The following is a 42,800-nucleotide window of genomic DNA, read 5'->3' as shown; positions in this document are numbered from 1 at the left end:
GCCGGTTCGAGTCATCAGATTCTTGAATCTGAACCGCCCCTTTGCGTCAACAGCTCAATTCGCCATCCTCAGCCGGCGATCTGATATTGCCGCACGGGATGGCGGATCATCGCATCGATATCGATGCCGTCGAGAATCCAGTGAAGCTGTTCTGTCGTCAGCACAACGACCGGCACCTCCCGGCGGGGCCAACGGAACCTGTCTTCCGTCAATTTCTTCAGCACCATCACAAAACCGGACCGATCAAAAAACAGAAGCTTCATCCGGTCGTGACGGCGATTGCAAAAGGCAAAGACCGCGGGAGCAAAGGGATCAAGCTCCATCACCTCTTGCACCAGAACCGCAAGGCTGTTGATGCCAGCGCGGAAGTCGATCGGTTCCCGATGCAGGTAAACCTGGAGATCAGCGCCAAGTCTGAACATGACTCAGCGCTCCTATGATCGCCGCTAGTCCATCAACATCGCTGCATTCCACCGTCAGGCTGACCCCGTTCGGCAGCACCGCGCTCACCTTGGATGCATGAGATCGTTTGCCGACCGGCTCCGCCTTCGTCAGTGGACCGCTGGCAGAAGACGAGTGCATATCCGCAGCAATCTGAACCGGAACGAACGCCGAGACCACAGGCAAAGCACGATCTTCTCTGGCTCTCCTCACCCACTTGCGAACGAGATTGGCGTTGACGCCGTGCTCCAGAGCTAGACGCGAGACCGAAACGCCGGGCTCTAAACACGCTGCGACAAGCTGATCTCGGGAGGCAGGGTCATATCGACGGCGGCCGTCGCGACCAACAAGCCGCACCTGCAGTTTAGGAGCATCTTCATCCATGATTTGGTGTCCACCTATTTTTTGGTGGACACTTCATGCCTCAGAGCGCTGCGCCTCAAAAGGCGCACCGAAATTCGCGCTTACATTCAAACTGCAAACGTGGGTGGCTCGCAGCTAGGTCGGCCAGGTGCTGCGGGAGCCGTTCCACGCCAACGACTTCACTGCACGAAATGCGCACGGTTCCGATAAACTCGCGATCACCACCGGAGGCCGATCTTGCCAGCGCCTCGGCAGACCGTGCCATGTCCTCAGCGTAGCGTTTGGCGTTCAGTGCCGCGTCGGTCGGCTGCATCCCTGCTGTTGTCCTCGTGAAAAGCTTTGCGCCCAGCTCAACTTCAAGGATTTCGATCTGGCGTCGCACCGTCGGCTGCGCAAGCCTCAGCCTCCTTGCCGCTCCGGAGAAGCTCCCCGTCTCCAACACGGCCGACAGGACTTCAAGGCGATCCCACGACGGACGACTGCTCATCAAAAATGTATGAGCGGCTGACCAATATTAGTCAATGTTCTGCGAGCGAACGATGCACTAAACCGCGTTTGTCAACTTGGAGGCAAACATGAACGGCGCCTGGCAGAGACACATCAACAATTCAACTGATGACGGAGTCGTCGTCGGCATACCGCACATATTTCTGAGGCTCGAGGGTCTCGCCGTGCTGGCATGTGCAACATCTTACTACTGGCACTCGGGTTTTTCGTGGATTGTATTCGCTGCTCTATTCTTCGCGCCCGACATCTTCATGGTCGGTTATCTGCTAAATTCTCGTTTGGGCGCTCTTATCTATAATATCGGGCACAGCTACGTTACGCCATGCCTCATTATCGCAGCATCGCTCTTCTCAGATATTGAATTCGGCATCGCGATGGGCATAATTTGGATTGCTCACATAGGCTTCGACCGGGCTGTCGGATACGGGCTCAAGTACACGGACGCATTTCAGCACACGCACCTCGGCCCGTTTGTCAGAAAATGATAAAAGCGCTGCCCAAACCCGAGCCGGCCCGACGAGGCTCGATAGGTGCTCGTAAGCAGCATCAACCACGCTACAGCGCGCAACAACGACGCTGCACGAGATCAGACTGTGAGCAAGATCTTGCCAATCGTGCCCCTGCTCTCGATCAACCGATGAGCGCGCGCGCCTTCGCTCATTGGGACCCTCTCCGCGATTTCGACCTTCAGCGCTCCTGAAAGTATCGCTTGGAACAGCTCGTCAGCTCTGCGACGTCGCTCCTTCGGTCCAGTCAGCACATTCCATAGATCCCCGCCTGTGATCGTCAGCGACCTGTCCATAAGCTGTCGCGGATTTATGGAACGAGGGTTTCCGCCCGCGAAGCCATAAAAGACGACGGTTCCACCGGTACGAAGAGCACCCATGCTCCGCTCGAGCGTTGACCCGACGGATTCGAAAACCACGTCGGCCAGTCTCCCGAAGCTGGACTCGAGTGGCGAGTTCCAATCCTCTTCGTACGAGAGCCCCAGCCTGGCCCCCACGCGAATTGCGGCTTCCCGCTTTTCCACGGTCGAGGCCAAAGCGACAACCTCGGCGCCCCTAGCCGCAAGCATCTGCGTGAGCAGGAGCCCGACGCCACCTGCGGCTGCGTGCACCAGTGCGACGTCGCCTCTTCGTATCGTGTAGCTGTCAGATGTCAGGTACTGTGCCGTCAAGCCTTGCAGGAGCACAGCGGCAGCGGTCTCGAAAGAGATTTCGTCTGGAAGCGCGATCAACTTTGACGTGGCAACGACCGCCAATTCGGCATTAGCGCGCGGGCTGTCCGCGAATCCGACGCGGTCCCCGACTTTGAAGCCAGACATATTACTCCCACCGAGAGCCACGATCACGCCGGCGCCTTCGTAGCCCAATATCCATGGCGGTGTCGCGTCCATGTGGTAATCGCCGCGGCGTCTGTAGACGTCGGCGTAGTTCAAGCCTGCGACGGAAATCTGGACCAACGCCGAGCCGGATGCGGGGACGGGATCAGGCACCACCCGCCATTCAAGGACTTCCGGCTCGCCAAATCGATCAAAAACAAGTGCATGCATGTTCTGACTCCAAAAAATCCGCGCAAATCGCGTGGACGAGAAACCTCATGTCGGCTTGATCTCCCATTCTTACTAAAAGCGCAACGACTGTAGAAACACGATGTCGCTTGGCATTTAATCGGGGTCTTCCTCGCTTTGTGTGGTTCACTCACTGCTACCATCGCGCCGCTATGGGCGGGCATGCAAACGAAATCGAAATGGTCGCCCGGCCCAGGAGCAAAAGTCCTGGGTGTCGCGCTTACTGCTGATGACGGTTGGATTGTCTCCGCTGCCGGACCAGAGTTCGGTATATGCCCTGATTGCGGCTGGCGGACTCGAAATCGGCATGGCTGGTGCAACCGAAGCCTTCAAGATCTGCCGGTCCAAGGCAGGACCGTAACGGTAAAGCTTGGGTTGAGCCGATGGCGGTGCGCAAATCAGAACTGTCAACGACAAACGTTCACCGACCGGCTGCCGACGATTGCTCCCCTTATGCGCGCCGGACGAGGAGGGTCTAGGATATTGTCGGCTGCTGGCTCATAGTGCAGGCGGCCGTCCTGGCGAGCGCTTGATGCGAAGGCTCGGCATGCCTTTCAGCGACGACACGATCCTACGGCAATTTAGCGGGATTCCGCGTGCTGCGGGATAAGATAATCCGGAGCGTACAAGTCGATCTAATTCAGGAGGATCCACAGGTTGATGCAACGTATCGGCGCCGGGTGCGTCACGCTCATCGACATCACGGCAGATAGTGTTCGAGACCGCGCGCGCCCTGCGCAAGAAGGGTCTGTCCTGTTCAGAGATGGCACAGCGCACCGGCTACGGCCGGCGCAGCATTGCAAAATGGCTGACCTTCGAGACGCCACCCGACCGGCGAAGGTCGGCGTTGAAGTCAACATCAACTTTATGCTCCGAGGCGTTTCTCGCTGAGTGCTGAGAAAATGGCAATCGCTGCGGGCGGCATTGTCTCACGATATCAAACAGCGCGGTTACACCGGTAGTTTCTCGAACCTCGAGCAACTTCTCGCAAGCTGGCGCAGCGCAGAGAGATCAGTTAAGGACATCGCTTTGCCGGCTCCCATTACACCCGATCAACCGGGCCGCAATGCAGTCTCGATACGCGATCCGGAAACCGGTCATGTGATCTCGCCGGTGGTTGCAGCTGCCCTTGCATGAAGCCGCGAAGGATGCTGACGATCAAGCAAGCGAGCAAGGTAGACGTCCTTAAGCAGGGATCACTTGAGTTTGGCCTGATGCGCAGCCTTGCCATGCGATTTCGCGGCATTCTCCGACGCGGTGAAACAAGCTCGACATCTGGATCGACGTTGCCGTCAACTCAGACCTCGCTCCGATCATCAGGTTCGCGCGCGTTTTGCACCGGGAATTCGGCGCCGTCCGCAACGCCGTTGAACTCCCCTGGAGCAACGGCCAAGTGGAAGGCTAGATCAACCGCCTGAAGACGATAAAACGTCGATTTACGGTAGAGCGGTCGCGGAGCGACTCAGAGCGCGCATGCTACCGCTCAGCAATAGTCATCACCACACAAAGTGAGGAAGACACATTTTTCCGAGATTGGATGTGGATCGCGTGACCTGATTAATCCATGTGGCTACGTCCTTCACTCAGCCGAGCGCCCTCCCCGCCTATCTGCAAATGGCCACATCGCCGCCTCGCTTGCAAATAGAGCAAGCCAGACTAGAACCGGTTGCAGGGGCAGACGAACCAGGTGATACAGCCATTGCCAAGGGGAAACACCTGACCCTCCAAGACTGTCGAGCGCATGCTTGAGATTTGCTGGAAACACTGTGACCGCGTATAACGCTAGTCCCATCCCAGCATATCGCCTGACTGTCGGGATGAGCAGCCCGATGGCCCCGGCGATCTCGCACAGCCCTGTCATCAAGATCACGTGAGGGGGGTCCGGCACCCAAGATGGCGTAATGCTTAAAAAAGGGTTGGGAATGGCGATATGAAGGACACCTGCGAGGCTATAGAGCAGGGCCAGACCGAGTCGCGAGCGTCCGCGCCACACGTCAGTCCTTGCCATCGGCGGCTATCCGTCGTTCCACCGACCTTGCAATAGCGATCAAATGTGGTTTGCGACCGGCGACCGTTTCGATAGCCGCAATCGCAAGGTCACTCGCCACGTAGTCTGATTTATGTCCGAGATTGTGAACAACGATTAGTTTGGAGTCCTTGATATCGCTGGCAAGGTGCCGGGCATGCACATCAGGCGAGACAATTCTGTCGGCGTCACCGGTGATGATAAGCGTTGGGGCCTTAATCGTGCGGTACTCCAGGCTTGCTGTCTTGGCCCATTCGCTTAGGGAGGAGACCTCTCTGGCATTATGGCGGAAGGCAGCTGGGCGCAGAGCGTGCAGCGCTCTCGTCTCGTGGGCATAGTTCGCAGGCGGCTGGTTCGGCGAAAACACCTCGCGAGCCGCACGATCGATAGCAACCAATCCGAGAGGCGGCACGATAATCCCGCTGAATAGTGTTCCTGTGATCGGCGCGGCGGCAGCACCATAATACCATGCGACGCCACCCTTCCAAGGATAGGCTGCGGGAGAGAGGAAGACCAAACCCGCTACCCTGTCTGGATGTCGAACAGCGAGTGCGGCAGCGATCGAGCCGCCTAACGAATGACCGACGATAATTGCTCTGCGGATACCCCGCCTTTCCATAAGAGTTGCAATCGCGTCCGCCTGTGCGTCGGGCAGGATGTTTGCCGCCGCACCTGCGTCAGAGTTTCCATGGCCCGGCCGATCCAGGAATAAAAGCTTCGCGCGCCCCTCCAGCTTGCGGCGGAAAGATAACATCGGATCGTAAAGGCTCGTGCTGGCTCCGTGAATGAATACGATCGGCGGGAGATCAGCCTTCGGGCCTGGTTGGAGGAGGATACTGTTGAGTTTGAGCCCGCCAACATCGATGCGTAGAGACCGAGCTTGGTCCGATATTGCAAAGGTCGGCGCGCAGGCGGCCGACATGGCGAACATGATGGAGGCTATCATTGAAGTGAGAAGGCGCGGGCTCATGTTGCTCCAAAAGGCTGGCGTTCATTGACAATACGATCGGAGCGAGAGTTTGGTTTCGTAGAAATCAACACCGCTGAAATTTCGTCGGTCTGCTGGTTAGACGTTCGTTGAGGCGTTCTTCCTTACAAAGCCACTCTGGGACATAAACACGGCAACCTCAGTCGAAACTCGGGACATTCACTCTGGCTTTAAGGCCGCCGCTTATCGATTTGCCTCGAGGTAGCCAACCAGGTCAACGATTTCGAAACCCCAAAGGCCTGAGAACCGCATCGTGGTGCCGGGCACCTTCCTGGTCGGCTTTGAAAGGAATTCAGAGAGGTCGTCCACCGTCCAGATCAAGCCGTCCTCTCCCACCTTCCGCATCGCCGGGGAATAGTTGTACCCTTCGAGACCGCCTGCCTTTCTGCCGACGACGCCCTTGAGCGATGGACCGAACGTACTGCGCTCGTTGTCGACGACGTGGCAGTTTGCGCAGGCTCTGAACAGCCTCGCGCCGCGCTCCAAATCCGCCGCAGAAGCCTGTGTCGTAAAAAGCGCCAAAAAAGCCGTGGCAATTTCCCGTGCTATTGCTAACTGGCCGGACCATACATCGACATTCGGCATCAACTTAGAACCGAAATGAGTTTCCATTGTTCCTCCTAGCTGGAGGATATCCCTCCTCCGCGTGGATCCCCGTCGTCAGGCCGCCTTGAGAAGGTCCCAATGCAGTTGTCGTCAACCCGTCAAGGTCTTTGCGATTTCTCGCAAAACGGATCCCAAATACCTGCTTCTTCATTGCACGAAGCGGTTCCGGCAAGTGAAAAAGCCCATACTGCTCCGGCACCGCGGCCATAAGACGAGCTCCTACGAAGCCGACACAAATTGCCGTTGATTACACGGCAGGCAGCGGACACGCGACGCGGCGCGACCCTTGTTCGACAATGAGGTCCAGATAGTCGCATACTCGGAACGGTCAGGTCGAAACCGCGACGGGTCGGGCGAAACCTGCAAATCTGCCGCTAGAATTGATCATTCCGAATTCTTCGCAGATACTGGCCCTGCCCTAAGGTGCCCTGCACCGCGCCTTCGCGGATGATCGACCTGCCGCGGAGCATAGTCAGAACTGGCCATCCCACAACTTCCAGGCTTTGGTAAGGCGTATAGTCGGCCCCGTGGTGCAGAATATCATTGGTTATCGTCACCTGTTTCTGGGGATCCCAGAGCGCGATATCGGCGTCGGAGCCAATCGCGATTGTGCCCTTTTGCGGGTAGAGGCCGTATTGCTTGGCATGGTTCGTTGATGACAGGGCGACGAAGCGGTTGATGTCGATACGGCCTTTGCTGACGCCTTCGGAAAACAGGATGGGAAGCCGCGTTTCGACGCCTGGGATGCCGTTCGGGATCCAGCGGAAATGCCGCTTGCCTTTCTCGTTCAGCTTGCCGCTGTCATCGTCATAGCGGAATGGGCAATGGTCGGAGGAGAAGAGCTCGAATGTGCCGTTCTGCAGACCTTCCCAGCAGGCTTCCTGACTTTCCTTGTCGCGCGGTGGCGGCGAGCAGACAAATTTCGCGCCTTCGAGTTCGGCGGCATCGAGATCATCGGCGGTCAGAAGCAGATATTGCGGGCAGGTCTCGCCAGCCACCCTGCTGCCCCGCTTGCGGGCCCGCTCGATTTCTTCCATCGCCTGACGGTTCGAGACGTGAACGATTACGATCGGGCTGCCGACGATTTCGGCGAGCGAAAGGGCGCGATGCGTCGCCTCCCGCTCCGCGGCGGCCGGCCGGCTCACCGCATGGAATTTCGGAGCGAGCTCGCCATTCTGTTCGTGCTTTCCGATGAGATATTGGATCGCATCTTCGTTCTCGCAGTGAACCATGACGAGCGCACCAGATTGCCTGGCGCTGTCCAGCGTGGCGAGGATCTGGTCGTCCCGTAGACGAAGGTTTTCATAGGTCATGAAGACCTTGATCGATGTGTATCCATCTTCGACGAGCGCCGGCAGTTCCTGACCGAGCACGTAGGATGTCGGATCGGTCACGACCAGATGAAACGAGACGTCGATATAGCACTCGCCCTCGGCCTTCGCATGGTAGGCCTTCAGCGATTCACGCAGCGTCGTGCCCTTCTCCTGCATGCAGAAGGTCAGAACCGTCGTATTGCCGCCGAACGCCGCCGAGAGGGTGCCGCTTGCAAAGTCGTCGGCCATAACGATGCCGTCACCGGATGGCTGTGCGAGATGGACATGGCTGTCGATCCCGCCCGGCATCACATAGAGGCCTGAGGCGTCAATGATTTCGTCCGCGCCATCAAGAGACGCTGCAAGCGCCGCAATTTTCCCCTCGCGAATCCCGACATCGCTTTGAAACGTATCGCTGGCAGTGACGACTGTCCCGTTCTTGATGATCGTGTCGAAATGCATTCAGGCAGCGCCCCTCTTCTGGTCGGCGAGTATGTCATCGAGCGCGGCGATCAGCCTGTCGATCTCACCGATGGTGTTGTAGTGAACCATGGAGACGCGCACGGCACCGTTATATTGCGGCAGGCCGACATGGTCGCCGAGGCGGCGCGCATGAAAGTCGCCGAAGCGGATCGCGATCTTGTAGGCGTCCATCGCCTTGCAGATATCTTCCGAATTCCTGCCTTCGAAGACAAAGCTTATGGTGGGAATGCGCCTGCCGTTGCGATTGGCTGTCTCGCCGATGATGCGGCAGTCATTACGGCTACGCAGGTAAGACAGCAAACGCTCCGTCAACGCGTTCTCCTGGACGGTGATCGCTTCGAAGGCGGCAAGGATCAGCGCGCGCGGCGATCCCTCTGAACCGGCTTTCGTGCCGAGCTCACAAAGATAGTCGACGATCCCGGTCACCGCGTAGGCAAGCTCATAATTCGGATTGCCCGGCTCCAGCTTGCCCGGAACCTTATCACGGCCATAGAAGAAGTGGTAAAGCGGATCGAGCTCCAGGAGATGCTCGTATTTTCCGTACATCATCGCGTAATGCGGGCCATAGGTCTTGTAGAAGCTGAAGACGTAGTAGTCCACGTCCATGGCCTGAACATCGACGGCGCGGTGCGGAGCATAGGCGACTGCATCGACGCAAATGCGAGCCCCATGGGCGTGAACGACCTCGGCGATTTCGGCGATCGGGTTGATGGCGCCCAGAATGTTCGAAACATGCGTGACGCAGACGAGCTTCGTCTTCTCCGTCAGCAGCGACTTCAGATCGGCGATATCGAGCTCGTAGGTCGTCGTATCGAGCGGCCAGAACTTGATGACGACGCCCATATCCCGCAGGCCGTCCCAGGGGCCGATATTCGACTCGTGGTCGGAAATCGTAACGATGATCTCGTCTCCTGCCGACAGCTGGCTGCGCATCGAGCGCGCCAGGTTCTGCAGAAGCACGGTCGTCGAACTGCCGAAGACGATCTCTTCGGGGCGCGAGGCATTGACGAGGTGCATGGCGGCGATGCGGCTATCCATCAGAGCCTTGGCGGCCTGCTGCGAGACATCATAGCTGCCGCCGATCTGAACGTTCTTGTTGTAGAGAAACGTGTTCATCCGCTCGACAGCACGCTTCAGGATCTGAGAGCCGCCGGCATTGTCGAAAAACACCCAGCCATGATCGAGGCCGGGAAACTGGCTCCGGACGAAATCGATGTCGAGTTGGGGTTGCGCTTCCATGTTGTTCCTCCGGAACCTTGTCTTTTCTTGTCAGTGATTGAGAACGGCGCGCAGGAAACTTCTGGTGCGTTCCTCGCGCGGACTGTCGAAGATTTCGGCCGGCGTACCGGCCTCGACGATGCGGCCGCCATCCATGAAGATCACGCGGTCGGCGACCTGGCGGGCAAAGCCCATCTCATGCGTGACGACGATCATTGTAACGCCGGTGCCGGCAAGCTTGCGCATGACGTCAAGAACTTCGCCGACCATTTCCGGGTCGAGTGCCGACGTCGGCTCATCGAAGAGCAGCACGCGCGGCTCCATCGCGAGCGCCCGGGCAATCGCTACGCGCTGCTGCTGGCCGCCGGACAGCTGCTCCGGATATTTGTCCGCCTGTTCGGTGATGCCCACGCGGGCGAGCAGTTCCCTCGCCTTGCGCGCCGCCGCCTCGGGCGGCGTGCCGCGCACACGCATCGGCGCGATCATGATGTTCTTGAGTACGCTCAGATGCGGGAACAGATTGAACGACTGGAACACCATGCCGACCTCTGCCCGCACTTGTGCCAGGTTCCTGCCACGCTCAACCTTAATGCCATCGACCTCGATCCGGCTTTCACTGGAGAAGCTCTCGAGGTGATTGATGCAGCGGATCAGGGTGGATTTGCCCGAACCCGAAGGACCGATGACACAGACCACCTCGCCTTCGGCAATCGACAGGTCGATGCCGTGCAGCACCTGGAAGTCGCCATAGGATTTGTCGAGCTTCTGGATATCGACGATGGTTTTCATCTGCGCCTCCCTGCACTGAAGCGTTTTTCGAGGTTGGCAACGACGGTGACCATCGGCCAGAGGAAGGCAATATAGATGACGGCGGCGCCGATCAGCGGCGACGGGTTCGCCGCCAGAGCCTGGGCCTGGGTCGCCTGCTTGAGTAGATCGGGCATCGCCACCACGGAGGCGAGTGCTGTGTCCTTCATGACATTGATACAGTTGTTGGTGAGCGGCGGAATGACGATCTTGATCGCCTGCGGCAAGATGATCTCGGCCATCATATGTCGGTAGGAAAGGCCAAGCGCTTCCGATGCCTCGAATTGCCCGCGTGGGATCGCCTCGATACCGGCGCGGAAGATCTCGGCCGTATAAGCCGTCGAGACCAGCGTCAGGGCACTGACCGCCGAGACGAACGGCGAGAGCCGGATGCCGACGAATGGCAGGGCATAGTAGATGACGATCAAGAGAACGAGCAGCGGGATCGAGCGGAAGATGTCGATATAGATCTTGGCAAGCGCCTGGATCACCGGATGCCCGTAGAGGCGAAGCAAAGCGAGGGTCAGGCCGCCGATAAGGCCGCCGATAATGCTGACCACGCCAAGCTCGAGCGTGATCCACAGGCCCGAGAGCAGAAGCGGAAAAGAGCGCTCCAGCACCGCAAGATTGAAGAAGGTCGTGAAAATATCCATTGAGAAACCGATCAGTCGTTTCGGGGCGGATGACGGGCAAACCCGTCATCCGTATCCTTGACCATCCGGCCTTATTTTGCCGCAGGCATATCCGCGACCTTCACGGTCGAGGTCGTGTCTTCGGCCTTGGCGCCGAACCAGGTTTCATGCAGCTTGGCAATGAAGCCTTCGCCCTTCAGCGTCGTGACCACATCGTTGACCTCCTTGGCCAGCGGATCACCCTTGTTGAACATGATCGAATACTTCTCGCCGGTCGGAATGCGCTCGACGACTTTGATCTCCGGCTTGTCCTTGACGTAATACTGGAGCGCCGGGATGTCGCTGACGTAGCCGTCGATACGGCCAGCGGCGAGATCGAGCATAGCCGGCTGCAGGCCTTCGAAGCGTCGGATTTCGCCGAGGCTGTATTTGGCGGTGTTGTTGGTTGCCCACATGTCACCCGTCGAGCCCGTATCGACGCCGACGACCTTCCCGCTCATTCCCTTCAGGTCCTTGATGCCGCTCGCGGCCATAACCGTCAGCGACTGGTCACTATCATAATAAGGCTGGGCAAAGGTGACCGACTCCAGGCGCTTCTCGGTGATGGTGATCGACGATACCGCCATGTTGATGCGGCCCGACTGAACGGCCGAGAACAGCCCGTTGAACGGGATGTTGACGAACTCGACCGACTTGTTGAGGCGCTTTGCAATCTCGGTGACAAGATCGACCTCGAACCCGACCGTCTTGCCGGACTCATCCTGAAACTCCCACGGAACGTTACCGATATTGGCGCCGACAGAGAGATCGGCGGCATGGGCGGCGGCTCCTGCAAGTGCCAGGACGCCGGAGAGCATTACAGTTTTCAAAATCGAAAAACGACGCATTTAGGTTCCCCTTGTTTTATGCTACGCATTCTTGCTATTGGTCTAACCGGTCTGACCAGTCAGGCCAAATCAAGCACGGTCTATTGTCATTTGCAAGCGACTGATGGATTAAAATGCCGGGACAATCCGGGTGCCCTTACCCGACATGCCGAGAGAATGGAAAGAATGCTCAACAGGACATTGGTACCGCAATCGGCGGCACGCCTGATCCAGGACATGATCCAGAGCGGGGAGCTCGCCGCCGGCCAGAAGATCCCGTCTCAACGCGAGTTTTCCACCAAGCTCGGCATCAGCCGTGCGTCGCTGCGCGAGGCGCTGCTCACGCTGGAGACGCTTGGCCTCATCAAGACGGAAGCCGGCCGGGGAACCTTCGTCGCCGAGCGCGGCGGCGCTGCAAACAGCGGCATGGCGCCATGGCGCTACTCAGACAGCTACTCGGTTTTCGATGTCTTCCAGACGCGCATCATGCTCGAAGGCAATATCGCCGCGCTGGCTGCCGGCCGTCTCACGGGCAACCAGCTGCAGGCGATGGAAGCGGCGACTAAGCAGATGGAGGATTGCTGGGCGAAACAAGACCTCCTCGCGAATGTCGAGGCCGATCTCGAATTCCATGCCATCATCGCGTCCGCCTGCAGCAACGCCATGATGCGCGCGCTTTACCAAGTGGTCCGAGAACAATTAACCGAGACGCAGCGACAGCCTATTCCGATCACCGAGCCCGCACGTATGAAGGCCTCGATTGCCGAACATCGACGGATAATAACGGCACTGCGAGACAACGACCCCATCCGCGCCCGGCAGGAAATGGAAAACCACGTCCTGAATACTGCCCGCTGTGCGGGCCTCATTCCTTAAGCCGTCGCTAATACAGACTGCTTTGCAAAGGCATAACGCGGCAAACTTCCGAAACATCCCATCTCGGTGATCGCCGCATGCGTCACCCGCTGATCTTTGTCGAATACCGTGTAGGAAAGCGAATATCCCTGGTGACAGCGGTGTTGTTGAAGACCGCTGTCGCTCAATAGGGTCGAATGCCTCTACAGGGAGACCCAAACTAGAACTTGATCAGGTTCCTCGGCCACAAGATCGGCGGGTATAGCGGTCATATTGATTGGGCTTAGCGATGAACTTCGGGCTCTAGCATTAATCAAAACAAGTTCATCTACTTATAGATCGTTTCTCAGCCCTGATTTGTGCCCCAAGCGACCTGCGTGTTTCCGGTCGTCGCCTACAAAGCTTTCACCGACGTTCGCTTGAGCAATTTACAGGGCACAAGGCGTCTGCTCGGACGAGCCTTGTTTCCCGCAACCACGCTATTCAACATTCCGCCCCTTCTAAGCCCAGATCGTAATAAGGCAAGGCCACAGTGGTAAGTTCCCGCTTCAGCGCGTGGGAAAACGTCCGGAAATCGTCAAAGCCGACGATACTGACATCCTCAGGAATGCGAAGGCCCAATGCCATTGCCGCAATGTATATTTGGATCGTCATTTCGTCATTGCCGCTCATGATTGCGGTCGGTCGATCGGTTTCCCGTAGCATCTCCGTTGCAACGGCAAAAACGTAGTTCTTCTCCGCTCCGACCGGTCCTTCCATTCCCAGTCGGCGAGGCCCAAAGTGGTCAATATTCGCTGCCGGACGCCCCTATCGAAATCCGGCTTTCTGGCCCGCTGCAGGGTAGCAAGATTGTCGCCACGCAAGGTGGCGAGCTTGCCTTCGAGGCAAGCATCGCCGACGGTGTCCTTTCCATCCGGCTAGCCCAGGACGATGGCTCAATCCAATACATGGCGACGCTTGGCAACGGGAAGGACTTTCGGCTGTTTCATGGCAGCGGGATCGACGAGATTTTTGCCGACAGCGGAGCGGTTTGCGGAACCCGCCGCAGCTATGCGAATGTCGAACCTGATCAGCTCGAGATCTCATCCTCCGCTTCAGCGTGGGTATTTGAAAGGCATCCGAGATGATTTTCTGGTGCGGCGAAGCTCTGATCGATAGACGCCCCACGTGACGACAATAGCGGAGACAACTTTGTCCGTCCTCTGTTGTGTCGGAATCGGCGACGTCGTTTCTATCAAGGTTCGAAAGATCACCCTGTTTGCGGCCAGCCTTGAACCCGCCGCGTGAGTATCGAAACTTGCACTCGAACACGGGGTCATGGATCAGGAAGCGCCTGCACCGCATCTATGATGCGCTGAAACTGCGCCGGTAGTCGAGAATGACCCACAGATGGGGGGAGCCGCCCGTAGCGGCATACTGCTCGTCGCTGTGGCGGCCGGATGAAAGCAACCATGCTTCGATTCGGGTGATCTCAAACTGTACAGCGGAGCCTTAGTCTGAGGCACCATCAGCTTACGTCTGGCTCAAATTTCCGGCATTATGGAGCAGTTGCCACAAACCGGATTAAAGGCTCATGGCCCCTTGGGGTGGAATAGGCAAATTTAAGGTGATGGTTCTCGGCCGGTGTGTTGGCCGACTAAGCAGGGTCGATCATGCTGACCACTCTGGCGACAATTTCGTCGATGGTGGAGGCATCCAGCGTGTCGACATGTTTGGCAGTCTTTTGCTTCACCCGTTCCAGGATGTCGAGTGCTCTTACCTGATTGCAGAGAGCCACACCGGTCGTTTTGTGGCCTGAGATATTGACCGCAAGACCGGCTTTGCGGGTGAACGCACCGCCCGTCGTAATGGGAACTGTAAGGCACATGCCGACCATATTGATTTCACGAGGGGTGATCACGACACAGCGATGATCATCCCTCATTTCATTGCCTACAACGGGATTAAGATCGATGAGAAAGACGTCGCCACGCTTTGGAATGTTGCTTCGGACCATCAGAACACTTCGTTACCAACAGGCTTGCTAACATTCCAGGAGGCCGCTTCTTTATTGAGCGCAGCCATTTCATCTGCTCCTTCGAGCAGCTCAGCCAGCGTATATCTTTTCTTTCCCTGCTTCGGGGTCGCCACAAGAGACCCATTATTGACAACCAAGGTCAACTCTGTGCCGACTTCGACGCCGAGCATCTTCAAAAGCGCGGGAGGAATGCTAAATACGGTCGCGCCGCCCTGACGGCGAATCTTTGCTGTGTTACTCATCTGATGAACTCCAGTTTGTGCTACTTAAATAGCACATTCTTTGAATGAAGCAAGGTGCCCTCGCAAGCTTCATGGATATTTTTAACTGGACTGTCACGCGTAAAAGCAATTCGAATCGACTCCGAATGATATCCCTGGTATCGGTCCTCTCGTGTTCAGATCGATACGAATAGAGCGCTGACCTTCTGCCTCCGTCCTTACGACGGAGCGGTCCGCTTATGTCTCGCGTATCAAAGGGAAGCCTGAACATGCTCCAGAAGCGAATTCCCATCCTGAGGCCGAACTCCTACGACCCCTTCTCGGCAGGAGACCGGAGGTTCGAAATACGACCGTTGCGCCTGGCCTGACCCGAAAGAGGGCTTCGGGCAGCATCCGCTGCTCCGCCCTTGTGGCCGCGATCTCGACCCGGAGAGGGTCTGGTCGCTAACCGAGGACGATGCCTACGGTCTGTTCGTTGATTTCCGCTGGGTCGACAACGGGGGCAATCCGTTTTGCCCGCGCTGCGGCTGTCTGGAGCCGTACAGCGTCCGACGTCGCCGCTTTCGGTGCTCCGAGCCGGAGTGCCGCGCCGAGTTCTCGGTGACGTCCGGAGCCGTGTTCGCCAACCGGAAGCTCTCGTTCAAGAAGATCATCATGGCGATCTGGGAGGAGGTCACGACCGCCAAGGGCATGGCGGCGCTCCATCTGAGTCTCAAGCTCAATGTCCAGTACAAGACCGCCTATGTCCTGCTGCAGAAGCTTCGCGAGGCCGTCGGCCTCCGCCGCGACGCGATCAGACTCCAGGGCACGGTGCAGATCGACGGGAAGTACGTCGGCGGCGTCCTTCGCAAGGCGAACAAGAAGGAGGAGCGCAAGGACGGTCGCAAGAAGGAGAACCAGAACGGCAAACGGATGTGCGTCCTCGCGTTAAGAGAGGCGAATCGACACGCTCCGAACCGGACGCTGACGCGTGTGATCATGGACGAGAACGGCAAGGATGCCTGGGCGGCCGTGGCCAAACATGTCGATCCGAAGGCGCTCCTGATCGCCGACGAGCATAAGGCGTACGACGATCTTATCGGCCTTGTTCAGTTGACCCGCGTGAACCACAGCATGCAATACCAGGAGGACGACGGCACGAATTCGAACGTGATCGAGAGCTTCTTCAGCCGTGTCGAGAAGGCCTGCAAAGGCATCAACCACCGCTTCTCGACGAAGTACCTCGACTGGTACATGGCGATGCTGTCATGGAAGGAGGACACGCGCTACATGGGCTTGCGCTGGCAATTCGCCGATCTCCTCCGAACCATCGCCAGCAGGCTGACATCGCGCAACCTCTGCGGCTACTGGCAGTGCGCCGCTCAGAACATCGTCGACCAGGTCTGGCTGCAAGGCGAGCCGCCGGACTAACGGCTGATTTCCCAGAGGTGGCGACGACCGTGTGCGGTGCCAGCCTGTCGCACCAGTCCCTGCTTCACTAAACCATTCAGCGTTGCGGAGAACCGACTGGTGAGGGCGGACTCCAATCGTGACGCCTCGCTCCCGAGATCGCTCTCGTTTGCGAACTTGTCGGCAATCTCCGCTGTCGTCGTCGGGGGCTCTGCGCGGCGAAGGGTGTCGAGTACGATATGGCGGTTATTCCTGCCCTTGAGAAGTTCGGTGACGCGACTGCTTGCTGTTTCCCTCGACGACGCGCGGCTTGCCTTCGAAGGTGGCGCAGCCAGCTCGAAACCGGGGTCATACACTCTGATCACCGTCTCGAATGCGGATTTCTGAGCTTCGAGGACGACAATCTCGCGCCGCAGCTCTTCCATCTTGCCGTCGATCTCGACCAACTTCGCTTTCAATTCGTCTAAGACTTCCACCATACTCAGCACTCCCGAGGCACCCTCAGGAGATAGCATCGGCCGTCAGGGGAATCTTGTGGCAACTGCTCCATAATGCCGCAAATTTCTGAGGGGGCCAATGACGTGAAAGCGGAAACCCTGCGGAGCAAAGACGATCTCTGGTGCAGTACCAAAAAGAGAGGCTAGCGCTGAACGGACATACCTGGTCCCGTAGCCCTGTCGCGTCGGCGCAACTACGTTGGGGCCACCCGCCTCCACCCACTCAAGAGAAAAGGTTGGTGTGTTGCTTGCTGAAACTTTCCAATCGATATTGACGCAGCCATTACCGACTGAAAGCGAGCCGTACTTGATGGAATTGGTGATGAGCTCGTGTAGACAAAGAGCAATGGTCGTTGCAGAGGCGCGACTGATTGTTAGATCGGGACCGTGGGTGTGGATGCGCATCAACTCCCTAGTGTTGTATGGCGAGACCGTGACGTCAATCACAGACACCAAGGACACCTCATCTCCGCCTGCATCAAAAAGGGCAGTGTGCACATCCGACAGCGCTCTCAGCCGACCCGAAAAGTCTCCGGCCAAGTCCTCTGCAGTTACTGCGCCGCGCTTCGTCATATGAAAGATAGACGTCACGCTAGCAAGTATATTTTTTATGCGATGATTAAGTTCGTGCCGGAGTTCAACCTCTCGTTCGATGGAGTCGCGGACCTGCTTCTGACGTAGTCGAACAAGAAGGTTGGATTGGATGCTGTTGACCAGTTCCAGCTGGCTGATCGGGCGGATATGGAATAAAAGACGGGCTCCCGGCCATCGATTTTGCAGCTGCGTGCGAATCTGCTTGATGGGCGCCGACCGCTCCAGGAGCACGAGTATCGGCACCTCTGACCAATCGGGCTGTCTGACGACATAGTCCGCAACGTTGGCAACGGCCGTTGGCGTCAGAGCCTCATGCGTGATGACTATGACGCCGGGAACTAGCCGTAGAAAACGGACCATGTCCTCTATTTTGCACTGTTCGACCCGAATATCTTGCTCACGAAGGGAAGCAGCTATGTAGTCGGAATCCTTGCGAAAAGGAGCTAGCACAAGAACCCAGTCCAGCTCGCCCTCGGTCGGTGCTGCGTTCATTTTGGATCAGGTAGCGGATTGTAGGGCAGCACACTTACGTTGCCGCTCTCGATCAGCAACTCCTGGATATTAAGGTCGTGAGGACCATGACGCTTCTTCACTACGGTAATGTTTCGGCGCAAACGTCCTTCGTGCTCCATTATGCGCAGAAGAAGAACGGTGTCGCCGAGGAAGCTGACGTCCACGTCGATTCCCACGTTCTGGCCTATCAAACCATGCTGGGCTACGATTAACATGGTCAGCACACCGGAGCGAGCGAGGAACTTTAGCAGCGATTGAATATCGCGAACTGCCTTTTCCCGATGTGGCAGCGAGTTCAAGTAACCGGTTAAGCTATCGATAACTACCACGCGAGCCTTGTTCTGGGTAACGGCATCCTGAACAATTTGGCCGAACTCACCCGGCGAGATTTCATTTGGATTGAAGTCACGCAGAATGAGCTTGCCTTCCTTGTGGAACTGCCGCAACTCCATCCCTAGGCCCTCGGAGCGCCGGAAAAATGTCTCCAACCGCTCCTCGAACAGGAAAAGCGCCACGCTTTCCCCTCGTTGTAGCGCGGCCGTTGCATAAAGAGATGACATCGTCGACTTGCCGGTCCCAGATTGTCCAATGACCAGGGTTGTGGTCCCCGCCTCCTGACCCCCACCGAACATATCATCAAGCGCTGCAACTCCCGACTTTATCAGTTCCGGCTTGGCAAGCTCCGATGCCGTGTTCGGCATAATCCGAGGAAATACGACAACACCCTCGCCTTCCCGGATGGCCATGTCGTGATAGCCGTCCGCGACCGGAACCCCCCGCATCTTGGAAATCTCAATGCGGCGGCGAACGCCGCCATACTCCTCTAACGCTTTGTCGAGCCGTATGACCCCATGTGCAAGACCCTCCACTTCCTCCCCGCTACGGTCATAGCCGGCAACCTGCGTATCAAGGAGCAACGCAACGACGTTCCGTTTAGCTAGAAACGACTTAAAGCCAATCAACTCGCGCCGAAACCGGGGGGAATCCCCGGTGATCAAGCGGATTTCTAGAAGCGAGTCATAGACAAGACGGCGGGGTTTGTGCTCATCGATTGCTGCCTCGATCGCCTTTCGCGTCTCATCGAGGCGAAGGTCGGACGTTAAGAATATGCTCTGATCATCAGCCTCGCTGACCGTCCCGGAGGTCGTCAACTCTTCAATTCGGATCCCGTCAAGCGACCAGCCATGCGAATTGGCGATAGCCCTGAGTTCCGCGGATGTTTGAGAAAGCGTTACGTAGATGCAACTTTCGCCAGCCTCGACGCCCGCGCGCAAGAATTGAAGTGCCGCGGTCGTCTTCCCAGACCCAGGCGCACCGTGGAGTATATAAAGATTAGACGCGGGCAGCCCTCCGCGCAAAATCGCGTCAAGGCCTTCTATCCCCGTGCTGACAACAGCAGGCGTTCCTCGCTTGGCCATTTCTCATCTTTCGCAAAAAGACATTGGACGCACTTGGAAAACGGCGCGTCATCATCGTTGATAGATGATGGGATGGTTTATATGGGACTCTGCGGAAACATCAAGGCCAGCACGTGATCGCTTTAATCAGCGCAGTGTCCTTGACGGGGTTAAACACGAGGTGACAGGCTTGAATTTCCGCCTTTGGCACCACACCAATTATCAGAATCCCTACCGTAACTCGCGGACGTCGCCTTGCTCACTTCGTGAATGCCGAGGAGAAGCGAAAGTTCCCTTTGGAACCTTCGGAGCGGCCCGAGGGTGTGCGAGAAGATAGGTCCGCTCGGTTCTTCTAACGGATTCGACAGCTCAACTTGGAGCTGCTCGACGAAATGCACTGACATTCGACCAGTTAGTACGCGCAACAGGATGAACACAATGATTTCTAAAGAAATTTATGTGAAGCTATGGCAGGCAAAGGACGGTCGATATGAAGACGATCCAGATAAGGCTTGCAGAAATCATTGAAGCGTTGAGCAAGGCCCTCGACATGACGGAGGGGCAGCCGCCCGGGCATTGCATTCGTGCCTGCTTTATTGGAACGCACATCGGTCAGGAAATCGGCATACCGGACACCGAACTGCAGGAACTTTATTATACTTTGCTGCTCAAAGACCTCGGCTGCAGCAGCAATGCTGCGCGCATCTGCGAGCTCTATTTGACCGACGACCTTTCCTTCAAGCGTGATTTCAAGCTCGTCGATGGCAGTCTTTCCCAGGTACTGCGCTTCGTGCTTGGCCATACAGGCCTGCAGGCTGACCTCGCGCGGCGTTTCCGTAGCATTCTTAACATCATGCAGAATGGCGGCGAGATCGTCACAAACCTCATTCAGACTCGTTGCCAGCGCGGGGCTGAGATCGTCCGGCAAATGCGCTTCTCGGAAGCAGTCGCCGCCGGCGTGCTCAATCTTGACGAACATTGGAATGGCGGTGGCCGGCCACTTGGAATTGGCGGTGAGGCAATTCCCCTGTTCTCACGGATCGCCCTGCTGTCGCAGGTGGCCGATATCTTCCAGATGAGCGGCGGCCCCACGGCAGCCATAACCGAGGTGCGCAAGCGTGCAGGCACTTGGTTCGATCCGGCGCTTGCGGCCGCCTTTGAGCGCGTCGCCGCCGACCCGACCTTCTGGGAAACCCTTCGGTCGGATGTGTTGGAGACCGTTGTGCTGGAAAGCGAGCCCGGCCGGGAAGCAATCATGGCCGATGATGACTATCTGGACGACATCGCCGCAGCCTTTGCGCGGGTGATCGACGCAAAAAGCCCTTACACCTCCGGCCACAGCGATCGCGTCGCGCTCTTTACCGACATGATCGCCGAAGAGATGGGCATCGATGCGGGCAATCGACGGTTCCTGCGGCGCGCCGCCCTACTCCACGATATCGGCAAGCTCGGCGTTAGCAACAGCGTGCTCGACAAGCCTGGCAAACTCGACGACCAGGAATGGCAGGCGATGAAACGTCATGCCGCGTTCTCGGAGGAGATCCTGTCCCATATCGGTGCATTTGCCGACGCAGCTCGTATCGGCGGCGCTCACCACGAGCGCCTCGACGGCACAGGCTACCCGCGCGGGTTGATGGCGGACGAAATTCCAATGGAAGTGCGCATTGTGACTACGGCTGACGTCTTCGATGCTTTGACGGCGGACCGGCCTTATCGGTCAGCGATACCAATTACAAAGGCAATTGCGATTCTTTGGGAGGATGCCGGGCGATCTCACGATCCGATTTGCGTCGAAGCTCTGGAACGTGCGATCGCCAGAACCTCCCTGAGACAGGTAACGGAGATCACGCATAGCGCTGCTTGAGCTGAATTCGGCTAAACGCCTCTAGTTACACTGAGCCGCACGTTTACCACTATGTCTAGAAACGTTCGTGGTTTCGAGGCACGAAAGGATCGGTAGCGCGCGTGGCCTCGGTAAGATGTTCTGTAGCGGCCAGATTATCGCCAAATGGCTTGAGGCGTAGAACGCCGCCCTGATGATGCCTTTCTTCGAAGCCTCCGGATGCGAGAGCAGTTCGAAATACAGTCACTGAAGGCACCATTTGTACGGCTGTTCGGCTCTGAGGCGACCGCCTCGAACAGCGCCGAAAAGTCATGCTAGCGGTGATGTAGCGGGCTATGCGGGTCTCAATCCCTGAGGCTTCACAACACGACCTCAAACTTCTGCGGACGCTCCCATTCGGGCGAGCCAGGCTTGTAGCCAGCCGGGCGGAAGGATTACGGATAAGAACGCCGTGGCGAGATCAGAGGAGTCGGCTTCGGGAACTCTTAGCAGAAATGGGAAATTGCTCCCCCGTCATGCGCGTCAACGCGTTCCATCGACCTTGTACCTCTCTATGTCACCATGCGCGTCGTGACGAGCATTTGAGAGGCAACGTGCGCGCGCGAGCATCGCGACGAAACGATCTTCAGCCAGCGACAGGTCGAGCCCGCGTCGCTTGGATATCATGAACGTAAGCGGGCGGATGTGCCACGCATGGCGCTCGATCTGGGCGAGGACCCCTCTTTCCAGGTCTTCGGAACAAGATCTTCCGGGATATGACCCCAACCCAACCCAGCTTCAAGCAAATCGTGCTTTGCTCCCAGCTCGTTGGCGCGCCATGTCGCTCGCCTTCGACTGATACAGCCGACTTCTCCGCGTCAGGCTGATTGTCAGTGACGACAATCTGGACGTGGCGACTTAGCTCGTACCGCGGCCGGTATAGCCGGGGATGTGGTTTGCTCCATCTCCCACCCTACAGTCCAGACTTCAACCCCATTAAGAAGGCTTTTGCGGAGCTCAAGGCTGTTTTGCGCGGCTGTTTTTGCGCGCCAAAGCCGAGCAAACAGTTGAGGGCTTACGTATAACGTCGGCAGATCGCCACGCTATTCGAGCCGTGAAGAATGCGAATTACTTCAAATCGTACGGATATGACCCCGAGTAAATTGGACGTGCTCTAGTATTGCCGATCTCGAGGATCGGACCCTGCAGCGACTTCCCCTCGACACAGACAAGCTTCGATTTCCCCGCTCTCCACTACAGATGGCAGCGCAAGCTTCGACAACTAACCCGCGAAACCTTCGAAATCTGATCTTGTCATATGAAAAGCGTTGCTGGTCAGCAAAGCGGCATGGTCCTTCGAGCCTGTTGGGAATCACCAAGCCGGGGCCGTACATTGCCAGCACATGGCGCGCAAATTCCTCCCTCTATGCCCCTTCCTTCGAGAACCATCGCTCAGCGGTGACGCGATCGAAGACGGTGGTAATAATTTCGAGATCGCGGGGCCGAACACCTCGTGTGTTACCACAGAACATGGCATCGCCGGATTTCCTTTACCGGAGGCGTCAACACATCCTCCCACAAGAGCTCGGTCGCATCAAGACAAACATGATCGAGCCAATGTCCTATAAGACTGCTGAATGTTGACCACCGTCAAACGCCGCGAAAAAATAACGCACTGTTGTGGTGAGGCTATGCTGCGGCTTATGGCTATCACACCTCCAAACTCCAATCCGGATGGCCTGTTTATCCACCCACGCTCTCGAAGATTCAATCCAGTGTCCGTGCAGCCCTCTCCGATTTTCGCACATCTGTTGGGGTGCAACCAAAAGCGGCGCGGAATCTTCGCGTAAAGTGTGATGTGTTCTCGAAGCCGGTGTCCAGCGCCACCTCGACCAAGGGTTTAGGCGTTTTTCGCACGAGGTCCATGGCCCTATCCATACGGAGCTTCATGTACGCCGCGATTGGCGACATTCTGACTTCAATCTCGAACACTCGTTCCATTTGCCGGCGAGACAGTCCCATGAGCGCCGCGATCTCCTCAACGCCCACCGGCGACTCGATAGTGTTTTCCATGTGCGCCAGTGCAGCGTTTATACGCGGATCGGAATGGTTTGTGCCAAATGGGTTTCGGGGTTGAATGTCCCTGCCATTGCGTCGTCGGTCCATCTGAAGGATCTCGGTTGCATTTCGCTCCGCGGCCGGACCGACATGGCGACTGACAAGTTCGGCAGCGAGGTCAGCGACTGCGCTACCACCGGCGCAGGTAATTAGACCTTTGTCCTCAATGTATAGCTGGCGGCTCGATACCTTTTGGCCTGGAAAGCGTTCGAGGAATGACCGGTAGTGCAGCCAACTCACGCACGCTGTACGGTTTCTCAGAAGTCCGGCTGACGCCAGAATGAAGCTGCCTGTGCAGAGACCGATGATCTTCACTCCATCCTTGGCCGCGCGTCGGACATATTCAAATGCGCTTCTCTCCAAGGGTTCTTCTGAAATGAGCAGCCCACCGACAACCGCAAGGTAATGGAAATTCTGCGGGGGGATCAAACCTGATGTCGGAGCCACCTGTACACCGCAGCTCGACCGGACAAGGTGGCCGGTCGAGCTCATGACACGCCAATCGCAAAGAGCCCTTCCGGACCTGTCGCCCGCATCACTTGCCAATCTCAATGTGTCGACAAACAGCGAGAAAGCGCTCAACGTGAAGTTTCGAGATAGGATGAACCCAACATTTAAGTTCCCGCGCATTTCCATCGTACTCGCCATCGCTAGGTACGCGCGGCTTCGAATGCGCGCCAGGCTTCCTCGAACTTCTCGATCGTGAATCCTGGTCCTCGGGCCGGCTCCAATATTAGACGCTCTGTGCTCTGAAGCTTGCCAATCGCGTCTTCAAGAAGAGGGACGACGTCATTTGGAATAACAACCGCTCCATGACGATCGGCGTGAACAAGATCTCCATTGGCGATTTGTAGCCCGAACACATTGACCGGATTGCCGATGTCGACCACGTGCACAAACGCGTGGCTTGGCCCAATCGATCCTGCAACAACCTGAAAATCCTTGGCCAAGTCACCGAGATCGCGCATGACACCGTTGGTCAATGCTCCCTGTAGACCAAGTCCAGAGTGCACCGTAGTGTTGATTTCGCCCCAAAAAGCTCCCACGCAATCCGGATAGTCGATGTCCTCCACAACCGCGATCGAGGGACCCGGGCCGGCCGCCATGTGGCGGTAATAGGCAAGACGACGATGTCTGATCTGTTCAGGGGGATCTTGCGAAGGGCGCTGCGCTGCGATGCGCGCCGTCTTCGCGTAGCCGCACATCGCCGGCAGGGCTGGATCGCAACAAAGGACAGTTCCTCGCGTGTAGCCGGAAAAGCCCCGTTTACCTTGGACCACCTCGATGGCATTGCAGATGGTCGGTGTGTCGACGGAGCGAACTATCTTCAAAAAGGTCTCAGGAAGCATCGGGTCTACCAATCCGTTCGTAGAAGGACGAAAGAGCGCGGTTCACAGTGTTAGGCTGTTCCAGCGTTGAGATGTGGCCGCACGCATCTATTTCCGCGAATTGACCAAGGGGACAAAGCGAGGCCAGTTGCCGGTGAAACTCCGGCGGGCAGATGACGTCGTCCCGGCCAGCGAGGGCCAGCACAGGCATTGTCAGGTGAGGGAGAACATCCTCATAGCTACGACGGTCCCTGAGAGCGACGGACTGAGCGATGAACGCGCCACTCCCCATCTCCTTGGCCATCTGAATCGCAAGAGAGACTAATCGCTCCCGGCCGATGGTGGAAGGTGAAAAATAGGAGGGAATGATTTCCTCCTCGATGACGTGGAGCATTTTTCCTTTAGCCGCAGCGGCTATTTGCCGTTCCCTCACTGGTCGCCGCGCCACCGCGTCCGCCCGGAAATTCGTGTTTAGAAGGGCGAGACTGTTTACCTGAGCTGGCGCTTGACGCGCCAACTCCAAAGCCACGATACCGCCCATCGAAAGACCGACGACGTCGACTTTCCTGCTACCCAGCGTTTCCAGCACCTGAACCGCGATGAGCTCGATGTTGTCGGCGCCGCACAGATCGCCGACCAAAACCTCTCTGCGCGCGGCGAAATGCGCGACCTGAGGCGAGAAAAGCCTATGGTCGCACATCATGCCGGGAAGCATCAAAATCGGAAGCGTGCCCATGTCAGAGCCTTGTCGGTCCCGCAGCATCATCGGTGTTATAAACCCGGAACAACGCCGCCTCACCGGTCATTGACGGTGAAAGCGAATGTCGCAGGCCGGGCGGAACCGCGCAGGTGTCGCCAGGCGCTAGCACTGCTTCTCCGCCGTCCCAGGCAAGCTTCCAATGGCCCTTATGGACCAGGAGCACCTCATGCCTTCCGACTTCGTACGGATCAGATGAGATCGAGTTGCGCGTGAGGAATTCGACCTGGAAACCTGTGCGGTCCCGGATCAGCGCATCCTCCCAAGTGCCGATAACCCGCGCGGGCTCATTCTTGGCAAGCGATACCATGTCGAGGAAACGGCCGACATATCGTGGCACGACTTCAGAAATTGGCGTTTCCGGGTAGTCTTTGAGCTGTTCTTCGTTGAGCAGCGGCATCGGACGGACGCCTAACGGCAAAGACTGCCCCTTCTTTGTGTCATAGAGCTTCCCTGTTTCCGCAAGAACCAGTCCGTGTTCCCTGGCATCTTCGATGACTTGCGGTGCCCAAATGACGCCCCCGCCGGCATCGTCACCGCCGAGGATCGCCATGATGATACCGTAATCCGTGCCAATATTTTCAAACCCGCGGAAGATCCCGGTTGGAATATCGAAAATGTCACCCTCTCCGAGGATTACTTCTCCGGCCGTGCCGTGGCGGCCCCAGAAAAAGCGCCACGTTCCCTTGTGAACGTAGAAGACCTCGGCGGTGCGATGCGAATGCAGTGAGTTGCGGCATCTGGGCGGCTGTCCAGCCGCGCCGATGTTGAACCCGGGCGTCTCGCGGATATGCACGTGCTGGTCCGGGCTTTCCGAAACGCCGCCGCCGATGATTGTGAAGTTCTCCTTTTGATTGGAGCCAGGCGTGTGAGCGTCGATAAACGCGGTCTTGCACGGCTTCAGGTCGCCATAGCGGACGATGCGCTTTTCCATTTCCTCAGGGGTCATATTCCTCATCCCGTTTTAAGTAGAATTTGCTTCCAGATAGCGGTCTCGTCGAAGAGAACGTATTCACGTCTCAAGCCCCACGGCCCAAACTCCGCATGGCTGATCGCCATGACATGAACCTCTGCTCCCGTGGGCTTGCCGAAACGACCCCAACCGTCATGTGTCCCCGTCAGAGACCAACGCACTGCCGCGCGTGGTGAGAATTCAGGGTCGTCCCGGCCTATCTGATGGTGGATTTCAAACTTGGCTGTCGGCAGTGCCGCACGAAGGCCTAGCCAGAATTGGTCAGCTTCCGAATAGCCATGACCTGTGACGCCACCGGGAAGTTCCAGTTGAGCCGCACGATCATACTCCGTCGGAATAACGGCCAAATCAGCCGACATGATACGCTCGAGAATGTTGGCGTACCGTTCGCCGGCGGGGTGGTCGTTGCCTCGTCCCGTGTACTTTCCCTTTACGTCAATCGCGGGTGTGAAGGGCTTCACACACGCTTTGGGGCCGCCCTCCCGCTCGATGAGATCGGCTGCGAACGCCTTTGGATCCCACCCCATCTGTCGGACGATCGCCCCCTGGTCGCGGACGAGCCATTCATCGTAGATCTGGTTGTCTTTGACCGCGCAGTCAGCAAGGATACGGTACGTCAACCGCTTGCCGGTCGCTTCCCCGTACATGCCGGATCGAGTGTGGGTCGCCGTCGACAGGAGGCGATGCGAGGACAAAAAACCCCGGTCCTCGTCTCCTGACCAGATCACGTCCTCCCCGAGAAGCGTCCTGTCGGGGAACTCGGCGAGCGTTGCCATCGTCGCCGAAATCACGTTCTTGTTTCCGATCACCAGCGACGCCGGCGAGCGTACGGCCATATCGTCCGCGTAATACTGGTGAAGGGTCGCAATCTTGCGATCCTCCCATATCTCCTTGGTTATCCCGATAATATAGTCGGGAAGATCCTTGAATTTTGGATCAAAGCCTTTCATTGCCATTTTCACCTCAGCCGGCGGTCCATCCGCCATCGATCAGAATTGAAGTTCCCGTCACCATTGCGGATGCTTCGCCCGCAAGGAAAATCAGTGCCCCCATGATGTCTTCAACTTTTGCCAGTCGACCCAGCTTGATCTTGGACAATATCCAATCGCGTTTTTCCGGATCTTCGAGAGTCTTGTCGGACAAGTCGGTACGAATGAAGGTCGGGCATATCGTGTTGAACCGAACCCCGAATTTGCCGAGCTCGATCGCAGCTGATTTGTTCATGCCCTCAAGGGCATGCTTTGTCGCCGAGTAGACCGTGCGATCAGGCCCGCCAACGTGCCCCATCTGTGAAGAAATTGTTATGACCGATCCAGCGATTCCTGACTCGACCATCTGACGAGCAACCGTTTGGGTCGTGAAGTAAGTAGCTCGCAAATTGAGATCGACCACGGCGTCAAAATCGTGCCGCTCCGCCTCCAGGAATGGCGCATGACGCGCAATCCCGGCATTGTTCACGAGAATATCAAAAGGCCCTGCGTCCCGGATCTTGGATGCCGCGCTATCGCTTTCAGTAATGTCGCATTCCAGTCCTCTCGCTCGACCACCGGCATTACTGATTGCCTTCACGACGCCGGCCAAGTCTTCACTGTTCCGACTGACGCACACCACTTCCGCGCCAGCCTCCGCAAGCGCGGCGGCACAGCCGAGACCGATGCCTCTCGAGGCACCGGTGACGAGCGCACGACGACCGTCCAGTCGGAAGCTTGGGGTGCGCGGCAGCGTGATCATTCGGCGGCCTCGCCGTACGGCACGTTACGTTTGCCATAGCGTCGCACCCGAAGATTGGCTTGTTCGGCATGGCCGACAAAACCCTCCAGCATGCACAGTCTCGAGCAGTATTCGCCAATCAGAGCGGACGCTTCGTCTGAGACGACCTTCTGGTAGCTATGCGTTTTGAGGAATTTCCCGACCCAGAGCCCACCGGTGTATCGCCCCGCCTTCTTGGTTGGCAGCGTATGGTTGGTGCCGATAACCTTGTCGCCATAGGCAACGTTAGTACGCGGGCCGAGGAAGAGAGCGCCATAGCTCGTCATGTTCTCCAAGTACCAGTCATCGCGGTCCGTCATCACCTGGACGTGTTCCGACGCGAAGAAATTCGCCTGTTGGAGCATCTCGTCGTGACTGTCACACACGATGACCTCACCATAGTCTTCCCACGACTTCCGTGCCGTCGCTCCCGTTGGAAGGATCTCGAGCAACCGCTCGATTTCTTTCAGTGTTTCTAAACCAAGACGCTCCGAGGTGGTGAGAAGTACCGCCGGCGAGTTGATCCCGTGCTCTGCCTGGCCAAGCAGATCGGTCGCGCACATCTCGGCATCGACGGTGTCATCGGCAATCACCATGGTTTCCGTCGGTCCGGCAAAGAGATCGATCCCGACCTTACCGAAGAGCTGTCTTTTAGCCTCGGCAACAAAAGCGTTTCCAGGCCCGACGATCATATCGACGGGTGCGATGCTGCTGGTGCCAATGGCCATCGCACCGACCGCCTGAATGCCCCCCAGGCATAAGATTTCGTCGGCTCCGCCGAGATGCATTGCCGCGACGATGGCCGGATGCGGAGCTCCACCCTGGGGCGGAGCCGACGCCACAATCCTCGGGACGCCGGCGACTTTGGCCGTCACGACGCTCATGTGAGCTGAAGCGACCATCGGATACTTTCCACCCGGGATATAGCAGCCCACAGACTGAACCGGTATATTCCTATGACCAAGGATGACGCCCGGAAGTGTCTCTACCTCGATGTCTTTGAGTGCCGCCTTCTGATGTTCCGCGAACTGCCTGACCTGATCCTGCGCAAAACGGATGTCACTGAGATCTCTAGTCGAGACTTTCGACAGTGCCGCCTCGATTTCCTGATTGCTTAACCGAAACGACGCCGGCGAATATTTATCGAACTCCTCCGAAAGTCGACGAACGGTGCTATCGCCGCCCTCCTTGATGTCCGTAAGTATCCGTTCGACCGTCGTGCGGACTGCGAGGTCGTCGTCGGCGCGGGCCGCTTCACTCTTTGCAGTCTTGAGATGTCTTGTCACAATAAACCTCCCCGGCACGCGTAGCGCTGCTGAGCGGCGCTACGGATGCTGAACCAACCTGGACTGTCTGTTTTCCGGCCGCTTATGCGGCTTTGCTGTTCGGACGCGGCGGAACCTTGCGGCCTGCGTCATATTCTTCCCAGCCGTTGCCATTGAAGGGGTCAACGCCCAGCTGTTGCATTACGTGCGGGAAATCCACCATCACCCAGTTGTCGACGATCTTGCCGTCTACGACCTTCCAGAAGTCCATGTAGCGGATCTCGACCCGCTTTCCCGTCGGAGCAATTCCCATGAATTCTCCGGAATGGGTGGCTTCCTGTCGACCGAATGCAGCCATCCATTCGCCTTCAGCCAAACGGGCCTCATCGACGCAGACTTTGTCCGAAAACGCCGCCTGGAATGGTCGCTGCCAGTTGTCCTGGAACTCCTTGAGGCCATTCTTCGTGCCGCAGCCCGCGTTTCCCAACCAACGGAAGTTGCTGGCGAAAAACGAGCCGATGCCGTCGATCACGTGGTCGTTGAGACCGTCGACCATTCCTTCGACGACGGCGCGCGTCGCCTCGGTCTTGGAGCGATCGTTGTTCTTTGTCAGGACGCCCTGCTCTGGTCTTGAACCCTTCATTGCCATTTCTCCTGTTGTTAGCCCTTGACCGCACCTTGAGTGAGGCCGGAAACGATTTGACGTTGGAAGACCATGACGAGGACGAAGAGCGGAGCGGTAATCGATACCGCTGCGGCGACGGCCTGGACTTGATCGGTTGTTGTTGTCTCCCTGTTGAAGAAAGACGCGATTGCCGGGACCATCGTCTGCGACTGTGCATCCAGAAGCAGAGAGGTCACGAGAAAGTCGTTGTATGCGAGAAGAAAAGCGAAGAGCCCCGTGGTAATGACGCCCGGCCACATCACCGGCATGATCACCCGCCAGAACGCCTCGAAATAGGTGCAGCCGTCGACCCTGGCAGCTTCGTCCAGCTCGCGCGGAATATTCATGAAGAACGAACGGAGCATCCAGATCGTGAACGGCTGGTTAATGCTTACGAGGACCATGATGACTGCGAGCGGCTGGCCGTAGAGCGTCGGCGGAGCCTCCGAAAACATTCGGAAGAACCAGCCAGTCCATTCGGACGTCCAAAGTGGCATCAGGATCTGCCGCGAATTGATGAAGGTTGGAAGATACCCAGTAACGAGGACGGAATGCGGAAGCGCCCGGAAAATCAGCGCAGCGATCAGCAGCCAGAACCCGATATTGCTTTCTGCTCGCGCCAAGGCGTACCCGGCCAGAGTTCCCACCGTCAACGAGATCGTCACGACGCCGAAGGTCACGATCAGCGAATTGATGAACTGATGATAGAACGAATGATCGATCCAGACAGCGCGGTAGTGTTCCATCGTAGCCCCGATCAGGGGACGACCGAGAGGACTCACAAGGGGTAGCGCCCGGACCGCGGCCTCGATGAGCGGAACTATTGACGGAAGCACGATGAAGAAGACAATCGCGGCGGTCGCCAACAGGAGGACGGACGTTAAAATCCATCCTACAAAAGTGCCGGCGAACCCGAGCGACCTTGAGAGAGTTGGTGCCACGCGTGCGGTTGCCCCATAGGCGAGGCAGACAGTTCCGACGTATATCGCAATAGCAACCAGCGACAGGCCGCCTCGCTCGGCGCGGGTGATACTTCCAAAGACCACTTGCAGCGGATCTGAGGCGAAGGCGTCAATCGGCAGTTTGATCGACATAACAGCGATCCACAGGAGTGGAAACGCAGCCACGATCGCCCAGGTCGCGATAAATAGCGCAGTGGAGAGCGTCAGCGCGAAACCGGGCCGCAAGGCTTGAGTATGTGACATGGTTTCCTCCTCAGCGCATTCTTCTGTGCTCGCGCCACGTGCGGCGCAGCAGCGGCATAAGCATGATGACAATCCCGATCATTGTGAGCATCGAAGACGCAGCGGCGCGGGAAATCGACCTGTTTCCGCTGTTGTCGGGAATGAGGTAGTCATAGGTCAGCCATTGAAGCGAAATTCGGTAGCCCTGGCTCGAGAACCCGATGACTTCATCGAATACACGGTAAGCGTCCATCAGATGGATCAGCGCCACGAACACGATCAGCGGCATTAAGTGCGGGATGACGACATACCGGAGCCGCTCGAACCGGGACGCGCCGTCGACGATGGCCGACTCCAGCGTGTCCTTGTCGACAGTCTGCAAGCCGGCATAAAAGATCACGAATGCAAACGGTGCGACACTCCAGACTCGATAGAAAAGCATGAGGAGTTCGATCGTCCAGCCCCGCGAAAACATCGTGATTTGCGAACCGGTCGCCCAGTTCAGAAATGCGGTCATGATGCCGTCGCCGACGAAAAGCCAGCGTATCGAAAGCGCGCCGATTACGGGCGTGACGATGAACGGAAGCAAAGAGACGAAGATCAGCGGGCCGCGAATGGACGCCAACGTGTTGTTGACCGCGAGCGCAACCGCCAAGCCGAGGAAGATTACTAGCGGCAGGGTCACCAAAGTGAACGTGAGCGTGAAACGCAGCGCCTTGTAGAAGTCAATATTAAGGAGGGCCTGAAGGCCGCCACCATCGGCGCTAAAGGCCTTCAGCACCGCGCTCGGTTGCAGGATCGTACGGTAGACGTCCAGGCCGACAAACTTCGACTCTTCGACAGGGCGACCCTGCACATCCAATACAGGCAGGTTTTTGATCTCTTCGGTGCAAACCTGCTTCAGGAACCCCGGCGTGCATGTCTGCGTCTTGACCTGCTGGAACACCTGTTGCCTCAGCTCGAAGCTCTGCATGAACACGCTCACGAGCGGCAGAGCGATGAAGATCAACATCAGGGCCAGTGATGGCGCGACAAACGCGAAGAACGTTTTCGATCTCATATGATCATCCCATTCGGATCGGGTTTGGTCGGCTTGTCGACCGACCGATCCCAGCAATCACTTGATCAGGCCCTTTTCCTTCGCAGCGGTCTTGTATTCCGCTTCGACGTCGGAAAGCGCGTCTTCGGCGGACTTGCGGCCCGTCAGGAAGTCACCCAGGTGATTTCCCAAGGCGGTGTGCAAGATTCCCAAGGCGGTTGACGCCGGATATGGGGGCGCACCCTGCTCGGCGGAGTCGAACGCTCCTTTGCTCACGGGCGTCGGCTGATACCCTTTGATAAGCCATACGGCCGCATCATTGTGCTCTTTGACCATTTCAGGCTTGATGCCTTCCATTGCAAGGCGGAACGCCGCGTCGGCCTGCTCGTCGGGGATATGGCTTGCAATGGTAATTCCGTCCCACCAGATCGTTGTCGCTGGCTTTCCGCCGACGAACGCCGCAGGGGCGGCGGCAACGCCGATCTTTCCGACGACCTTCGACTCGCTTGCGTTCTCCAACGCACCCGCGCGGGACGCCCAAAGGTTGGCGATTGCGATTTTGCCCTGCTGAAATTGCTGCTGCACGTAAGTGGAATCGGAAACAAGGAATTCCGGATCCATGTACTGCGACAGAGCCTTCAACATGTTCAAGGCCTTCACGCCTTTCTCATTGTTGACCGTTGCGACGTTGTGGGAGTCGAAGAATTCACCTCCGAAGCCCAGATACATGTTGACGAACTCTTCGCCGAGGTCATAGCCCGTCTTGAAGGTGCCGCCGAGCGGGTACTGGACCGCCTTTGCGTCCTTGATTTTCTTCGCGGCCGCCAACACGTCATCGTAGGTTTTCGGCACCGAAATTGCGAGGCTTTCCAGAATGTCCTTGCGGAACACGAGATGCTGCGCATTGACCATCATGGCAACGGCTACGATCTTCCCGTCCACCTTGATCAGCTGGTTCTCGTTCAGGTTCTGGCCATACTTGGCGACAAGCTCATCGAGCGGCCGGATAAGACCTTCCTGAAGGACGGGAACAAGGGTTTCGTTCGCCACTCCTCCGATCTGGTAGAGCGCCGGGTTGGCGGAAAATGCCGCCATCTGCTTTTGCGCGAAGTTCTGGTCAAGCTCCGCGCGGTAGTTCCCGCACTCCGCCATTGTCGAGGAGACAGCTTTCCAGGCCTCGAAGCCGGCCGACAGGGATTTCAACGGCACTTCGTTCTTGTAGCTGCATGCTGCGTGCGCCGAAACCGTCGCGAGAAGCGATATACCGGCGGCGAGAAGTATTTTCCTCATCATGTTCACGTTCCCTTTTTGTGGTTTTTTGATGCGAAGATGTTGGTCACGGCCGCGTCGAGGCGCTGCCCGCTTTGTGCGTCGAATAGGTGACAGGCCTGCGCAGGTACGTTGATGTTGACCGGCTCGCCGATGCCGGCTCGGAATTCCTTGTTTGCGCGCACGGAAACCAGCGCGTCCCTGCACCGCACGCTCACCATGGTGACATCGCCAAGCAGTTCGACCGAATAGATTGGCGCTTGGATCGAGCCCCTCTCGGCGACCACCGCGGCGTCTTCGGCCCGGAAGCCAAGCATAACAGGGCCACTTACGTCAGAGCGAAGGCCGCCGACCGACGTGTTGGCGGCGGTGAAAACGCCGCCTGACATGGTACCGTTGACGAGATTCATGGCGGGGGAACCAATGAAACCCGCGACGAAAGTGTTCGCGGGACAATCGTAGATCTCGGTCGGGGTTCCCACTTGCTGAATCGCCCCCTTGTTCATCACGACAACCCTATCGGCAAGGGTCATCGCTTCGATCTGGTCGTGCGTCACGTAAATCGTCGTGACTTTCAGTTCATGATGGAGGTTTTTCAGCTGAGCGCGGGTGGACACACGCAGCTTCGCATCCAAGTTGGACAATGGCTCGTCCATCAGGAAAACCTGGGGCTGCCTAACAATCGCGCGCGCCAGTGCAACTCGCTGGCGCTGGCCGCCGGACAGCGCGCTCGGCTTGCGGTCGAGGAGCGGCCCAAGCTCAACCATGTCGGCAGCTCGCCTCACCCGCTCGTCATGCACTTCCTTGGGAAGCTTTCGGACCTTAAGAGGAAACCGGATGTTTTCGTAAACCGAGAGGTTCGGGTAAAGCCCATAGTTCTGGAACACCATGGCGACGTCGCGGTCGCGTGGCTCCAGCTTGTTGACAAGCCGATCGCCGATCCAGATCTCGCCCGAGGTCGGGTCCTCGAGACCTGCGATCATGCGCATGGTCGTCGTCTTCCCGCACCCGGAAGGCCCAAGAAACACAATGAACTCTTGATCAGCGATCTCTAGATCGATTGCGGCAACGCCGACGAAATTACCCCAGCCCTTCAAGAGCTGCTTCAGTTTGATCGAAGCCATGACTTGCTGTTCCACTTTTTTGGCGTGCGAAACCTCGCATGCCTGTCATTGTTGAAAGAATGTTGACACAGTTTGAATACGTATTCAATAGTCGCTCTGGAATTTTTCCGAAAACCGCAAAACGTGGAGTTACCATGACTATCAGCAGCAACAACTTGCGGAACAAGCGTATCGTTCACAGCGCAATGAGCCGGCTAGCGGAGGCTTCAAGTCACGACGTCCTAAGGGCTCTGGAATCAATCTACGCGCCTGAGGCTGAGTGGCGAGGATCCCATCCCCTCAACGAGGTCAAAGGAGTTGAGGCGATTTCCTCGATCATCTGGAAGCCCCTCATCACGTCGTTTCCGGATCTCGAACGTAGGGACACCATCCTTATGGGGGGCACGTATAACGGAGCCGAACTTGTCGGCGCGGTAGGCCATTACTGTGGCACCTTCCTGAAAGACTGGCTGACCATTCCGGCCACTGGCCGTCCGGTCTATCTTCGATACGGCGAGTTTCACGAGATGGTGGAAGGAAAGATCATCCGCAGTACGGTACTTTTCGACATTCTCGATCTCATACGGCAGGCGGGTTTTTGGCCCCTTCCCCCAAGCCTGGGAACGGAAGAACAGTGGCCGTGCCCGATAACGGCGGACGGACTATTGCTCGACGAACAGGACGCGGCGGAGTCCGCTCGAAGCCTACAGCTCACGTTGGACATGCAGGCTTCCCTGGGCAAGTACAATGACCTGGCCAATCTTGGCCGTGAAGGGCTTCTGGCCATGCCGCAACGGGAGTTTTGGCATCCAAAAATGATGTGGTACGGACCTGCCGGTATCGGCACCACACGCGGCCTACAAGGCTTCGTGGATTACCACCAACTTCCTTTCCGCACGGCGTTCCCCAACCGACGAGGCGGCAACCATTACGTTCGCATAGGCGATGGCAAGTACTCGGCGACCGGCGGTTGGCCGAGCGTTTTCGCGACTCATGATGGCGGCGGCTTCCTTGGCACCGGACCCACAGGTAGGGAGGTATCTATGAGGGTGATGGATTTTTATCTCGCCGACGGCGATCTTATCCGAGAAAACTGGGTGCCTCTCGATATCATTCACCTGCTGCTTCAGATGGATGTCGACGTATTTGCAAGAATGCAGTCCTTCTTCCGGCGCGGAAAGAACTGAGCTAGAGCGCGTGCCGCGAGGACCCCTCGCCATGAAGTCTTGGCAACCTCGCGGACCCTCTGACGATTATTTCCGAAGCGATCACGGCACTCGCCGTCTCCACCGAGTTCGAGGAAATTTGAGCCATCAGTATATCGACAGTAGCCTTGATCATTGGAACCACCGGCTGGCGAACCGTCGTCAGACGGTAGCCCTTCCAGCTCGCTTCCGGAACGTCGTCGAAGCCCACGACCGAGACATCCTCGGGAACGCGCAACCGCAGTTCGTCTCTGATGACGTCGATCACGCCGAACGCCATGTGGTCATTCGCGACAAAAATGGCGTCGGGATGGCTACGGGACGCAAAGAGACGGCGGGTCGCTTCGGCTGCTCCCTCCATTGTGTAGTTGCCCACCTCGCGCAGGCTTGCATCGAGACCAGCTTCCGACATCTCTGCCCTGAAACCCGCCTCTCGGTCCTTGTTGGTCGAAGAATCCTCCGATCCCGCAATGAATGCAATGCGCTCATGGCCGGCGTCAATGAGCAAACGCGTGAGCCGACGCGCGCCAGAAAGGTTGTCGGTAACGACGCTGCTCGTAAGGGATTCGGGCACATATCTGTTGAACAGAACAACAGGGATTCCCGTGTCCACGCACTCCTGTGCCAAGCCAGAGGACATCTCGGCGGATGCCATGACGATTCCCTCCACCCGATACTGAAGGACTTTTTTGATCAGCTGATCCTGATTTCCCCGTTCTGTCATAAAAAGAAGCACCTGATAGCCTTGGGCTTGCAAGGCGCGAGACAATTCTTCCAGAGCGACCGGGTAAAAATGGTTGTCCAGATACGCCACGAGAACTGCGATCAAACGCGATCGGCCAGTGTTGACCGCTTTCGCAAGCAAGTTTGGCCTGTACCCCAATTGCTCGGCTGCCGCCATAACCCGTTTGCGAATGTCCTCCGAGACGCTCGCGCCGGGGGTGAATGTGCGGCTGACCGCGGACTGGGAGACCTTCGCAAGTTTCGCCACTTGTCCCGACGTTACAACGCCCTTTGCCATGTGATTTCCCATCTTTAAATTGACTATGAAGGTAGCTTTTACTGCATACGATTGCAAGTGATGCACGTTTTGCGCTGACTCTTGTGCGGCTCCGCACGTAACAAGCCGCCATCCTAGAGTGCGATCAGGCATAATTATGCAGCCAAGCGACGCGCTCTATTCATTTGTTCTGGCAAAAAATACGTCGTAAAAACAACGGCAAACATTCGATCACCTGTTCGGAGCCCAGAATCCCCTTGATAAACTACCGCATATTTGTGCATATATATGCAACACAAGGAGGACGTGATGGCCGAAGCTGCAGCAATTACTGAACGATCACCCGAGACCCCGGCGCAAAATGGGAAACCACGCCCGTCGGCGAGGATCGAAAAGACGCCAGGCGATAGTTCGCCGGTCAGATTCGAAAGCTTGGGTCCCGAGCACATGCCGAAGGACTTCTCGATATCGCTTGATACGTACCGGAAAGGCGGGACAGACAATTTCATCTCCCGCGCTCCCGAAGGCCTCGCGTCACATTCGATGCAGGGATTCGAGCCGACCTACGTCAACATCATCGATTACATCGTCCGCATCACCCATCGCATTTGGGAGGAGAAGGACATTGGCTACATCTATGACACCTACAGTCATGACTGTACTGTCTGGGACGATCTCGGCTTGCAGTATGGGCGGGACAAGATCGTCGCCGATACGGTTCACACCAATAACGCGTTTCCGGACATCAGGTTGGTCGCCGATGAAGTAGTATGGGCGGGAAATGAAGAGGTGGGCTTCCATACCTCGCACCGAACGAAAATTTTGGGCACCAACACTGGCTTTAGCAGATATGGAGCTCCGACCGGAAAACGGATCCAGCTCTGGTGCATTGCCAACTGCGTCGCCCGCGCCAACGAGATTTTCCATGAGCACGTCATCTATGACACCGCCGGACTGCTGCAACAACTCGGGCTGGACGTCGTCGAGACCGCGCGCCGGTTCGCGGAAGCTCGTCGCAACAACGCCCTGCCCGCCAACTTCCTGGCGGGCGAGCCAAAGCGGCTGACGGGTCAAGGCAAACCCGGGACGCGCAACATTCCTACGGCGCGTGATGACGTGGACGAGTTCGTTCGGTCTGCGTTCCACACCATCTGGAATAGGCGCAACTTCGGTGCCGTCGACGACGTCTACAGCCCGAACGTGATTATGCAGGGTTCCACGGGTCGAACCTACCGAGGACCGGGACAACTCCGAGCGTTCATCCTTTCCATCGTCGCCATGTTCCCGGATATCAGCCTGACTGTCGACGACGTGTACTGGATGGGAAACCCCAAGGAAGGCTTTGTGGTTTCCATCCGTTGGAGTGCCGTCGGAACGCACAGGGGATACGGCCCGTACGGGGAGCCGACCGGGAAGCAGGTCACACTCTGGGGGATCACACAATGGGTCGTGAGGGACGGGCTCGTCGAAAAAGAGTGGGCCATGTTCAACGAGTTTGGGATCCTCATGCAACTTAATGCCTGATCCAGTGCCGTCCCCCAAAAGCGACGGCACTCTATTCCGCCGAACGCCGCGGGCGTCCACGACGTCGGTGTAACAACAACAAGACGCTATGGAGTGGAACAATGAAAAAGCTTGGAATCATGCTCGCCTCAGCGGCGTTGGCAGGGCTGGCAACGGTCGCACCCGCAAAGGCAGACAATTGCGACATACAAGGCAACGGTCGGGTTGACGTCATTACGAATTTTTTTCCGACCCTGGAGCTACTCGCCAAGAAAATGCAGGAATGCCGGCGGGCCGACCTCCAGGTCGAGGTCAAAATGACGACGGAACATAAGGTCGAAGTCCCGCGGGCATTCGCCGCGTCCAGCTCTCCCTTCGACGCCGCTGCCGTCGCCAACGCCACGATCAGCCAGATCAATGCCCAAGGGTTGCTGAGGCCGTTGAACGACCTGGTGGCAAAGTACAAGGACAAGTACAAAATCGAAGACCAGATGCTCATCAGATTCGGTGACGATGTGATGGCCGTTGCGTTCATGGCGAACGCGCAGGTGTTCTACTACCGCAAGGATCTGTTCGAAAAACACGGCATCAAGATTCCGACCACTTACGACGAGGTTCTCGCGGCCGCAGAAAAGCTGAAGGGCGATCCGGAGATTTCACAGCCATTTGGAGCCGCGTACGGCAACACCTGGGAACTTGGGAACGAGTTCGTAGACATCTTCACAGCGATGGGAGGAACCCTGACGGATCCGGCGACATCAGAGGCGGCGTTCAATTCCGACGCTGGCGTCAAGACGTTGGAGTTGATGAAGAAGCTTTACGGCTACATGTCGCCCAACGCACTGGCGATGGATTTCGGTGCGGTTAAGCAGCAGCTTCAGCAAGGCCAAATCGCCATGGGCTTTCTCTGGGGCGATGTCGCTGCGACCATGGACGACCCATCGCAGAGCAAGGTCGTCGACAAGATCGGTTTTGCCGTTGCGCCAAGCGCGGTCGCGGGCGGGCCGCCTGCTACTCTCTTCTGGTGGGATGGCTATGTCATTCCAAAGAATTCCGACGGCGACGCCGATGTCACCTTCCAGGTGCTGATGGAAGCGATCAAAACGGAGACCGTCACCGCGAACAACGACACCACGCTCTGGTTGAGGTCGGCCTACAAGCCCACCAAGTACGCACAACCAATCGTCGATTCAGTCCAGAAAAAAGCACCGCCCTTCCCAATGACTCCCCAAGCGAGCTTGGCACTGATGGCCCTTGGGGAGAACATCGGGGACCATATTGCCGGTAAGGAATCGGCTGAGCAGTCACTCGATGATGCGGCAAAGGCGTATCGTAGGGCTGCCACCGACGCAGGATACTTGAAGTAAAGACGCGGGCGCATCAGCGCCCGCCATTCCACCCGTATCCCAAGGCAAACGTCATGAAAACGAGAACTTTTATGGGATTCGTCGCGCCCTCGGTTTTGGCGATGGCGATCCTTATCGCACTTCCCCTCGCAGGCGTAGTCTACCTCTCGCTGTTCCAGTCCCATGTGCAGACGAAGCTCGTTGAGATCAAAACGTCGGTCCCTGTCTTTGGGGGCCTCACCCAGGAAAGGGTGGACATGGTTTCCCGGCCCGTACTGGACAGCCAGGGGCGACCAACGACAGTCAACGAGTTCGTCGGCGGAAGGAACCTCTACCAGGCTGCCGAAATACAGCGCTTGGGCGAGATCATAACGAAACCCCGCGAAAGCGTGAGCCTACCCGCCGCCGTGGCTTCTATGTATGACGAGATTACAAATCTCGACTTCTGGAGCGCGCTTGAGTTCACCCTGATTTACACGTTCGGCACGACGCCCTTCGTGCTCGCATTCGGTTTTCTTCTGGCATTGGGCGTTAACAGGGCGGCCGAGTCCCTGAAAGGGTCGCTGATTTTCGTGACGCTTCTCCCGATGATCGTCACTCCAGTCGTTTCGTCCCTTTCGATATATTGGCTCTTCATCGACAACGCGGTCGTTGCAACTCTACTCCAGGAACTGGGGCTGGGTAGGATCTATTTCCTCAAGGATGCCTGGACGATCCGAACCCTGATACTGCTTTACGGTATCTGGTACGCCACTCCGTTCGCGTTCATTATTCTCTATGCGGGGCTTCAGAGCGTTTCCAAAGAATCTCTGGAAGCGGCGCGGGTCGACGGGGCAACGCGGTGGCAGGCGATAAGGCTCGTCACGCTACCTCACCTGGCTCCGCTTTTCGCCGTCATCACGCTTATTCACCTGATGGATGCCTATAGGGTGTTCGAACCGATCCTGGTTTTCGGGTCGAAGGTATTTGCCAGCTCGCTACAGTACCTCACTTTCGTGGTGCTCAGCTACGAGGACAACGTCCACAAGGCGGCGGCATACGCACTTTTGACGGTCATTGGGGTCGTACTACTTCTCACACCCGTGCTCATCCGCACCTGGAAGGAACAGAGGGCGCAATCATGACAGACAGGCTTCCGATTTGGCTAAGGGCCATTAACAGCATTGGGCTAACCACATGGCTCATCATCGCGGCATTCCCTTTCGTCTGGATGTTTCTGATCTCGTTCCGTGCGCCTGTGGACGCCTTTTCGGTTCCGCCCAAATTGCTTGCTCCGATGAGCTTCCATAACTTTTACACGGTGTGGTTCGTAGACCATTTTTGGCGGTACGCGATCAACACCTCGATCGTCACGATCGCGACCGTCGGGGTTTCGCTCGCCGTCGCCTGCCCCGCAGGCTACGCATTATCTCGCTACAGTGGCCGCCTCGGATTTTGGTTGCTCGTCTCGGCACTGATTTTCCGTGCGATGCCCCATATCGTTCTGCTGACGGCCTACCGCCCGGCTTTCTTCGAGATGGGTATTTGGAGCCGGTACGAAACGCTCATCGTCGTTTTGGTGGCGATCAACCAGCCGTTTACGATCTGGATGATGCGATCGTTCTTTGTAAGCATCCCCAAGGAACTCGACGAGGCGGCAATGATAGACGGTTGCACGAGATTCCAAGCGTTCCGACTTGCCATCATGCCCGTCATGGGGCCGGGTCTGATCACTGCCGGGCTGTTCGCCTTCCTCTTGGCCTACAACGATTTTCTCATATCAAGCCAGTTGATGAACGGAGACATGACGACAATGACAGCGGCTCTAGGCAACTACATGGGCCAGAGCAAACACTTGGACAAACTCATGCTCGGAATCGCAGGAGCTGTATCGGTGGTCATCCCGATCATCGTGCTCATCCTGGTGTTTCAGAAGAATATCGTAGCCGGCATGACCCAAGGCGCGGTGAAAGGCTAAAAAAGCCAACCCGCAGACAATTTAGACCACGACATTGAGGAGAGATTGCATGTCGGATTTCCAGCAAGCGAAAAAGGTCGTTAGGGACTATTATGCGGCGTTGGACGCTGCAGCGGATACGGAGATCGAAGCGGTACTGCTGAACTACGTCACTGACGACTATTCATGGAAAGGCATGCACCCCTTCTATGAGCAGACAGGACCAAAGGCGGTTGCAGAGGTTTTCTGGGGGCCTTATCGTCAGGCGTTCAAGAGGGTACAGCGGCGTGAAGACATTTTCCTTGCCGGCATCAACGACGGCAAAGGCCCCGGAAGAGAATGGGTCTGCAGCATGGGCCATCTCATGGGCCTGTTCGACGAAGACTGGCTCGGAATTCCAGCCAACCGGAAAATGAACTTTCTCCGCTACGCGGAATTTCATTGCGTCAACAATGGTAGAATTGAGCAAACGGCTCTGTTCGTCGACATCGTTGGCGTCATGCTCCAGGTTGGCTTGAAGCCGCTGCCACCCCAAACCGGAGCCTTTATCCTCACGCCCGGCCCTAAGACGCACGATGGGCTCCTTTTCGATGCCGTGCCCCCCGAGGACGGTGCAAAAACGTTAGACCTCGTCAACCGGATGGCTCGCGAACTTACTGGCTCCGATATGGACTCGTCACAAACCGAACTCCTGGGGACTTGGCATCCTGACATGCTTTGGTTCGGTCCCGCTGGTATCGGCGCAACCTATACGACCGATCGCTACGAGGAGCAGCATCAGGGGCCATTCAGCAGCAACCTGGCGGACATCGAATTCCATGGGCACGTGTGCCGGATCGCGGAAGGCAACTACGCGGCGTGGTTCGGCTGGCCAAACCTAACGATGCGATCGACGGGGGGATTTCTGGGACTTCCGGCCTGCGATCGTCGGGTAGAGATGCGGGTAGTCGACATTTACCGTCGCGAGGGTGATCTACTGGCCGAAAACTGGATTTTCATCGATCTGCTGCATTTCCTCCATATGCAGGGATTGAACGTGCTCGAAAGACTGAAACATCATCCACGGACGTAGACCGATACAAAAACGGCCCGCCGACACGGTCGACGGGCTATCGTTATTCTGTGCTATTTCGCAATTTCACCAATCCATAACCACCTTGCCGGAGTTGCCGGAGCGCATCGCCTCGAACCCCTCCCGGAAGTCATCAATTCCGATCCGGTGCGTGATGACGGGCG

40 protein-coding genes and 4 pseudogenes are annotated in these 42,800 nt (G+C 57.2%); 13 read left to right on the top strand and 31 right to left on the bottom strand.

The window, feature by feature from the left end; all coding sequences use genetic code 11:
- Nucleotides 1-68: 68 nt before the first annotated feature.
- The 3 genes from tnpB to FHT76_RS38755 are packed head-to-tail and all read right to left on the bottom strand — an operon-like array spanning nt 69 to nt 1,291.
- The gene (tnpB, locus tag FHT76_RS38765; RefSeq protein WP_183865205.1) at nt 69-422 is read right to left on the bottom strand and encodes an IS66 family insertion sequence element accessory protein TnpB; all 354 of its coding nucleotides are present in this window, start codon (nt 420-422) and stop codon (nt 69-71) included.
- Nucleotides 403-825, bottom strand: a complete 423-nt coding sequence (gene tnpA, locus FHT76_RS38760) for an IS66-like element accessory protein TnpA (protein WP_259130081.1) — start codon at nt 823-825, stop codon at nt 403-405. The genes tnpB and tnpA overlap by 20 nt, the downstream gene beginning before the upstream one ends.
- 55 nt (nt 826-880) lie before the next feature.
- Nucleotides 881-1,291, bottom strand: a complete 411-nt coding sequence (locus tag FHT76_RS38755; protein WP_259186721.1) for a LysR family transcriptional regulator — start codon at nt 1,289-1,291, stop codon at nt 881-883.
- Between the two features lie 88 nt (nt 1,292-1,379).
- Here FHT76_RS38755 and FHT76_RS38750 point away from each other — a divergent pair, with 88 nt between their 5' ends.
- A complete protein-coding gene (locus FHT76_RS38750; protein ID WP_259132051.1) occupies nt 1,380-1,796 on the top strand; it encodes a DUF4260 domain-containing protein in 417 nt (138 codons plus the stop codon).
- Between the two features lie 101 nt (nt 1,797-1,897).
- Here the strand turns inward: FHT76_RS38750 and FHT76_RS38745 are convergent, their stop codons facing one another.
- The gene (locus tag FHT76_RS38745) at nt 1,898-2,863 is read right to left on the bottom strand and encodes a quinone oxidoreductase (RefSeq protein ID WP_259132049.1); all 966 of its coding nucleotides are present in this window, start codon (nt 2,861-2,863) and stop codon (nt 1,898-1,900) included.
- Between the two features lie 258 nt (nt 2,864-3,121).
- On the opposite strand from FHT76_RS38745, the pseudogene FHT76_RS38740 reads away from it, so the two are divergent.
- Nucleotides 3,122-4,393 (top strand): annotated as a pseudogene (locus FHT76_RS38740) (transposase).
- A 67-nt stretch (nt 4,394-4,460) separates the two neighbouring features.
- Here FHT76_RS38740 and FHT76_RS38735 read toward each other — a convergent pair.
- The 8 genes from FHT76_RS38735 to FHT76_RS38700 form a co-directional block, all read right to left on the bottom strand.
- Nucleotides 4,461-4,889, bottom strand: a complete 429-nt coding sequence (locus tag FHT76_RS38735) for a DoxX family protein (RefSeq protein WP_259132048.1) — start codon at nt 4,887-4,889, stop codon at nt 4,461-4,463.
- Nucleotides 4,876-5,877: an alpha/beta fold hydrolase gene (locus tag FHT76_RS38730; protein WP_405049536.1), complete on the bottom strand. Its 1,002-nt coding sequence runs from the start codon at nt 5,875-5,877 to the stop codon at nt 4,876-4,878. Before FHT76_RS38730 ends, FHT76_RS38735 begins: the two co-directional genes overlap by 14 nt.
- Before the next feature lie 201 nt (nt 5,878-6,078).
- Nucleotides 6,079-6,507, bottom strand: coding sequence for a c-type cytochrome (locus FHT76_RS38725; protein WP_259186719.1), 429 nt, complete (start codon nt 6,505-6,507; stop codon nt 6,079-6,081).
- 368 nt (nt 6,508-6,875) lie between these two features.
- Nucleotides 6,876-8,276: a dihydropyrimidinase gene (gene hydA / locus FHT76_RS38720; protein ID WP_259132045.1), complete on the bottom strand. Its 1,401-nt coding sequence runs from the start codon at nt 8,274-8,276 to the stop codon at nt 6,876-6,878.
- The gene (locus FHT76_RS38715; protein WP_259132043.1) at nt 8,277-9,536 is read right to left on the bottom strand and encodes a cysteine desulfurase-like protein; all 1,260 of its coding nucleotides are present in this window, start codon (nt 9,534-9,536) and stop codon (nt 8,277-8,279) included. It abuts the gene before it with no gap.
- Nucleotides 9,537-9,566: 30 nt separating this feature from the next.
- On the bottom strand, nt 9,567-10,304 hold the full coding sequence (locus FHT76_RS38710; protein WP_310503165.1) for an amino acid ABC transporter ATP-binding protein: 738 nt from the start codon (nt 10,302-10,304) through the stop codon (nt 9,567-9,569).
- Nucleotides 10,301-10,975 carry an amino acid ABC transporter permease gene (locus FHT76_RS38705; protein ID WP_259132041.1) on the bottom strand — a complete coding sequence of 225 codons (675 nt, stop codon included), beginning with the start codon at nt 10,973-10,975 and terminating at the stop codon, nt 10,301-10,303. The genes FHT76_RS38710 and FHT76_RS38705 overlap by 4 nt, the downstream gene beginning before the upstream one ends.
- A 71-nt stretch (nt 10,976-11,046) precedes the next feature.
- Complete coding sequence (locus tag FHT76_RS38700; RefSeq protein WP_259132040.1) at nt 11,047-11,841, bottom strand: transporter substrate-binding domain-containing protein; 795 nt, start codon at nt 11,839-11,841, stop codon at nt 11,047-11,049.
- 165 nt (nt 11,842-12,006) lie between these two features.
- Between FHT76_RS38700 and FHT76_RS38695 the strand changes: the two genes are divergently transcribed.
- Nucleotides 12,007-12,696: a FadR/GntR family transcriptional regulator gene (locus FHT76_RS38695; RefSeq protein WP_259132038.1), complete on the top strand. Its 690-nt coding sequence runs from the start codon at nt 12,007-12,009 to the stop codon at nt 12,694-12,696.
- Between the two features lie 373 nt (nt 12,697-13,069).
- Here FHT76_RS38695 and FHT76_RS38690 read toward each other — a convergent pair.
- A pseudogene (locus FHT76_RS38690) lies at nt 13,070-13,443 on the bottom strand (substrate-binding domain-containing protein); the annotation flags it as partial.
- Between FHT76_RS38690 and FHT76_RS38685 the strand changes: the two are divergent.
- A pseudogene (locus FHT76_RS38685) lies at nt 13,437-13,802 on the top strand (glycoside hydrolase family 32 protein); the annotation flags it as partial. The pseudogenes FHT76_RS38690 and FHT76_RS38685 overlap by 7 nt on opposite strands.
- Nucleotides 13,803-14,311: 509 nt before the next feature.
- Here FHT76_RS38685 and FHT76_RS38680 read toward each other — a convergent pair.
- Together FHT76_RS38680 and FHT76_RS38675 are read right to left on the bottom strand one after the other, a co-directional pair.
- The gene (locus FHT76_RS38680) at nt 14,312-14,671 is read right to left on the bottom strand and encodes a type II toxin-antitoxin system PemK/MazF family toxin (protein WP_259186718.1); all 360 of its coding nucleotides are present in this window, start codon (nt 14,669-14,671) and stop codon (nt 14,312-14,314) included.
- Nucleotides 14,671-14,934: an AbrB/MazE/SpoVT family DNA-binding domain-containing protein gene (locus tag FHT76_RS38675; protein WP_183759232.1), complete on the bottom strand. Its 264-nt coding sequence runs from the start codon at nt 14,932-14,934 to the stop codon at nt 14,671-14,673. The genes FHT76_RS38680 and FHT76_RS38675 overlap by 1 nt, the downstream gene beginning before the upstream one ends.
- Before the next feature lie 375 nt (nt 14,935-15,309).
- On the opposite strand from FHT76_RS38675, the pseudogene FHT76_RS41570 reads away from it, so the two are divergent.
- Nucleotides 15,310-15,444: pseudogene (locus FHT76_RS41570) on the top strand (IS1595 family transposase); the annotation flags it as partial.
- 69 nt (nt 15,445-15,513) lie between these two features.
- Nucleotides 15,514-16,323, top strand: coding sequence for an IS1595 family transposase (locus tag FHT76_RS38670; RefSeq protein ID WP_259186716.1), 810 nt, complete (start codon nt 15,514-15,516; stop codon nt 16,321-16,323).
- Here the strand turns inward: FHT76_RS38670 and FHT76_RS38665 are convergent.
- Genes FHT76_RS38665 through FHT76_RS38655 form a run of 3 tightly spaced genes read right to left on the bottom strand, consistent with a single transcriptional unit; the run spans nt 16,320 to nt 19,324 of the window.
- The gene (locus tag FHT76_RS38665) at nt 16,320-16,781 is read right to left on the bottom strand and encodes a hypothetical protein (RefSeq protein ID WP_259186714.1); all 462 of its coding nucleotides are present in this window, start codon (nt 16,779-16,781) and stop codon (nt 16,320-16,322) included. The two genes, FHT76_RS38670 and FHT76_RS38665, sit on opposite strands and share 4 nt — an antisense overlap.
- Before the next feature lie 42 nt (nt 16,782-16,823).
- Nucleotides 16,824-17,885: a sensor histidine kinase gene (locus tag FHT76_RS38660; RefSeq protein WP_259186713.1), complete on the bottom strand. Its 1,062-nt coding sequence runs from the start codon at nt 17,883-17,885 to the stop codon at nt 16,824-16,826.
- Nucleotides 17,882-19,324: an ATPase domain-containing protein gene (locus FHT76_RS38655; RefSeq protein WP_183759236.1), complete on the bottom strand. Its 1,443-nt coding sequence runs from the start codon at nt 19,322-19,324 to the stop codon at nt 17,882-17,884. Before FHT76_RS38655 ends, FHT76_RS38660 begins: the two co-directional genes overlap by 4 nt.
- Nucleotides 19,325-19,793: 469 nt before the next feature.
- Between FHT76_RS38655 and FHT76_RS38650 the strand changes: the two genes are divergently transcribed.
- On the top strand, nt 19,794-21,167 hold the full coding sequence (locus FHT76_RS38650; RefSeq protein ID WP_259186712.1) for an HD-GYP domain-containing protein: 1,374 nt from the start codon (nt 19,794-19,796) through the stop codon (nt 21,165-21,167).
- Nucleotides 21,168-22,892: 1,725 nt separating this feature from the next.
- Here FHT76_RS38650 and FHT76_RS38645 read toward each other — a convergent pair.
- The 12 genes from FHT76_RS38645 to FHT76_RS38590 form a co-directional block, all read right to left on the bottom strand.
- On the bottom strand, nt 22,893-23,879 hold the full coding sequence (locus tag FHT76_RS38645) for a GlxA family transcriptional regulator (RefSeq protein WP_259186711.1): 987 nt from the start codon (nt 23,877-23,879) through the stop codon (nt 22,893-22,895).
- 14 nt (nt 23,880-23,893) lie between these two features.
- The gene (locus FHT76_RS38640) at nt 23,894-24,574 is read right to left on the bottom strand and encodes an RraA family protein (protein WP_259186710.1); all 681 of its coding nucleotides are present in this window, start codon (nt 24,572-24,574) and stop codon (nt 23,894-23,896) included.
- A gap of 7 nt (nt 24,575-24,581) precedes the next feature.
- The gene (locus tag FHT76_RS38635) at nt 24,582-25,307 is read right to left on the bottom strand and encodes an alpha/beta fold hydrolase (protein ID WP_259186708.1); all 726 of its coding nucleotides are present in this window, start codon (nt 25,305-25,307) and stop codon (nt 24,582-24,584) included.
- Between the two features lies 1 nt (nt 25,308).
- Nucleotides 25,309-26,277 carry a cupin domain-containing protein gene (locus tag FHT76_RS38630; protein WP_259186706.1) on the bottom strand — a complete coding sequence of 323 codons (969 nt, stop codon included), beginning with the start codon at nt 26,275-26,277 and terminating at the stop codon, nt 25,309-25,311.
- 5 nt (nt 26,278-26,282) lie between these two features.
- Nucleotides 26,283-27,251, bottom strand: a complete 969-nt coding sequence (locus FHT76_RS38625; RefSeq protein WP_259186705.1) for a nuclear transport factor 2 family protein — start codon at nt 27,249-27,251, stop codon at nt 26,283-26,285.
- A gap of 13 nt (nt 27,252-27,264) precedes the next feature.
- On the bottom strand, nt 27,265-28,032 hold the full coding sequence (locus tag FHT76_RS38620; protein WP_259186704.1) for an SDR family NAD(P)-dependent oxidoreductase: 768 nt from the start codon (nt 28,030-28,032) through the stop codon (nt 27,265-27,267).
- A complete protein-coding gene (hisD, locus tag FHT76_RS38615) occupies nt 28,029-29,339 on the bottom strand; it encodes a histidinol dehydrogenase (protein WP_259186722.1) in 1,311 nt (436 codons plus the stop codon). Before hisD ends, FHT76_RS38620 begins: the two co-directional genes overlap by 4 nt.
- A gap of 79 nt (nt 29,340-29,418) precedes the next feature.
- Nucleotides 29,419-29,958 carry an ester cyclase gene (locus FHT76_RS38610; RefSeq protein ID WP_259186703.1) on the bottom strand — a complete coding sequence of 180 codons (540 nt, stop codon included), beginning with the start codon at nt 29,956-29,958 and terminating at the stop codon, nt 29,419-29,421.
- 17 nt (nt 29,959-29,975) lie between these two features.
- Nucleotides 29,976-31,184 carry a carbohydrate ABC transporter permease gene (locus tag FHT76_RS38605; protein ID WP_259186702.1) on the bottom strand — a complete coding sequence of 403 codons (1,209 nt, stop codon included), beginning with the start codon at nt 31,182-31,184 and terminating at the stop codon, nt 29,976-29,978.
- Nucleotides 31,185-31,194: 10 nt separating this feature from the next.
- The gene (locus FHT76_RS38600; RefSeq protein ID WP_259186701.1) at nt 31,195-32,223 is read right to left on the bottom strand and encodes a carbohydrate ABC transporter permease; all 1,029 of its coding nucleotides are present in this window, start codon (nt 32,221-32,223) and stop codon (nt 31,195-31,197) included.
- Between the two features lie 57 nt (nt 32,224-32,280).
- Entirely contained in the window at nt 32,281-33,495 is a 1,215-nt protein-coding gene (locus FHT76_RS38595) for an ABC transporter substrate-binding protein (RefSeq protein WP_259186700.1), read from the bottom strand.
- A gap of 2 nt (nt 33,496-33,497) precedes the next feature.
- Nucleotides 33,498-34,595, bottom strand: coding sequence for an ABC transporter ATP-binding protein (locus tag FHT76_RS38590; protein WP_259186699.1), 1,098 nt, complete (start codon nt 34,593-34,595; stop codon nt 33,498-33,500).
- 38 nt (nt 34,596-34,633) lie between these two features.
- Between FHT76_RS38590 and FHT76_RS38585 the strand changes: the two genes are divergently transcribed.
- The gene (locus FHT76_RS38585; protein ID WP_259186698.1) at nt 34,634-35,761 is read left to right on the top strand and encodes an ester cyclase; all 1,128 of its coding nucleotides are present in this window, start codon (nt 34,634-34,636) and stop codon (nt 35,759-35,761) included.
- A gap of 1 nt (nt 35,762) precedes the next feature.
- Here FHT76_RS38585 and FHT76_RS38580 read toward each other — a convergent pair whose 3' ends face one another.
- The gene (locus FHT76_RS38580; protein WP_259186697.1) at nt 35,763-36,800 is read right to left on the bottom strand and encodes a LacI family DNA-binding transcriptional regulator; all 1,038 of its coding nucleotides are present in this window, start codon (nt 36,798-36,800) and stop codon (nt 35,763-35,765) included.
- Nucleotides 36,801-37,088: 288 nt separating this feature from the next.
- On the opposite strand from FHT76_RS38580, the gene FHT76_RS38575 reads away from it, so the two are divergent.
- The 5 genes from FHT76_RS38575 (at nt 37,089) to FHT76_RS38555 (ending at nt 42,636) form a co-directional block, all read left to right on the top strand.
- Nucleotides 37,089-38,303, top strand: coding sequence for an ester cyclase (locus FHT76_RS38575; RefSeq protein ID WP_259186696.1), 1,215 nt, complete (start codon nt 37,089-37,091; stop codon nt 38,301-38,303).
- A gap of 101 nt (nt 38,304-38,404) precedes the next feature.
- A complete protein-coding gene (locus FHT76_RS38570; protein WP_259186695.1) occupies nt 38,405-39,649 on the top strand; it encodes an ABC transporter substrate-binding protein in 1,245 nt (414 codons plus the stop codon).
- 53 nt (nt 39,650-39,702) lie between these two features.
- Nucleotides 39,703-40,752, top strand: coding sequence for a carbohydrate ABC transporter permease (locus FHT76_RS38565; protein WP_259186694.1), 1,050 nt, complete (start codon nt 39,703-39,705; stop codon nt 40,750-40,752).
- On the top strand, nt 40,749-41,585 hold the full coding sequence (locus FHT76_RS38560; RefSeq protein ID WP_259186693.1) for a carbohydrate ABC transporter permease: 837 nt from the start codon (nt 40,749-40,751) through the stop codon (nt 41,583-41,585). The genes FHT76_RS38565 and FHT76_RS38560 overlap by 4 nt, the downstream gene beginning before the upstream one ends.
- A gap of 49 nt (nt 41,586-41,634) precedes the next feature.
- Nucleotides 41,635-42,636 carry an ester cyclase gene (locus FHT76_RS38555; RefSeq protein ID WP_259186692.1) on the top strand — a complete coding sequence of 334 codons (1,002 nt, stop codon included), beginning with the start codon at nt 41,635-41,637 and terminating at the stop codon, nt 42,634-42,636.
- Nucleotides 42,637-42,800: the final 164 nt, after the last annotated feature.

It is taken from the genome of Rhizobium sp. BK176, assembly GCF_024808055.1.
Note: the sequence above shows the minus strand (reverse complement) of the source record. Positions and strands in the feature narration are given on the sequence as shown.

Bases quoted from the DNA above. Each gene is read 5' to 3' on its own strand.
- tnpB (WP_183865205.1), bottom strand. From the start codon at position 422: ATGTTCAGACTTGGCGCTGATCTCCAGGTTTACCTGCATCGGGAACCG.
- tnpA (WP_259130081.1), bottom strand. From the start codon at position 825: ATGGATGAAGATGCTCCTAAACTGCAGGTGCGGCTTGTTGGTCGCGAC.
- FHT76_RS38755 (WP_259186721.1), bottom strand. From the start codon at position 1,291: ATGAGCAGTCGTCCGTCGTGGGATCGCCTTGAAGTCCTGTCGGCCGTG.
- FHT76_RS38750 (WP_259132051.1), top strand. From the start codon at position 1,380: ATGAACGGCGCCTGGCAGAGACACATCAACAATTCAACTGATGACGGA.
- FHT76_RS38745 (WP_259132049.1), bottom strand. From the start codon at position 2,863: ATGCATGCACTTGTTTTTGATCGATTTGGCGAGCCGGAAGTCCTTGAA.
- FHT76_RS38735 (WP_259132048.1), bottom strand. From the start codon at position 4,889: ATGGCAAGGACTGACGTGTGGCGCGGACGCTCGCGACTCGGTCTGGCC.
- FHT76_RS38730 (WP_405049536.1), bottom strand. From the start codon at position 5,877: ATGAGCCCGCGCCTTCTCACTTCAATGATAGCCTCCATCATGTTCGCC.
- FHT76_RS38725 (WP_259186719.1), bottom strand. From the start codon at position 6,507: ATGGAAACTCATTTCGGTTCTAAGTTGATGCCGAATGTCGATGTATGG.
- hydA (WP_259132045.1), bottom strand. From the start codon at position 8,276: ATGCATTTCGACACGATCATCAAGAACGGGACAGTCGTCACTGCCAGC.
- FHT76_RS38715 (WP_259132043.1), bottom strand. From the start codon at position 9,536: ATGGAAGCGCAACCCCAACTCGACATCGATTTCGTCCGGAGCCAGTTT.
- FHT76_RS38710 (WP_310503165.1), bottom strand. From the start codon at position 10,304: ATGAAAACCATCGTCGATATCCAGAAGCTCGACAAATCCTATGGCGAC.
- FHT76_RS38705 (WP_259132041.1), bottom strand. From the start codon at position 10,975: ATGGATATTTTCACGACCTTCTTCAATCTTGCGGTGCTGGAGCGCTCT.
- FHT76_RS38700 (WP_259132040.1), bottom strand. From the start codon at position 11,841: ATGCGTCGTTTTTCGATTTTGAAAACTGTAATGCTCTCCGGCGTCCTG.
- FHT76_RS38695 (WP_259132038.1), top strand. From the start codon at position 12,007: ATGCTCAACAGGACATTGGTACCGCAATCGGCGGCACGCCTGATCCAG.
- FHT76_RS38680 (WP_259186718.1), bottom strand. From the start codon at position 14,671: ATGGTCCGAAGCAACATTCCAAAGCGTGGCGACGTCTTTCTCATCGAT.
- FHT76_RS38675 (WP_183759232.1), bottom strand. From the start codon at position 14,934: ATGAGTAACACAGCAAAGATTCGCCGTCAGGGCGGCGCGACCGTATTT.
- FHT76_RS38665 (WP_259186714.1), bottom strand. From the start codon at position 16,781: ATGGTGGAAGTCTTAGACGAATTGAAAGCGAAGTTGGTCGAGATCGAC.
- FHT76_RS38660 (WP_259186713.1), bottom strand. From the start codon at position 17,885: ATGAACGCAGCACCGACCGAGGGCGAGCTGGACTGGGTTCTTGTGCTA.
- FHT76_RS38655 (WP_183759236.1), bottom strand. From the start codon at position 19,324: ATGGCCAAGCGAGGAACGCCTGCTGTTGTCAGCACGGGGATAGAAGGC.
- FHT76_RS38650 (WP_259186712.1), top strand. From the start codon at position 19,794: ATGAAGACGATCCAGATAAGGCTTGCAGAAATCATTGAAGCGTTGAGC.
- FHT76_RS38645 (WP_259186711.1), bottom strand. From the start codon at position 23,879: ATGGAAATGCGCGGGAACTTAAATGTTGGGTTCATCCTATCTCGAAAC.
- FHT76_RS38635 (WP_259186708.1), bottom strand. From the start codon at position 25,307: ATGGGCACGCTTCCGATTTTGATGCTTCCCGGCATGATGTGCGACCAT.
- FHT76_RS38630 (WP_259186706.1), bottom strand. From the start codon at position 26,277: ATGACCCCTGAGGAAATGGAAAAGCGCATCGTCCGCTATGGCGACCTG.
- FHT76_RS38625 (WP_259186705.1), bottom strand. From the start codon at position 27,251: ATGAAAGGCTTTGATCCAAAATTCAAGGATCTTCCCGACTATATTATC.
- FHT76_RS38620 (WP_259186704.1), bottom strand. From the start codon at position 28,032: ATGATCACGCTGCCGCGCACCCCAAGCTTCCGACTGGACGGTCGTCGT.
- FHT76_RS38610 (WP_259186703.1), bottom strand. From the start codon at position 29,958: ATGAAGGGTTCAAGACCAGAGCAGGGCGTCCTGACAAAGAACAACGAT.
- FHT76_RS38605 (WP_259186702.1), bottom strand. From the start codon at position 31,184: ATGTCACATACTCAAGCCTTGCGGCCCGGTTTCGCGCTGACGCTCTCC.
- FHT76_RS38600 (WP_259186701.1), bottom strand. From the start codon at position 32,223: ATGAGATCGAAAACGTTCTTCGCGTTTGTCGCGCCATCACTGGCCCTG.
- FHT76_RS38595 (WP_259186700.1), bottom strand. From the start codon at position 33,495: ATGATGAGGAAAATACTTCTCGCCGCCGGTATATCGCTTCTCGCGACG.
- FHT76_RS38590 (WP_259186699.1), bottom strand. From the start codon at position 34,595: ATGGCTTCGATCAAACTGAAGCAGCTCTTGAAGGGCTGGGGTAATTTC.
- FHT76_RS38585 (WP_259186698.1), top strand. From the start codon at position 34,634: ATGCCTGTCATTGTTGAAAGAATGTTGACACAGTTTGAATACGTATTC.
- FHT76_RS38580 (WP_259186697.1), bottom strand. From the start codon at position 36,800: ATGGCAAAGGGCGTTGTAACGTCGGGACAAGTGGCGAAACTTGCGAAG.
- FHT76_RS38575 (WP_259186696.1), top strand. From the start codon at position 37,089: ATGGCCGAAGCTGCAGCAATTACTGAACGATCACCCGAGACCCCGGCG.
- FHT76_RS38570 (WP_259186695.1), top strand. From the start codon at position 38,405: ATGAAAAAGCTTGGAATCATGCTCGCCTCAGCGGCGTTGGCAGGGCTG.
- FHT76_RS38565 (WP_259186694.1), top strand. From the start codon at position 39,703: ATGAAAACGAGAACTTTTATGGGATTCGTCGCGCCCTCGGTTTTGGCG.
- FHT76_RS38560 (WP_259186693.1), top strand. From the start codon at position 40,749: ATGACAGACAGGCTTCCGATTTGGCTAAGGGCCATTAACAGCATTGGG.
- FHT76_RS38555 (WP_259186692.1), top strand. From the start codon at position 41,635: ATGTCGGATTTCCAGCAAGCGAAAAAGGTCGTTAGGGACTATTATGCG.